Genomic DNA, 55,536 nt, shown 5'->3' with positions numbered 1-55,536 from the left:
GCTGCCGACGGGCGTTAGCACAGATGGTGCAGATCTCCTGTTCGGTGAAGGTGCGGCAATCGGCACAGTGGCCGATTTCCGACATCGCGCGCGTCAGCGCCTGAGCCAGACGCATGCCACCGCTGCGATCGCGTTGCAACAGGTGAAACGCCATGCGCTGCGCTGACTTCGGGCCTACACCCGGCAGACAGCGCAGTGACTCCATTAAGGTTTCAAGCAGTGGACTGGTCTGCATCAGAACGGCATCTTGAAGCCAGGCGGCAGCTGCATACCGGAAGAGACAGAAGCCATCTTCTCTTTCTGCGTCTCATCGATGCGACGCGCCGCATCGTTAAAGGCTGCAGCAATCAAATCTTCCAGCATATCTTTGTCATCTTCCAGCAGGCTGGGATCGACTTCCACGCGACGGCAGTTGTGCGCGCCGTTGATGGTTACTTTAACCAGACCCGCACCCGATTCGCCCGTAACTTCCAGCGCGGCGATCTCTTCCTGAACCTTGGCCATTTTATCCTGCATCTGCTGGGCCTGTTTCATCAGGTTGCCCAATCCGCCTTTACCAAACATAGTTTTCTCTCTCTGCTGGGGCTGCGCGCAACCTCTGCGCGACAGCGTGATCATACGGGTCGGATACTCTCTTCATCCAGATCGGCATCAAAGAACTGCTGCAGCATCTGAATGTGGGTATCACTTGCGAGCGACTGGCGCGCCTGCGCCAGCTTCTCTTCATAGATGGCCTGTCGCCACTCCAGCGGCGTCAGCACCGCCGGATTATCATCTTCCACGATGGTCAGTTCAACTTCCTGACCCGCCGCCTGGCTTAGCGCAGCCTGAATGGCCTGCCGGGCTGCCGCAGAATTGAGGTGTCGCTGGCTGCTGCGCAGATGCAGCGTCACGCTCTGTTCATGCTGCTCTTTCCACGCGTTGAGCGCCACCTGCTGCACCAGCTTTGGCAGCGTCAGCCGGGCAATTTCAGCGGTCCAGGCATCACGCAGCTGTGCTTCCTCGGCCAGCCGCGCAGCCAGCTCCGGCGTTTTCTCATGCTCCAGCGCTGAACGCAAGGCTTTTGGCGTTGCGACCGGCTCCGCTTTCTCCTCACTCTGCTGCTGTGCTTTCCAGCGGTACGCCTCCGGTTTTACCGGCGCGCTTGCGGTTTCGGGTGCACGCTGCTGAACGCGCTCCGTCACCGTAGCCAGACGCTCCAGCGCCTGATTTGCCGGCCGCGCGGGACGCGCTGCCGGCTCACTCTTTTTTACTTTACCTGCCCCCTGACGCAGCAGTTGCGTACGCGCCTGCAGCAGCTGACTGGTGGTGTCCGGCAGATTGCCGGCAGGCGGAGCCTGCGGTTCTGCCGGAGCCGGCGCAGCGGGCGGCGCCATCTGCGGTTGCGTAGCCGGCGCCATCTGCGGTTGTGTAGCCGCAGCAGGCTGCTCAGCCGGGGCGGCGGCAGGTACCTGCGGTGCCGCCTGCGGTGCCAGCGACGGACGCGCCACCGGTTCAGCAAGTGTAGCCTGTGGATGGAAAGCCAGCGCGCGCAGCAGCGTCATTTCCACACCCAGGCGCCGATCGGGTGCCAGCGGCAGATCTTTGCGTCCCATCAGCAGCGTCTGATAGTAGAGCTGCACGTCAGCGGGTGGCAGGGTACGCGCCAGCTCACGCAGGCGCTGCGCTTCACTGAACTCTTCATCATTGAGAGAGCCAGGCAGCAGCTGCACCATTGCGATGCGATGCAGCAGCCGCAGCATCTCAACCAGCAGCGCTTCCCACTCTACTCCGCGCGAAGCGGCCTGATTCAGGCGCGCCATTACCCGTTCGCCGCTGCCCTCCACCAGCGCTTCAATCAGCGCCAGCGGCTGTTCATCATCCAGCGTGCCGAGCATCTGCGCGACGGTATCGCGCGTGACGCTGCCCTGCCCGCTGGCGATCGCCTGATCGGTCAGGCTCAGCGCATCACGCATACTGCCATCGGCAGCGCGCGCCAGCAGATGCAGCGCACGTGGCTCCGCGGCAATCTGCTCCTGCTCCAGCACATAGCTCAGCTGCTGCTGAATCTGTTCAACGTCCAGCGCTTTCAGATGGAACTGCAGGCAGCGCGACAGGATAGTGATCGGCAGCTTCTGCGGATCGGTGGTGGCCAGCAAAAACTTAACGTGGGACGGCGGCTCTTCCAGCGTTTTCAGCAGGGCATTAAAGCTGTGGCGCGACAGCATATGTACTTCATCAATCAGATAGACCTTGAAGCGACCGCGCGCTGGCGCGTACTGCACGTTATCCAGCAGATCGCGCGTATCTTCCACTTTGGTACGGGAAGCCGCATCGATCTCGATTAAGTCAACAAAGCGGCCCTGCTCAATTTCCCGGCAGTTGTCGCACTTGCCACAGGGCGTAGCGGTAATACCGGTTTCGCAGTTCAACCCTTTCGCCAGCAGGCGGGCAATAGAAGTTTTCCCTACGCCGCGGGTGCCGGAGAAAAGATAGGCATGATGAATACGTCCCAGTGATAACCCGTTGGCGAGCGCAGTCAGCACATGTTCCTGACCCACTACGTCTGCGAAGGCCTGGGGACGCCATTTTCGCGCAAGTACCTGATAGCTCATGTGGATGTGGTCACTGGATTGTATTGAGTTGGCACAGCAGCGCGGCAATCAGCCGGCAGCCACCGTCAGAAAAAGGGAAAAAATGCAGCTTCGCAAACCCTGTGTATTTGGGCAGTAGTTTACCAGCCACAGCGAAATATGCCTATACCCGTCTCGGGCAGGCGCAGGCAGAGTAACCTATGGGATAAGCACTGCGCTCTGCAAAACGGCAGAGCGCAGCAGGCCTTAGTGGCCGGGGAAGCTGACGAGGCTGTAGCAGTTAACGCCCAGCGCGGTCAGGCGCGCTTCGCCGCTGAGATCGAACAGATTAATGACAAAAGCGGCATCGTTGACTTCGCCACCCGCGCGGCGGATCAGTTTTACCGTCGCCTCAATGGTGCCGCCGGTTGCCAGCAGATCGTCGATGACCAGCACGATATCGCCGGGTTTAATCGCGTCTTTGTGCAGCTCCAGCGCATCCGTACCGTACTCCAGCTCATAGCGCTCCTGCCAGGTTTCACGCGGCAGCTTGCCCGGTTTACGCACCGGTATAAAGCCTACGCCCAGCCCCAGCGCTACGGGTGCACCAAACAGGAAGCCGCGCGCTTCTGTACCCACCACTTTGGTGATGCCTTTGTCACGATAACGCTCAACCAGAATGGAAATCGCCGCCGCATAGGCCTGCGGATCTTCCATAAGGCTGGTCACGTCGCGGAACAGAATGCCCGGCTTCGGATAGTCGTGAATACTTTTGATGCTGTTTTTGATCAGTTCAAGCTGCTGCGCAGTTGCGGTCATAAAGGTTACGCCTGGAAAAATATCTAAAACGCGCAGCTTCAACAGCGCCAATACCCGGAGACCGGGTTAAGCGAAGTCGTTTCACAGAGGGAAGCCACGCACGAAGATGCCCAAATCTAAGCAAACAGCGGCCTAAATGCAACCCTGACGCGGTTAATGTTGCGTTGTCTCTTCTGCTACTACCGGGATACGCCACATAAAGAGCAGCAGTATCGCTAATAACACCAGCAGCAGCAGACGCAGCCAGAACAGCTTTACCAGCCAGAGCGAGAACGCAAAGGTGATGATAATCAGCACTATTGCCCGCCCCTTAGCGCCTGGCGGCATGGCACGATGACGCTGCCAGTGACGCAGATAGCGGCCAAAAGGCGAGCGCCACAGCAGCCAGTGGTGAAAGCGCGGCGATGAACGGGCAAAACACCAGGCGGCCAGCAACACAAATGGCGTTGTCGGGAGTAAAGGTAATACAATGCCCAGCGTGCCCAGCACTATCGCCAGCCAGCCAAGGCTCAACAGTAGAAAACGCTGCATGCCAGATGCCTGAATACTGAATATGCTCTTACGTTAACATGGAACCGAAGTGATGCCTCTCCTTTCCGCGCCTGAGCGGCTGCAAAAAATCGTTGAAACGCTGCGCCAGCGCATAGCACAGCAGCCGGACGGCGTCTGCAGAGTGCCGCGCTTTGATGCCGCACTGTTTCATACTAAAGGCACCCGCCTGAGCGACTATCTGCAGGAGCTGGAGCGAAATCTGCACCATCTGCAGCAAAAACAGCACAGCGCCGTGCAGCAGCAGTGGCTGGCGCAGCGGGTGCTGGATCAGCTGGCGGCACTTCAGCGCGAATGCGAAAGCCAGCAGCTGCGGCCGTGGCGGGAGCAGCCGCGGCGGGATACCCGCCAGCAGAAGCGTGTTGAGTATCAGGGGTATGAGACGCGGCTACTCGCCATGCTGCGCCAGCGCGAGGCGCATCTTGCCCGGGCAGAAACGCTGAGCGTGCAGCAGCAGCTGATGCGGGAAGTGGAGCAGCTGCAGGCGCGATTAAGCCGCTGTCGCGCTGCGCTTTATCAGCTCGATCTGCCCGCCGCGCAGCCGTAGCGCTGCACTTCTATACTCAACGCATAAGGCAGAAGGAGGAACCGGTGACGCTGATTATCTGGATAGTAACGGGCCTGGCCGCTGGCTGGCTCAGGCGCCTGCTGCTGCCCGGCAGGCCCGGCGGGATGATCCCCGGGCTGGTACTGGCCGCAATTGGCGCGCTGATTGGCGGCTATATTGCCACCTACTTTATGAATGGCGAAATCGGCACGCTGCATATCGCCGGCGTAGCTGCCGCTTTGGCGGGCGCAGTGCTGATGCTGCTGGTTGCAATAAAACTACGAATTTAGGAGAGAGTATGTCGCTTGAGAGCGCACCGGATGAGATTAAGCTGGCGGTCGATTTGATTCAGCTGCTGGAGGAGAACCAGGTGCCGCCCGCGACGGTGCTGGCCGCGCTGGCGATCGTCCGGCGCGACTATGAACAGAAGCTGGCCGCCGCGCATGCAGATTAACGCCCGCTCAGGGTCGGGCTCAGCCGCAGCATATCGAGAAACGCATCAACGATCTGCGGCGCTTCCGCGGCCAGGTCAAAACTGTGCGGATTAAACAGCCAGCTCTCCATCATGCCATTGATATAGCCGCGCATCAGCAGTGCCGCCTGACGGGTATTCAGCGCACCGGGCAGCTGTCCCGCTTCAATGCAGCTGCGCAGCACGGTTTCAATGCGGTCATAACACGCCTGCAGTAAGCCCTGCTGCATCGCAACCAGCGTTGACATTTCGCCCACAAACTCACATTTATGGAAGATAATCTCCATAAGTGCGCGTCTTTGCGCATCCTTTGCCGTGGCGTCAAGGATATAGATCAGCATCGAACGCATTACAGAAAGTGGATCGTCCGGATATTTTGTCTGATACTCAAGTTCCACATCGTCCAGCCCGGCGTCGCAGCGCAGCCAGATTTCCTGTAACAGATCGGCTTTATTTTTAAAGTGCCAGTAAATGGCACCGCGCGTGACGCCAGCCGCTGCGGCGATATCAGCCAGCGACGTGGCGGCCACACCCTGTTCAGAAAAGTGTGCTAATGCGGCATCAAGAATTTGATTACGCGTTTCAAGTGCTTGCGCTTTGGTTTTTCGTGCCATAGGGAGCTGTTTTTACAAACTGGCAAGTTTACATACATTTGTGAATGTATGTACCATAGCATGACCCGTGTTTTAACGCAGCAATGGGTTTATCGGTTTGTGATCCATTGATCATTTGATATCGGACACTAGAGGTTTTATTTATGAATAAAAACAGAGGGTTAGTGCCTCTGGCGGCCGCCGTGATGCTTTCAGGCAGCTTTTTGTTAACAGGATGTGATGATGATAAATCTCAGCAAGCCGGCCAGCAGCAGCAACAGCCGCCGGAAGTCGGGGTGGTCACATTAAAAGCTGAACCCCTGAAGGTCACGACTGAACTGCCTGGTCGCACTTCCGCGTTTCGCGTAGCAGAAGTCCGCCCTCAGGTGTCGGGTATCATTCTGAAGCGTAATTTTGTTGAAGGCAGTGATATTAAAGCGGGCCAGTCGCTTTATCAGATCGATCCTGCCACCTATCAGGCAGCTTACGACAGTGCTAAAGGGGATTTAGCGCAGGCGCAGGCTAATGCCCGCGTAGCGCAGCTCACCATCAAACGTTATAAGCCACTGCTCGGCACCAAATATATCAGTCAGCAGGATTACGACAACGCAGCGGCCACTGCGGCTCAGACTGCGGCTGCCGTACAGGCTGCCCAGGCTAACGTTGAAACTGCCCGTATCAACCTCGCCTACACCAAAGTCACGTCGCCTATCAGCGGCCGTATCGGCAAATCCTCTGTGACGGAAGGTGCCCTGGTCTCCAATGGTCAGACTAACGCGCTCGCGACCGTGCAGCAGCTGGATCCTATGTATGTCGATGTAACGCAGTCCAGTGACGATTTTCTGCGCCTGCGCGCCGAGCTCGAAGCGGGCCAGCTGAAACAGACCGATGGTAAAGCTAACGTCACGCTGCTGATGCAGGATGGTAGCCCTTACAAGCAGTCGGGAACACTGGAATTTTCCGATGTCACCGTCGATGAAACCACCGGTTCGATTACGCTGCGCGCTATCTTCCCGAACCCGGATAACCGTCTGCTGCCGGGTATGTTTGTGCGCGCGCGTCTGGATGAAGGCGTGAACCCAACCGCGCTGCTGGTGCCGCAAACCGGCGTGACCCGTACGCCAACCGGTGATGCCAGCGCGATGGTTGTTGGCGCAGATAACAAAGTAGAAGTACGTAAGATCACTGCAAATCAGGCGTTTGGTGACAAATGGCTGGTTACCGATGGTCTGAAAGAGGGCGACCGCGTGATTACCGTCGGTATTCAGCGCGCGAAAGCGGGTGCGCAGGTTACGCCAAAAGAGGTCTCAGATGATGCTAAAGCAGCCCAGGAATCTCAGTCTGCTAAATCATCGTCATAACAGGAGCCGTTGATACATGGCTAAGTTCTTTATCGATCGCCCCATTTTTGCATGGGTGCTTGCCATCATCATTATGATGGCGGGTGCGCTGTCGATCATCAGCCTGCCGATTGAGCAATATCCCAATGTTGCGCCACCGGCGGTTGAGATCCAGGCATCTTATCCGGGTGCGGATGCAAAAACGCTGCAGGATTCTGTTACGCAGGTTATTGAACAGAATATGAACGGCATCGACGGGCTGATGTATATGTCCTCGAGCAGTGACTCATCCGGTACGCTGACGCTGACGCTGACCTTCCAGTCCGGTACCGACGCGGATATCGCGCAGGTACAGGTGCAGAACAAGCTGCAGCTGGCGATGCCGCTGCTGCCGCAGGAAGTACAGCAACAGGGGATTCAGGTTAAAAAATCCTCCAGCAGCTTCCTGATGGTAGCCGGTTTTGTCAGTGACGATGGCAGCATGACGCAGAACGACATTGCGGACTATGTCGCCTCTAATATCAAAGATCCTATCAGCCGTACCACAGGCGTAGGTGATACCCAGGTGTTTGGTGCACAGTATGCGATGCGTATCTGGCTCGATCCGCACAAGCTGAACAACTATCAGCTGACGCCGGTTGATGTCATCAGCGCGCTGCAGACGCAGAATACCCAGGTCGCTGCCGGTCAGCTGGGCGGTACACCGCCGGTGCCGGGCCAGCAGCTTAACGCCTCGATTATTGCTCAGACCCGCCTGACCTCAACCGATGAGTTTGGCAACATCATGCTCAAGGTGAACCAGGATGGTTCGCAGGTGCGTCTGCGCGACGTGGCAAAAATTGAACTGGGTGGTGAAAACTACGAAGTTATTGCCCGTTACAACGGCAAGCCCGCATCCGGTATCGGTATCAAGCTGGCAACCGGGGCTAATGCACTGGATACCGCAGAAGCGGTTAAAGCAGAGCTGGGTAAACTGGAGCCGTTCTTCCCGTCAGGCATGAAGACCGTCTACCCGTATGACACGACCCCGTTTGTAAAAATCTCCATTTTCGAAGTGGTTAAAACCCTGTTTGAAGCGATTGTGCTGGTGTTCCTGGTTATGTATCTGTTCCTGCAGAACTTCCGCGCCACGCTGATCCCCACCATCGCCGTACCGGTGGTGCTGCTGGGTACCTTCGCTATCATCAATGGTTTTGGCTACTCCATTAACACGCTTACGATGTTTGGTATGGTGCTCGCCATCGGCCTGCTGGTTGATGACGCCATCGTGGTCGTCGAGAACGTTGAGCGCGTTATGGCAGAAGAGGGACTGCCGCCGAAAGAGGCGACCAAACGCTCCATGGAGCAGATTCAGGGCGCGCTGGTCGGTATTGCGCTGGTGCTCTCTGCGGTATTTATTCCCATGGCGTTCTTTGGCGGTTCGACCGGGGTTATCTACCGTCAGTTCTCGATCACCATCGTTTCAGCGATGGCGCTGTCGGTGCTGGTCGCGCTGATCCTCACCCCTGCCCTCTGTGCCACCATGCTCAAACCGATTAAAAAAGGTGAGCATGGTAAAACCACCGGCTTCTTTGGCTGGTTCAACCGCATGTTCGACAAAAGCACCAATCACTATGTCGACAGCGTCAGCCATATTATCCGCAGTACCGGCCGCTATCTGGTGATCTATCTGGTCATTGTTCTTGGCATGGCGTGGCTGTTCCTGAAGCTGCCGACCTCCTTCCTGCCGGAAGAAGATCAGGGGCTGTTACTGGCGCAGGCGCAGCTGCCAGCCGGTGCAACCCAGGAGCGTACTCAGAAAGTGCTGGATCAGGTAACGGACTACTTCCTGACCAAAGAGAAAGATAGCGTCAATTCCGTGTTCACCGTTAACGGCTTTGGCTTTGCCGGCCGTGGTCAGAACACCGGTATCGCGTTTGTCAGCCTGAAGCCGTGGGATGAGCGTGGCAGCGCCGATCTGAAAGTACCGGCTATCGCCGGACGCGCCATGGGCGCACTGGGTCAGATTAAAGATGCCATGGTCTTCCCGTTCAACCTGCCGGCCATTATCGAACTGGGGAACGCCACCGGTTTTGACTTCCAGCTGATTGATCAGGGCAACCTGGGCCATGAAAAGCTGACCGAAGCGCGAAATCAGCTGTTTGGCATGATCGCCCAGCATTCAGATACGCTGGTTGGCGTACGTCCGAACGGCCTGGAAGATACGCCGCAGTACAAACTGATTATCGATCAGGAAAAAGCGCAGGCGCTGGGGGTATCGCTCTCTGATATCAACACTACGCTGGGCGCCGCCTGGGGTGGATCCTACGTCAACGACTTTATCGATCGCGGTCGCGTGAAGAAAGTGTACGTTATGGGTAAAGCGGATGCGCGCATGCTGCCGGATGACATTGGCAAATGGTATGTGCGTAACAGCGCCGGCAATATGGTGCCTTTCTCCGCCTTCTCCTCGGCGAAATGGCAGTATGGCTCACCACGACTGGAGCGTTACAACGGTCTGCCTTCCATGGAGATCCTCGGTCAGGCTGCCCCGGGCAAAAGCTCGGGTGACGCGATGGATATGATGGAGGAGCTGGCGTCGAAACTGCCAACCGGTATCGGCTACGACTGGACCGGCATGTCCTATCAGGAACGTCTGTCAGGTAACCAGGCCCCGGCGCTCTATGCGATCTCGCTGATTGTCGTCTTCCTCTGCCTGGCGGCACTCTATGAGAGCTGGTCTATTCCGTTCTCGGTGATGCTGGTCGTGCCGCTCGGCGTGATTGGCGCGCTGATCTTCACTACCCTGCGCGGGCTCAGTAACGACGTCTACTTTGTAGTCGGACTGCTGACCACGATTGGTCTTTCCGCTAAGAACGCCATTCTGATCGTCGAATTTGCGAAAGATTTGATGGATAAAGAGGGCAAAGGCCTGGTGGAAGCGACGCTGGAAGCGGTACGTATGCGTCTGCGCCCGATTCTGATGACCTCACTGGCGTTTATCCTCGGTGTACTGCCGCTGGCGATCAGCAGCGGTGCCGGTTCCGGCGCTCAGAACGCAGTAGGTACCGGCGTAATGGGAGGAATGGTCACCGCTACCGCGCTGGCAATCTTCTTTGTACCGGTCTTCTTCGTCGTGGTGCGTCGCCGCTTCAGTAAGCATAAAGCGGACCTTGAAGGCAGCCATCCGGCTGAACACGCGAAACACTGATTTACTCCTTAATGAAAAAGGCCGCAGATGCGGCCTTTTTTTATGGTGCCTGATGACGGTTGCAATCGCGCCATAACGGGCGCATAATATTGTTATAGTATAACATTACATAGGAATCGTCATATGAAGCCTGATATCCATCCGCACTATCGCCCGGTTCTGTTCCATGACACTACCGCTGATGAGTATTTTAAAGTGGGATCAACGATTAAGACTGAACGCACCATCGAGTTTGAAGGCGAAGTTCTGCCTTACGTAACGCTGGATGTCTCCTCAAAATCGCACGTTTATTATACCGGCAAACAAAAAGAGTTCGCCAAAGAGGGCAGCGCGGCGCGCTTCAACAAGCGCTTTGGCAGCTTCCTGACGCGCACCAAATAAAGGAGCAGTACGATGCAGGTCGTGAGTTCACTTCGGTCGGCTAAAACCCGCCACCGGGATTGCAAAGTGGTACGACGTAAAGGCCGTATTTATGTGATTTGCAAATCCAATCCACGTTTCAAAGCGGTTCAGGGAAGAAAGAAAAAGCGTTAATGCGTTGTGAGAGTTTGGCCGGGATGCTCCCCGGCCTTTTTTATTGCATGCTTTTCAGCATCGCTTCCGCGTTATGCCGAAATGCTGCCGTATAGGTCGCAGCCGGACCGCCAGCAGCGGAGAGCGCCTCCGGATAGAGTTCGCCGCCGGGCTGCGCCCCCGATTCACTGGCTATCTGTTTAACCAGGCGCGGGTCGGTCTGATTTTCAATAAAGTAGCGGTGAATATGCTCACGCCTGAGCTGTTTAATAATCTGCGCAACGTCGCTGGCGCTGGCTTCTGCTTCCGTGGAAAAGCCGACCGGTGCCAGGAAGGTAACGCCATAACGCTGTCCGAAGTAGCCAAAGGCGTCGTGGCTGGTCAGCACTTTGCGCGCGCTGCGCGGCACGGCGTCAAATGCAGATTTAGCCCAGCTGTCGAGCTGCTGCAGCTGCTGAATGTAGCGCTCGCCGCTGCGCCGGATGTCGGCGGCGTCCTGCGGATCGGCTTTTATCAACGCCTGCATTACGTTACGCGCATAAATTTCACCGTTCTGCAGATTGTTCCAGGCGTGCGGATCGGTAACGGTACTGCCCTCCTCTTCCATGGTACGCGTGCTGATGCCGCTCGATGCCACCACCACATCGCCGCGATAGCCTGAAGCCGTTATCAGCCGATCCATCCACCCTTCCAGACCGAGACCGCTGACAAACACCACGCTGGCCTGCGCCAGCGCCTGGCTATCCTGTGGCGAAGGCTCAAAGGTATGCGGATCGCCATCCGGCCCGACCAGCGAGGTGACACGCACATGATCGCCGCCAACCTGTTTTACGATATCGGCCAGCACGGTAAAACTGGCTACCGTGTTGATAGTACCGGCCTGCGTAAACGGGCTGACCAGCATCGCGCTGGTTATCAGGCTCAGTGCAATAAACTTCATTTGTATCCCCTTATCAGTATATTAACGACGACGCAGCACGCCGCCGCATGGCCCTGTCAGAACAGAGAGCAGAAACAGCCCGGCGGCACTCAGCACCACGGCTGGTCCGGCAGGCAGTGAGTAGTACCAGGAGAGCATCAGCCCGCTTAGCGCAGCAGCGATTGCCAGCAGCATAGCGATAAACAGCAATGGGGTGAGCCGACGGCTCCAGAAGCGGGCGCTGGTAGCGGGCAGCATCATCAGCCCGACGGACATCAGCGTTCCCAGAATCTGAAAGCCAGCAACCAGGTTCAGTACGACCAGCAGCAGAAAAAGCCCCTGTACCAGCGGTGCGCTCCAGCGGTTCTGCACCCGCAAAAAGTCGGGATCGAAGGCGTCAATGACCAGCGGGCGGAAAATCAGCGCCAGCGTCAGCAGCGTGAACGTGGCGATAGCGGCAACCAGAACCAGCGCACGAGTGTCGACTGCCAGCAGTGAACCAAACAGCACGTGCAGCAGATCCACACTGGAGCCGCGCAGCGAAACCAGCGTGACCCCCAGCGCCAGCGAGCCAAGATAAAATCCGGAAAAGCTGGCATCCTCTTTTAACGGGGTGTAACGACTGACGGCACCGGAGAGCAGCGCCACCACCAGCCCCGCCAGCAGTCCGCCTGCGCCCATTGCCACCAGCGACAGACCTGAGAGCAGGTAGCCAACCGCTGCACCCGGCAAGATCGCATGCGATAGCGCATCGCCTATCAGGCTCATCCGGCGCAGTGACAGAAATACGCCCAGCGGAGTGGCGCTCAGCGCCAGCGCAACACAGGCCACCAGCGCGCGACGCATAAAGCCAAATTCGATAAAAGGCTGCAGCAGCGTCATGACGTCACCTGCACTCTCTCTGGCGAGTGGTCCAGCGACAATTCTGCGCTGAAGTAGCGGCTGACCAGCGGCCTGTCGTGCAGGACCACCAGCAGCGTCGTGCCCTGCTGCTGCTGCTGCCGGAGCAGCGCCATCAGCAGAGTAGTGGTGGATGCATCGATAGCGCTGAAAGGTTCATCCAGCAGCCATACCCGGCTCTGCTGCATCAGAAGCCGGGCAAAAAGGACCCGCTGCAGCTGGCCGCCAGAGAGCGTGGCAGGCTGCGCATCAGCAAACGCCCGCATCTGTACGGCGTCCAGCGCGGCGTCGATCTCTCTGCGCAGCGCCCGGTTAATGCCGCCAAACCAGCCGCAGCGCGGCCAGCAGCCGGTGGCAACCAGTTCATACACCGTAAGCGGAAAACGCGTCTCCAGTTCGCTACGCTGTGGCAGCCAGCCAATAGCGCTGGCGGGCACGCCGATCGGGCAGGAGCCGGAGACCGGTGCAATTACGCCAGCCAGCGTTTTCAGCAGGGTTGACTTGCCGCTGCCGTTTGCGCCGGTCAGCGCGGTCATACTGCCGGCAGCCAGTTTTCCGTCGGGGATCGCGGTTATCGCCTGCCCGCGATAGCCAACCTGGAGCTGATTAAAGTGGATCATGCCGTGGTGCCCCAGAAGACGCAGAGCATTAGCAGAGTAATAAGTATCATGACAACCATCAGACGACTGCCGACGGAAAGTAACAGACCGCTGTTGCGCATCGCGTCCACCATTATGTTATAACATAACAATATGCTACTGGATTTAGCGGTGACGCGCGTGCAGAGAAGTGTTTCAAAAATTGATCGTCCGTGCACCGGGCAGATCGCCAGTGGCATCACCCATCGCAATAATCGCTGGTAGCGTTAATCGCCTGCTTGCATTACAACCAGCAAGACTCAATGATAGCGGTACGATCTTTTTTTACGGAATACGCTATGCAGGCTATTATTAATGTGGACGTTGCGGCAGATGAACATGACTGTGACAAACTTCGCAGCGTCATCCAGGGGAATATTCTTAAAATAGCTGAAGCGCTGGCCGGAGAGTTAGACTGGTATTCGCAAAGTGCTCAATTAGTTCCTGAAAGTTTTCAGGTGCTATCTATTAAAACCATTAATCCAGATAGTTTTAAAATGCTTTATGAATTTTCCTGGGATTTATTTAATCCCTGCCTCGATTTGAACGAAACCTTTACCCGACATGAAGAAGTTATGTTCCACATAAAGCCCGGTGCGCTGGTGTTTGATGTGATTGACAATACGCGCCTCTCCCCTGCTGATGAATTGTAATATTTGGTAATTGAGGTGAGCAAAACTAATGATTGTGGATTACATTTAACAGGTCGCTGAATTATTTTTATTCGTGATCGCTCCCTGGTAGCTCTTTTAAATCTCGCCGCGTTGCGGCTCCTGTGCTCGCTATGGAGGGAAAAAGATGGACGAATACTCACCGAAACGGCATGATATTGCCCAGCTTAAATTCTTATGTGAAAACCTGTATGACGAGAGTATGGCTACCCTGAGTGAAAATCATCGCGACTGGGTTAACGACCCTGCCTCCTCTGCTAATTTACAGCTCAACGATTTTATTGAGCATATCGCCTCTTTCACAATGAATTACAAAATTAAGCATACCGAAGACGAGTCGCTGATTTCTCAAATCGATGAATATCTTGATGATACCTTTATGCTTTTTAGCAGTTACAGTATCAATGCAAAGGATCTTCAGCGCTGGCAGCGATCCGCTAAACGCTTATTTAATATTTTCGCCGAAGAGTGTGCTTATCTTCAGCAACCGAGCCATTCCTTTTAGCATCAGAGTGAGAAGATTTTTTTCATGAGCAATCAAACCCTGACCAAGACCGACTATTTGATGCGTCTGCGTCGTTGTCGTTCAATTGATACCCTTGAACGGGTCATCGAAAAAAATAAGTATGAATTACCGGATAGCGAACTGGCAGTATTCTATTCAGCAGCAGATCATCGCCTTGCTGAACTGACCATGAACAAGCTTTACGATAAAGTGCCAGGCTCTGTGTGGAAATATGTTCGCTGATAAAGCGTGCAGTGCTGTTGAGTGACTGAAGCGGAATAAGGCAAGGGAGTGCCGTAAAATCCTGGAGAGGCGCGGCTATTTGCTGGCCCGAAATGGGTGGAGGCCCTGCCAGCTACATCCCGGCACACGCGTCGCCTGCTGCGGCTGCTTCCTTCCGGACCTGACCGAGTTCACAAGTTAGCGTTGCGGGAGAACCAACAGGGCCTCCATTGAGTGCTCTCTTTTCGGAGAGCGGGGGCATTATCAGCGAACGCCTGTGCAATTGCAAGGGTGAGCCAGACAACCGTTGTTTTCTTGAACAGGCGTACTCTGTCAGCTACCCTGCTTCTGGTTTCCCTCTGTTTCTTACTCCCGATAATGAATGATTCTCTGAATTTTGCCGCACGCGTGTGGCACATTGTGGCCGCAATACCGCGCGGTCAGGTAACCACCTACGGTGATATCGCCTTACTCGCCGGTTCACCGCGCGCTGCGCGTCAGGTCGGCGGTGTACTGCGTCGCCTGCCGCCGGAAAGCACGCTGCCCTGGCATCGCGTTGTTAACCGTTACGGACAGATTTCCCTGCAGGGTGACGATCTGCTACGTCAGCGCGATGCGCTGGAGGCTGAAGGCGTCGTTGTCAGTGAGGAAGGCGGGATTGATATGGCACGCTATCGCTGGGAAATTTAATCAGCAGGCCCGCAACGGGCCTGCTGATGCTGCAGATTACAGGCTGGTCGGCGCCGGTACTGAAGCCGATGGCGTTACCTGAGTAGGCGACGTCGACGGAACCGTGGTAGCGGCACCCGGCTGCGTCGGCATTGCGCGATTGGCAACCGGCACCAGCAGCAGTTCAGCTTTGGTGCCGCCCTGATTGATCACTGGCTTTACCGTGTCCGTAACAAACGCCAGTTTGCCATCCATAGTGATGGCTGCGCTCAGCAGAATGCGCGCGTCTGGCTTAATGTCTGCCGGATTAAAGGGCAGAATAAACTGGAACGGTGACTGTTTGCCTTCGGTACGCACGGCACGCTGTGCCAGCACTTTAGAAGGCGCGTCCGCCAGCGACGCATCTGCCAGCGTAACGGTCAGTACTGCATCCGGCGGCAGCGCGATGCGCTGACGGATATAAACAGAACCGCTTACGTTAGGCTGCTTGATGGCCGACTGCTGGCTGGCAACCGCCGAGCCAAGCGTAGGCGTCGGAACCGGTTTGCTGTGGTCAGCACACCCTGTAATCGCCGCCGCCAGTGTCATACCGCTAATAACCTGCCAAAGTTTCATCGATGTCGTCTCCTTATGAACACTATGATTGTCGGCGGTTAATTTTTTAGCTGGCATTTCAACCGCCGATTGCTCTTAATTCTGGCACAGAAATCCGCATTGCGCCTGGCGCGTCGCCCGTCATCAGAAATCAGCGCAAATCCGTTGCGCAAACTGGTCGGATCTTTCACACTTGCGCCATATCTGCTGATGAGGACATGATTATGAGCCAGGCGCTGACTAACCTGCTTACGCTATTAAATCTGGAAAAACTGGAAGAAGGCCTGTTCCGCGGGCAGAGTGAAGATCTCGGTCTGCGTCAGGTGTTTGGCGGTCAGGTGGTGGGCCAGGCGCTCTATGCTGCTAAACAGACGGTGCCGGAAGATCGCATTATTCATTCATTTCATAGCTATTTTCTGCGTCCCGGCGACAGCCATAAAGCGATTATTTACGATGTTGAAACGCTGCGCGACGGTAAAAGCTTCAGCGCGCGCCGCGTCAGCGCAGTCCAGAATGGTCAGCCTATTTTCTATATGACCGCCTCATTTCAGGCGCCTGAAACCGGGTTTGAGCATCAGAACAGCATGCCCCCGGTACCGGGTCCGGATGAACTGCCCTCTGAACGCGATCTGGCGCAAAAACTCGCCGCGCATCTGCCGCTGAAGCTCAAAGAGAAGTTTCTCGCTGAGCGACCGCTGGATATCCGCCCGGTTCAGATCCACAACCCGCTTAAGGGCCACGTGGCTGAGCCGGTGCGCCAGGTCTGGGTGCGCGCCAATGGCCAGATGCCTGCCGATCGTCGCATCCATCAATATGTGCTGGGCTACGCCTCCGACCTTAACTTTTTGCCGGTGGCGCTGCAGCCGCACGGCAAAGGGTTCCTGGAAGCGGATATGCAGGTGGCCACGATCGATCACTCGATGTGGTTTCACCGCCCGTTCGATCTCTCAGAATGGCTGCTTTACAGCGTGGTGAGCACGTCTGCCTCTGGCGCGCGCGGCTTTGTACGCGGCGAGTTCTATACGCAGGAGGGTACGCTGGTGGCGACCACGGTACAGGAAGGTGTTATGCGTCAGCGCGACGCATAAAAAAAGGGGCGACCTGGTCGCCCCTTTTCTTCATTTTTAGCTTACTGGTTATATGCGTTTTCGCCGTGGCTGTTTACATCCAGACCTTCACGCTCCTGCTCTTCCGGTACGCGCAGGCCGACAATCACATCCGCCAGCTTGAAGCCGATAAAGGCCACCACGCCGGACCAGACTACGGTAACGATACAGCTGAATATCTGGACCCAGACCTGATGCCCCATAGTGACGCCTTCCGCATAGCCAACGCCACCCAGTGAGCTGGAGGCGAAGACGCCGGTCAGGATGCAGCCGAGGATGCCGCACACGCCGTGCACGCCAAACACATCGCAGGGATCATCGACGCGCAGCCATCTTTTCAGCGTCGTAACGCCCCAGATGCCCGCGAGTCCGCCCGCCAGACCGATGATCAGTGCGCCGCCAACGCCCACGTAGCCACAGGCTGGCGTAATGGCGACCAGGCCGGCGATAAAGCCGGAGCAGGCACCCAGCAGCGAAGGCTTACCGCGCAGCGCCCACTCACCAAAGACCCAGGAGAGCACCGCACCGGCGGTAGCGACAACGGTGTTCACAAACGCCAGCGCAGCAATTTCGTTCGCCGATGACGCTGAACCGGCGTTAAAGCCAAACCAGCCGACGTAGAGAATGGCCGTACCGAGAAACACCATCGGCAGGTTATGCGGTTTAAACGCCTCTTTACCAAAACCGGCACGCTTTCCGACCAGATACGCGCCCACCAGCCCCGCGACAGCGGCGTTGATATGCACCACGGTACCGCCGGCAAAGTCCAGCGCGCCATCCTGTGCCAGATAACCGCCGCCCCACACCATATGCGCAATCGGCAGATAGGAGAGCGTCAGCCAGACGCCGACGAAAATCAGCACCGCTGAGAAGCGAATACGCTCAGCCAGCGCGCCCACGATCAATCCGACGGTAATACAGGCAAACGACGCCTGGAACGCGACGTGAATATATTGATAAAAGCTGCCCATGACGGCTTTCAGCTCGATGTTTTTCAGCATCACCCACTGGAAGTTGCCGAAAAAGGCGTTGCCTTCGCTAAAGGCTAACGAGTAGCCATACACAACCCACAATACGCAGACCAGGGCAAAGGTTACGGCAACCTGTGTGAGCATGGACAAGACATTTTTACCGCGGATCAGGCCGCCATAAAACAGCGCGATGCCGGGAATTGTCATAAAAAGTACCAGCGCGGTACAAATCATCATAAAGGCGTTGTCCGCTTTATCTGCGACCGCAGGGGCAGCAGCCAGCGTCAGAGTGGGTAACAGCGCCAGGCTGGCAAGGCCCAGTTTCATCATCATTTTTTTCATTTTTTTCATCCCATCTCAAGTCAGAACCCGGATCAGAGCGCCGCTTCGTCAGTTTCACCGGTACGGATACGGATCACCCGCTGCAGCTCAGCAACGAAGATTTTGCCGTCGCCAATTTTGCCGGTGTAGGCCGCTTTACTGATGACATCAACCACTTCATCCAGCTGGTCATCTGCAATCGCGATATCGATTTTTACTTTTGGCAGGAAGTTAACGCTGTACTCGGCCCCGCGATAGAGTTCGGCATGTCCTTTCTGACGGCCGAACCCTTTAACTTCAGATACCGTCAGCCCCTGAATGCCAATGGAGGATAGTGCCTCACGGACATCCTCCAGCTTGAATGGTTTGATTACCACGGTAACCAGCTTCATACGTCCCCTCCGGATTAAACACAACTGCGCGATGTATACGCAGTGGTTAAAGCAAAGGGTGTGCCAGAAGTGCAAAACGCGGTTAAACGCGGCGGCGGTACAGGCTCAGCGCGGGGCGGCATTGCCGGAGAGAAAGAACGGTACGGGGGTCTGCACCTCTTTGGTGCTCAGGGCGTCAAAGAGGTGCAGAAGCGAGAAAAGAACGGGTCAGGATGAACAAAAAAGGTGCAACTCAGGCGGATGCGCCGGCCGCCAGCTGCTCGCCAGCCTGCTGCAGCTGATACATCTGCCAGTAGCGCCCCTGCTGCGCCAGTAGCTCTGTATGCGTACCGCGCTCGGCAATATGGCCGCGATGTAACACCAGGATTTGTTCCGCCTCCATAATTGTCGAGAGCCGGTGCGCAATGACCACCAGCGTGCTGTGCTGGCGCAAAGTGCGCAGCGCCTGCTGAATCGCCTGCTCGGTGCCGGAATCGATGTTCGCGGTAGCTTCATCGAGGATCAGGATCTGCGGCGGCGCGACCAGCACGCGAGCCAGCGCCAGCAGCTGTTTCTGCCCGACCGAAAGCGTATTGCCCTGCTCTCCCAGTCGCGTATGGATACCGTCCGGTAGCGCGCGGGCCAGCGTAGCGAGCTGCACGCTCTCCAGCGCCTGCCACACCCGCTCTTCAGGGATCGCCCGCCCCAGCTGTACGTTAGCCAGCAGCGTATCGGCCAGCACCACCGGATCCTGCTGCACCATGGCAATGCCGGTGCGCAGCGCATCGTGCGAGAGCGAAGAGACCGGACGCCCGTCCAGCACAATCGATCCGTGCTTTACCGGATAGTAACCCATCAGCAGGTTTGCCAGCGTGCTCTTGCCGCTGCCGGTATGCCCGACCAGCGCAACGAAGCCCCGTGACGGCACGGTAAAGGAGATATTGCTCAGCACGTCGCGATCGTCGCGATAGGCGAAACTGACGTCGTGCAGCGCAATTTCTCCGGAACGCAGCGGAGCACTTTCGCTGCCATACCCCTGCTGATGCGCATCAACCAGTTCAAAGATGCGCTCACCCGATACCACCGCCTGCTGCAGCATCGACTGCTGCGTCGTCAGTTCGATCAGCGGCTCATTCAGCCGGCCCAGGTAGGTGATAAAGGCATAAAGCACGCCGACTTCAAATGCGCCGGGTGAAGCAAAACTGAATAGCAGTAACAGGCCGCACAAAATCAGTGCAGAAAAGAGGCTAAGCAGCGGACGCAGCAGAAATCCGTCCAGCCGCAGCGTCTGCATGCGCGCCATATAATGGGCGCGACTCGCTTCGCTCATGCGTGCCCCAAAACGCGCCTGCTGCCGGAACTGCTGGATCACGCTCATGCCGTTGATCACTTCGTTAAAGCCGTTGTTGATATCCGCCAGATAACTGCGAACCCGGCGGGCAATCGGGGTACTGTAACGCTGATAAATCAGCATCACGGTCAGCACCAGCGGGAAAATAACCAGCGCCACCAGCGCCATACGCCAGTCGAGCGAAAACATGGCGACCAGCATCGCGCCAATCAGCGCGGCGCTGCGCAGCACGGTGGCGACTACGGTGACATAGAGATCTTTAATAACCTCGGTGTCATTGGTGACGCGCGAAATAATCTGCCCCACCGGCTGGGTGTCGAACGCGCTCAGCGGCTGGCGCAGCGCCGCGTTCATGACATCAACGCGCAGCTGCTGCACCACTCCGATTGCCGCACGGTTAAACAGCAGCGCCTGAAAATAGTGCAGCGCCGCCGCCATAAGCTGCAGCAGAATAAAACTCACCAGTAATCCCGCCACGATGCCCCACGGCATCTGATGTCTGGCGATCAGGCGATCGATAAAATAGCTGACCAGCACCGGGCCGGTCACCTCGGCCGCCGCCGCCAGCCAGAGCATACCGGTTGCCAGCCACAGCGAGCGGCGCCAGGGTTTTCCGTATGCCAGCAGCCGTTTCAGCGTCGGCCACAGCCGCTGCGACTTAGCCATGCTGCGCTCCTGTTGCGGTTTCATCTTTGTTTTCACTCTCATCATCCAGCGCCGCTTCCAGCTGCTGATAGCGGTACATATCGCGGTACCAGCCCGGCTGCGCCGCCAGCTGGTCATGATCGCCTCGCTGCGCAACGCGCCCCTGCTGCAGCACCAGAATTTCACTCGCTTCCGTTAATGCCGAGAGACGGTGCGCGCTGATAATCAGCGTACGGTTCTCTCCCCAGATGCGCAGGTTATGCAGGATGTCATGTTCAGTACGTCCATCTACCGCAGAGAGCGCATCATCCAGAATCAGGATCTCCGCCTCCAGCAGCAGCGCACGGGCAATCGCGATACGCTGCTTCTGTCCGCCCGAAAGCATGACCCCACGCTCTCCGACCTCTGTCTCATAGCCCTGCGGCAGGCGCAGAATATCCTCATGCACGCAGGCCATTCTTGCCGCCTGCTCAATCTGCTGCTGCGTGGCGTCGGGACGACCCAGCGCCAGATTGTTTGCCACGCTGTCAGAAAACAGAAACGGCGTCTGGCTCACTATCGCCAGGCGGCTGCGCCAGCTGTCCAGCTGCAGCTGCGCCAGCGGCAGCTCGCCGTAGCGGATCTCTCCCCGATCGATATCGAAGTGGCGCTGGATGAGGCTGAGCAGCGTGCTTTTACCGCAGCCGGTCGGGCCACATAATCCCAGCATCTGCCCTGGCTGCAGCTTCGCATGGATATCCTGCAGTACGGCATTTTCTGTCCCCGGGTAGTGAAAGGCGTCAATGGCGAGCTGCAGCACAGCCGGCTCAGGCGGTAACGTCAGGGTGCCGTCAGCCACTGCCGGCGCTTCAGCCAGCAGCGCGCGAATACGGCTCCAGGCCGCACTGCCGCGCTCCACGATGTTGATCATCCACGCCAGCGCCAGCATCGGCCAGATCATCAGCCCCAGATACATCACAAAGCTGGTGAGCTGACCCAGCGTCAGGATACCGTGCCATACCATCCAGCCGCCGCCTGCGATCGCCAGCAGGTTGGAGAAGCCAACGGCGACGTAAATAATGGGATCAAATCGCGCATCCACCCGCGCAACATGCAGATTTTTACGTCCGGTATCGCTGGCGATGTCAGCAAACTGCTGCGACTGGTGATCTTCCAGTCCAAATGCTTTGATCATACGGATGCTGGTCAGGCTCTCCTGCGTCTGATCGTTAAGGCTGGAGAACGCCGCCTGCGCAACTTTAAAACGCTGATGCAGCCGGGAACCATCCCGCTGGATCGCCAGCGCCATAAAGGGCATCGGGATCAGCGCCAGCAGCGTCAGCTGCCAGCTTATCTGCGTACTCATGACCGCCAGCACTACCAGCCCCATGACCAGGGAGTCCACCAGCGTCAGCACTCCCTCTCCCGCTGCAAACACAACGCGGTCGACATCATTCGTTGCGCGCGCGATGAGATCGCCGGTGCGATGGCGCAGATAGAACGCAGGATGCTGCCGGCTTAGCTGACGATAAAAGTCCTCGCGCAGCTCTACCGCCAGCTGATACGAGGCGCCAAACAGCAGCACGCGCCAGACATAGCGCAGCAGATAAACGATAACGGCGGTCAGCAACATGACGCCGATCCACATCATAATCTGCCCGGCAGAGAGCCGCTGCTGCGTGACGCCATCGACAATTACGCCGACCAGATGCGGCGGGATCAGCTGCAGTAAAGCGATGATAATAAGCAGGCAGACAGCACCGGCATAGCGGCGCCACTCACGCAGGAAATACCAACTAAGCTGGCTGAATAATCGCACAATCTCTCTCTTTATTTACGCTTCAGGGCACAACGGGCAGCGCGGTTGAGTATTTAATCTCTTCCATCGCAAAGCTGGAGGTGACATCTATCAGGCCCGGCACGCCATTCACCAGCCGCTTATAAAACGCGTCGTAGCTCTTCATATCCGCAACCTGTATTCGCAGCAGATAGTCATACTCACCGGCCATACGGTAGAACGCCATGACTTCCGGCATTGGCTCAACCACGGCGACAAACTGCCTGAACCATTCGCTGCTGTGCTGCTGCGTTTTGATCAGCATAAACGCGGTCAGTGACAGACCGAGTTTTTCACCATCCAGCAGCGCTACGCGCGCCCGGATGATACCGTCATCTTCAAGTTTTTTCAGGCGCTTCCAGCAGGGCGTGGTGGTCAGATTGACCGCCTCTGCCAGCGCCTGCAGCGATAGCGTGCAATCCTTCTGCAAAAGGGCGAGCAGCTTACGGTCAACTTTATCTATCATCACGCCTCACCGGAGAATATTTTTCTCTGAAAAGCCGATTATACCCTGGTTTTAGCAACCTCTTTTTCCTGCCCGTGCCGTACACTGGCGGCAATGAAAACCGGAGAGAATCGCCATGCAAACCCCCTGGATCCGCCACGCCATTAATGAGATCAACGCTGATATCCAGCGCTCGGCTGACACACACCTGATCCGCTTTACGCTGGACGATTTCCCGGGCATCTTTTTCTATCTCAAAGATGAGAGCACGCACCCCAGCGGCAGCCTGAAACATCGCCTTGCGCGTTCGCTGTTTCTGTATGGACTGGCTAATGGCTGGATCGGTGAAAAAACCCCGATTATTGAAGCGTCATCCGGCAGTACTGCCGTATCGGAAGCCTACTTTGCCCGGCTGCTCGGCCTGCCGTTTATCGCGGTTATGCCGGTCAGTACCGCAAAGCGCAAAATTGAGATGATCCGTTTTTATGGCGGAGAGTGCCATTTTGTGGCTGATCCGTGCCAGCTCTACGCGGAGTCTGAGCGGCTGGCGCGTGAACTCAACGGCCACTTTATGGATCAGTTTACCTATGCCGAGCGCGCGACGGACTGGCGCGGCAATAATAATATTGCTGAAAGTATTTTCCGGCAGATGGCGCATGAGCCGTTTCCGGTGCCGCATACGCTGATCATGAGCGCCGGCACCGGCGGCACTTCCGCCACGCTGGGCCGCTATATTCGCTATCAGGGCTACTCCACCCGCCTGCTGGTTACTGACCCGCAGCATTCGGTATTTTTTGACTACTGGCACAGCCGGGACAGCAGTTTGCGCAATGCACGCGGCAGCCTGATTGAAGGAATCGGCCGCCCGCGCGTCGAACCCTCTTTTCTGCCCGACGTGATTGATGAGATGATCAAAGTCCCCGATGGCGCCACGCTGGCGGCTATGCTGCGGCTGGAACAGATCCTCGGGCGGCGCCCCGGCGCTTCAACCGGCACCAACTTCTGGGGCATGATGCAGGTGGCGAAACGCATGCGCGCCAGCGGTGAACGGGGCGCGCTGGTTACGCTGCTCTGCGACAGCGGCGAACGCTATCCTGACACCTATTACAACCCGGCGTGGGTTGCGGCGCAGATTGGCGATATTCAGCCCTGGCTGCAGGCGCTGCAATAAAAAAACCGGACATCCGGTCCGGCTCACGGCAAGACTCAGCCCCTGGGGGAGTAATCAAGGTGGGGCGTGGTCAGCCAGTGATTTAAATAGTGAGACACCGCCTGTGTCTCGCAATGGCCGATAACCGGCAAATGCGGCAGCGCGGCTTTAAGCTGATGCATCGCGTTGCCCATAACAAAGCCTTTACCTACCTGCTCCAGCATCTCGCGATCGTTCATCGCATCGCCAAAGGCCATACACTCCGCCAGCGGCAGATCGAGATGTTCGCACAGTCGCGCCAGCGCCGCGCCTTTATGGCAACCTGTCGGCAGAACCTCAAGACAGTCCCAGGCGGAAAAACAGATAGTGGCACGCGCGCCCAGCGCCTGCTGCAGCTCTTCCTGCAGCGCCAGCAGCATCTCGTGGGGTGCGATAAAACAGATTTTGGTGATGTTATTTCCTGACATCTGCTGCAGATCGCACAGCTGATAGCTAAATCCGCTCAGCGAGTGCGCCTCCAGCGCGCCAGGCAGTGGCTTATCAGTAAACCAGCCCTCGTCGGTAAACAGGTGAATGGAGGCTGGCGTTTCCCAGCGGGTTCGCATGACCTGCTCTGCGACGTCCGCCGGCAGATCGCAGCCATACAGCTGGTTGCCCTGCGGGTCGTGAATACGCGTGCCGTTACCGGTTATCAGCCAGGCAGGCAGCGTGATCTGTGTACGGATCACCTGCATATCCAGCAGATGGCGGCCGGTGGCAAAAGCCAGAATCACATTGCGCTGCTGCAGCGCATGCAGGGTTTCCAGCGTCTCTTTACCTAACTGATGCGTGGGCAGCAGCAGCGTGCCGTCCATATCAAATGCTGCAAGACGAGCCATGCCTGTTCTCCTGTCGAGGGATGCTTTTACTATCGCCTGGTAATTACGGAACGAATAGTGAATACTTTTTGAAAACTGTTCCGGGTTTAACTATGCGTGAACTTCATCGTGTCAGCCAGTTTCAGCGGCTGTGGCACGCCAACCAGGGAGAGACGCAGCGACTAAGCGTTGCCATGCTGGCTCAGCGCTGTTTCTGCAGCGAACGTCATGCGCGTACTCTGCTGAAAAAATGGCAGCAGGCGGGCTGGATCCGCTGGAGCAGCCAGCCGGGGCGCGGTAAGCAGGGTGAACTGCAGTTTCTGATCGCACCGGAGACGCTGCGCCAGCAGCTGCTTAACCGCCAGCTGCTGGCGGGCGAACCGATCCAGATGCTGCAGACGCTTGATCTGCCGCCGGAACGCCTGCTGCAGCTGCTGCAGCCACTGATGGGCGGGCACTGGCAGGATCGTATGCCGGTGCTGCGCATTCCTTATTATCGTACCCTGGCGTTCCCGGCCCCCCTGCAGCCTCTCGGCCGCGCTGAGCAGCATCTGGCCCGGCAGATTTTCTCTGGCCTGACGCGCGTAGAAAACAACCGCGTCAGCGGCGATCTGGCGCACCACTGGCAGCATGACAGCAGCGGACTGAACTGGAGCTTCTGGCTGCGTCCGCAGCTCAGCTGGCATAACGGCGAGCCGCTGTATGCCGCGCAGCTGGCAGCGGTCCTGCAGCAGATTATCCGCAGCCCCGACGGCCGCGCGCTGCTTGCCAGCGTGGCGCAGATTGACGCGCCACATCCGCTCACGCTGCGTATCCGGCTGCATCGGCCCGACTACTGGCTGCCGCAGCGGCTGGCCCATCAATTCTGTTTGCTGCCGCACCCCGACAGCCCGCAAACCGGCAGCGGCCCCTGGCAGCTGGTGCAGTTTACCCCGACCCTGCTGCGGCTGGAGAGCTATGCGCGCTGGCATCTGCAGCGCGCGCTGATCCAGCGTATTGAATACTGGATCACGCCTGCCCTGTTTATGCCGGAACAGGGCAACAGCTGCCGGCATCCGGTCCAGATTGCGATTGGCAATGCTGACGAACTGCAGCAGCTGCGGCCGGTAGACCGCAGTATCAGCCGCGGCTTCTGCTATCTGGCGACCCGCCCCTCGCTGCGTTTCAGTACGGCTCAGGCCCGGACGCTGATTACGCTGATCCAGCGCAGCGATGTGATCCGCCAGCTGCCGCTGGCAGAAGGATTGATTACGCCGAGTCACTCGCTGCTGCCCGGCTGGCCGGTTCCGCAGACCGGGGCGGACCCCGTTGCCCTGCCCGCCCGACTGACCCTGCATTACCATCTGCCGGTTGAACTGCACGTGATGGCGGAGGCGCTGGTCACGCTGCTGGCTTCACACGGCTGTGAGCTGAGCTGCGTCTTTCATGAGGTAAAAAGCTGGGGCCACGCGCAGGATCTCACCGCAGCGGATATTATTATGGGCGACCGGCTGATCGGTGACGCGCCGCAGTTTACCCTGCTGAACTGGCTGGAGCAGGACAGATTGTGGCAGCCGCTGCGCGACAGCTTTCGTCAGTCGCTTCAGCAGATCGCCCGTGAGCCAGACGACAGCGTACGCTCGTCCGCCGTTCAGCAACTTTTCCATACGCTGATGAGCGAAGGTTATCTGCTGCCGCTGTTCAACTACCGTTATCAGGTACTGGCGCCAGCGGGCGTTGAAGGTGTGCGGCTGACTTCACTGGGCTGGTTTGACTTTACCCGGGCGTGGATCCCGCCGCCAGCCGTCAGCCCTGTTCACTCCGGCGCTGACGCAGTACCATAAGAGACCACACCAGGAGAGATAAGTTAATGAAACGCGCCGTTGTCGTTTTTAGTGGTGGACAAGACTCCACCACCTGCCTGATTCAGGCTCTGCAGCACTATGATGAAGTTCACTGCGTCACCTTCGATTATGGCCAGCGCCACCGCGAAGAGATCGAAGTGGCGGCGGAGCTGGCACATAAACTGGGCGCGCGCGCGCATAAAGTACTGGATGTCACCCTGCTTAACGAACTGGCGATAAGCAGCCTGACGCGCGATAACATTCCGGTACCGGCCTATGAGGCTGATGCCAGCGGATTACCCAGCACCTTTGTCCCGGGCCGTAATATTCTGTTTCTGACGCTCGCTTCTGTCTACGCGTATCAGGTAGAAGCTGAAGCTGTTATTACCGGCGTCTGCGAGACCGACTTCTCCGGCTATCCCGACTGCCGCGATGAGTTTGTTAAAGCGTTAAATCACGCGGTCAGCCTTGGCATGGCTCGCGAGATACGTTTTGAGACGCCGCTGATGTGGCTGAATAAAGCAGAGACCTGGGCGCTTGCTGATTACTGGCAGCAGCTGCCGCTGGTGCGGACAGAGACGCTGACCTGCTATAACGGCATTAAAGGAGATGGCTGCGGAACCTGCGCCGCCTGTCATTTACGTGCCCGCGGGCTGGCGGAGTATCAGGACAATGCCGCCGCGATAATGACGGCAATGAAGCAAAAAAGCGGCCTGCGCTGAGTCAGCATGTCGCTGGCGTGGCGTCAGCAGTGACGCCACGGTTTAACGTCCGGCCATGAGAGTGGCCAGGCGTTCGCGCAGTTCTCCCTCCAGCGGCACCGCTTTTTGCGTCCGTAAATCGATACAGACAAACGTCAGCAGAGCGTCAGCCACCAGAGTGCGATCTTCTGCAAGCAGCACACGCTGTGCGATGATCCCGCTGCGACCGCTGAGCTGTGACACGTCACTTTCAATGACCAGACGGTCGCCCAGAACCGCAGGCCGGCGATAGTTGATGTTGATGTTTACCACCACGAACGCCAGTTTTTGCGCCATCAGCCAGTTAAAGGCGTCCGCTTCTTCCAGCCACTGCCAGCGCGCCTCCTCCAGAAATTCGAGATAGCGCGCGTTATTAACGTGCTGATAGACATCCAGATGATAGCCGCGCACTTTGATTGTGGTTTGCATCAACGCTCCTGAACAGGCTGAAATTACTAACTGGTTGGACCTGTTGAGCATAGCACAGCCTGTTGCCGGTCTTCACAGATTCTTCAGCGTCGCGAAGTGCTTCACAGTTTGAGCCGATCGCTGTTGCGTTCGACCAGCGCGCTGCCGATACCCGGCACCTCTTTGAGCTGATCCAGCGCGGTGAAGCGCCCATACTCTTCGCGATAGCTGACGATCGCCTGCGCTTTTTTCAATCCGATGCCATTCATGGCGCTCGCCAGCTGCTCCGCGGTAGCGTCGTTGATGCTGACCGCTCCGGCCGTCAGCGATGCGGGCGGCTTCGCCTGTGCTTCCGCGGGCTCTCCCGCCGCATGCGCAAGAGTGCTGCTGCAGAGTGCGCCGCCCAGCGCCAGTGTCAGACAAAATGCGTGAAAAGTAGATTTGTTCATGCTGTTTTTCTCCTTGTGTTTGACAGCATCAGCAGCGTGTCACAGCAGAGGATGTCCGGCAAAAGGCGAAGCGCAGAGATGGAAAAGGCCGCAGAAGCGGCCTTTGATTGTTGCAGAAAATTACCTTTATTTGTGAGGCTTACTGGGCTTGTGCCGCTGCCCCATATTTGATCTTCGCCTCTTTGCGCAGGTTTTCAAGCAGCGCTTCAAATGCGATCTGCGCATTGTTCTGCGTCACGCCTTTGATCATCTCATCGACCTGGTTCTGCGGCAGGCTGCCGGCAGAGACTTTATCCAGCGCGACCAGCACGACGTTGCCCTGCATATCTTCGCTTACGCCCCAGGACGGTTTATTCTCTGCTGGCTGCGGCAGTGAAAATGCGGTCTGGGCGACCGGATCCTGTGCGTTACGATCAACCACTTTGCTGCTGCTCAGCGTCAGTTCTGCCGCGCTCAGCGCCTCACTCTTGCCCGCTTTCAGCCCGGCCAGCAGTTTATCTGCCTGCGCTTTAGCCTGCTGCGTCGCCTTATCGTGTTTGATGCGGTCGGTAACCTGTGCCTTCACCTGGTCAAGCGGTTTTACCGCTTCCGGTTTATGTTCGCTGATGCGCAGCACAAACGCGCGATCGCCATCCACGCTGATAATATCGGAGTTGTTGCCCGGCGCGCCGTTCTGCCCAATTAAGCCGCCGCTGAAGACCGCCTGTTTAACCGCGTCAAAGTCGAGGTCGGCAGGCATATCATCACGGGTAAACCAGCCTGTTTCGCTGACCTTAAGACCCGATACCTGGGCTGCACCCGCCAGCGATTCATTGTCATTGCTGGCGGCTTCACTGACTTTCTGCTGCAGCTTATAGAAGGCGTCAAGCGCTTTTTCCTGCTTAACTTTATCTGCAATAACGTCATGCACCTGCGCCAGCGGCTTCACCTGCTCCGGCTGGATATCATCCAGACGTACCACCAGGAAACCGACTGAGGACTTGATCACGTCTGAAAGCTGGCCTTTCTGCGTCAGGCCGGCATTTTTCAGCTCATCCGGCGTGGTTGCAGGCTCCAGCCAGCCCATATCACCACCTTTACGCGCGGAGATAGGATCGGCAGATTTGCTTTTCGCCAGGCTGGCAAAGTCCCCGCCCTGCTTCAGCGCATCCAGCACTGACCGGGCTTCCGCCTCAGTTTTGGTCTGAATGATGCTGTAACGGCTGCGCTGGGGCTGTGAATAGTCCGCTTTGTGTTGATCGTACCAGCTCTGAATGTCCGCTTCGCTGACCGGCTGCTGCATCGCTGCTGCATCCATTTTGATGTAGCTGACGCGGAACTGCTCCGGGGCCATAAAGCTGTTCTGATGCTGCTGATAATACTGCGCGATCTCATCGTCATTAACCGTCTGCTTCGCTGCCAGCGCATCCACGTTAACCACCGCCTGACGAATTTCCCGCTGCTGCGAGACTAAATCGGTCAGCTTTGTGGTTTCATCTTTCAGCATAAAATCAGTGTTAGCGATGGCGTTGATCAGCTGCTGATTAAGCAACTGCTTGCGCAGCGCTTCTGCATATTGATCGGCTGAGAAGCCCATGCTGGTGATCAGACCGTTATATTTGGCATTATCAAATTTGCCGTTGGTCTGAAACGCTTTCTGGTTAAAAATGGCCTGCTTTACCTGCTCATCACTGATGCCAAGATGCAGCTCGCTGATGTACTGATCCAGCAGCGCCTGATCCACCAGCTGTGACAGCGCCTGCTGGCGCATCTGCTGGATATACCCATCATTGCTCGCCAGCTGCGAGAACTGATCGCCCAGCATCTGCTGCTGACGATTGCGCTCGCTGTTAAACGCCTGCTCCAGCTCAGCCCGGCTGATTTCGTGGCCGTTAACTTTCGCAGCGTAATCGCCATTGCCACCTATCAGGTAGTTACCCACCCCGGTAAGCACAAAGGACAGGATAATCAATCCCAGAATAACCTTGAGCACGACATGATTCGACGCCGCGCGTAAATTGTCCATCATGGTATGACAACACTCCGCTGTAGTGTGAATGTAAAGCTCAGACACGATGCCATCATCGTGCAGCTGCAGTTCAGGCTGGCAGCTGGCAACCATGCGGAGACTGAAGCCACTGGCTTAAGCTGCGCATCAAATAAAAAAGGCACATCAGTAATGATGTGCCCGTATGTTACATGAGAACGGCTTTTTCGTCCTCAATCCAGAGAAGAAAATGCTTCACTGGTTAATCCTGACTGGCTTAATTAACGGCGTCTTTCAGCGCTTTACCGGCGCGGAATCCCGGTACTTTGCCAGCCGGGATGGTGATCTCTTTACCGGTCTGCGGATTACGGCCGGCACGCTCAGCGCGCTCGCGCACAGAGAAAGTACCGAAACCCACCAGGGCTACTTCGTCGCCCTCTTTCAGTGCGCCAGAAACAGATTCGGTAAAGGCCTCCAGTACACGTCCGGCTGCTGCTTTTGAAATGTCCGCTTCTGCAGCGATTTTGTCGATCAACTGTGACTTATTCACTCTCTTCATCCCCTCTTTTATTATTCACTTTGCCCCGTCTCTTTACGCCGGAGCAAACGCGCAGCCAGTTATAACAAGCCTGTGGTGCTGAAACAACGGTATTCATCTTAATCGCCGATCCAGCAGCCCTCTAACTTAACAGGCAAAAAAAAGCTGGCAAGCCTGATTTGGCCTGCCAGCTTCGTTTTTTAGCCGCGTTTGCTGCTCAGCGCTATTTTGCCGTCACAACCTGCATACCGGATGGCGCATTTTCCAGGGCCAGATTCAGCACCTCTTCAATGCGTTTAACCGGATGGATGCTGAGATCGGCAATCACGTTTGCCGGGATCTCTTCCAGATCGCGCTTGTTTTCATCCGGGATTAGTACAGTTTTAATCCCGCCACGGTGTGCTGCCAGCAGTTTCTCTTTCAGACCACCGATAGGCAGTACCTGACCGCGCAGCGTGATCTCACCGGTCATCGCCACATCGGAACGGACCGGGTTACCGGTCAGACAGGAGACCAGCGCCGTACACATCGCAATACCGGCACTCGGACCATCCTTCGGCGTAGCCCCTTCCGGCACGTGCACGTGGATATCGCGCTTCTCGTAGAAGTCGCCGTTAATACCCAGTTTTTCTGCCCGGGCGCGAACCACGGTTAATGCAGCCTGAATCGACTCCTGCATAACCTCGCCGAGAGAACCGGTATAGGTCAGCTTGCCTTTACCTGGCACACATGCGGTTTCGATGGTCAGCAGATCGCCGCCCACTTCTGTCCACGCCAGGCCGGTCACCTGTCCTACGCGGTTTTCGCTGTCAGCGCGACCGTAATCAAAACGCTGTACGCCAAGGAAATCTTTCAGGTTGTCGCCATTAATTGTGATGCTCTTCTGAGTTTTATCCATCAGCAGCGCTTTGACCGCTTTACGGCATAACTTAGAGAGCTCACGTTCCAGGCTACGCACGCCTGCTTCACGCGTGTAATAGCGGATGATGCCGATGATTGCGCTATCGTCAACGCTGATCTCTTTCTCTTTCAGCGCATTGCGCTCAATCTGTTTTGGCAGCAGATGCTGCTTCGCAATATTGAGTTTTTCATCTTCGGTATAGCCCGACAGGCGGATCACTTCCATACGATCCAGCAGCGGTGCCGGAATATTCATGGAGTTGGAGGTCGCGACAAACATCACGTCAGACAGATCGTAGTCGACTTCCAGGTAGTGATCGTTAAACGCGATGTTCTGTTCCGGATCCAGCACTTCCAGCAGTGCCGAAGCGGGATCGCCGCGCATATCAGACGACATTTTATCAATCTCATCCAGCAGGAACAGCGGGTTTTTCACACCTACTTTCGCCATTTTCTGGATCAGTTTGCCCGGCATTGAACCGATATAGGTGCGACGATGTCCGCGAATTTCTGCTTCATCGCGCACGCCGCCCAGCGCCATACGCACATATTTACGTCCGGTCGCTTTCGCAATCGACTGTCCCAGAGAGGTTTTACCCACACCCGGCGGGCCAACCAGACAGAGGATTGGGCCTTTGATTTTGCTGACGCGACTCTGCACCGCAAGATACTCAAGGATGCGATCTTTGACGCGCTCAAGACCAAAGTGATCGGTATCAAGCGTCTCCTGCGCTTTGCGCAGATCTTTCTTCACCTTACTGCGCGCGTTCCATGGAACCTGCACCATCCAGTCGATATAGCCGCGCACCACCGTCGCTTCTGCCGACATCGGCGACATCATCTTCAGCTTCTGCAGCTCAGCTTCCGCTTTTTCACGCGCTTCAGATGGCATTTTAGCCGCGTCGATTTTACGCTTCAGCGCTTCATACTCGTCTGGCGCATCATCCATCTCGCCCAGCTCTTTCTGAATCGCCTTCATCTGTTCATTCAGATAATATTCGCGCTGGCTTTTTTCCATCTGCTTTTTGACGCGATTGCGAATACGTTTTTCAACCTGCAGCAGGTCGATTTCCGATTCCATCATCGCCATCAGATATTCCAGACGCTCGTTAACGTCGGACATCTCCAGCACGGACTGTTTATCCGCCAGCTTAAGAGGCATATGCGCCGCCACGGTATCGGCCAGGCGCGCCGCATCATCAATGCTGTTCAGCGACGTCAGCACTTCAGGCGGGATCTTTTTGTTCAGCTTGATATAGCCTTCAAACTGATTAATCGCGGTGCGCACCAGCACTTCCTGCTCGCGCTCTTCAATTTCTGGCGAAGTCAGATATTCAGCCTGAGCAACAAAGTGATCGCCATTGTCAGATAGCGTGGTAATGCGGGCACGCTGCAGGCCCTCCACCAGCACCTTAACTGTGCCATCAGGCAGCTTCAGCATCTGCAGTACGGACGCCACTGTCCCTACGGCAAAGAGATCGTTAATTCCAGGTTCATCCGTTGAAGCCTCTTTCTGGGCAACCAGCATGATCTTCTTGTCATGATCCATTGCTGCTTCCAGGCAACGAATCGATTTTTCCCGACCAACAAACAACGGAATTACCATGTGCGGATAAACCACCACGTCGCGCAGCGGCAACACAGGGATTTCAATGCGTTCAGAACGCTCAGGATTCATAGAGCTCTCTCTTAGTTTAATGTCCGCCAGGTGATGGGTACCGCGTAATACAGGCTGTATGCAGTTAAACCCACAGGATTATGAGTATATGGGGATGCTTATCCGACATTCAATGTCACAGCGGTGAGAAAAGTAAAAGGGGAATAAAATTCCCCTTTTTTAAGATAACAACGTGATTTGGCTGCTTATTTATTCGCCAGAAGCTTGTGCTTCATGCTTACCATAAATCAGCATTGGATCGGACTCGCCATCAATCACCGAATCATCGATAACCACTTTCTCGACATCTTCCATTGAAGGCAGGTCATACATGGTTTCCAGCAGCGCCGCCTCAACGATAGAACGCAGACCGCGCGCACCGGTTTTACGCGACATCGCCTTTTTAGCGATAGCCGTCAGCGCTTCGTCGCGGAACTCCAGCTCAACGCCTTCCAGGTTAAACAGCGCCTGATACTGCTTGGTGAGCGCATTTTTCGGCTCGCGCAGGATCTGAATCAGGGCTTCTTCGCTCAGCTCGTTCAGCGTAGCAACCACTGGCAGACGACCGATAAATTCCGGAATCAGACCAAATTTGATCAAATCTTCCGGTTCTACCTGTGACAGCAGTTCGCCTTCGCTGGCTTTTTGCGATTTGCCTTTTACTGTCGCGCCAAAGCCGATACCCGATCCGGTTTCTACACGCTGCGAAATCACCTTATCAAGGCCGGCAAATGCGCCGCCGCAGATAAACAGGATTTTCGATGTATCAACCTGCAGGAACTCCTGCTGCGGATGTTTGCGGCCACCCTGAGGCGGGACAGCGGCAACGGTGCCTTCGATCAGCTTCAGCAGGGCCTGCTGTACGCCTTCGCCTGACACATCACGCGTAATAGAAGGGTTATCAGACTTACGGGAGATTTTATCGATCTCATCGATGTAGACGATACCGCGCTGCGCCTTCTGCACATCATAGTCGCACTTCTGCAGCAGCTTCTGGATGATGTTTTCTACATCTTCGCCCACGTAGCCCGCTTCGGTCAGCGTAGTGGCGTCCGCCATGGTAAAAGGCACATCCAGCAGGCGCGCCAGCGTCTCTGCCAGCAGTGTCTTACCGCTACCGGTTGGGCCGATCAGCAGGATGTTACTTTTGCCCAGCTCAATACCGTTGCTGGTATCGCCATTGCGCAGACGTTTGTAGTGGTTGTAAACGGCAACCGCCAGCACTTTTTTCGCCTTTTCCTGACCAATAACATAGTCATCGAGATGGTGACGAATTTCATGTGGCGTTGGCAGAGCGCTACGCTCGCGATGGGGCGCAACCTCTTTGATCTCTTCACGAATGATGTCATTACATAAATCGACACATTCGTCGCAAATATAGACTGACGGCCCGGCAATCAGCTTACGGACTTCATGCTGGCTTTTGCCGCAGAAAGAGCAGTACAGCAACTTACCTGAACCGTCTTTGCGCTTATCTGTCATCAGCTAACCTCTTTTCGTTCTCAGACCTACTCTGGTGTACGGCACTGGCCGTACAACAACGGCCGGTATGCATGCAACTCATCTGCCTGCCCCCCGTTAACTATAGCGTAAGGGCCAGGCAGGTGCGTCTTATTGACGGTGTGTCAGGATAGAGTCAACCAGGCCATACTCTACCGCTTCGCTGGCAGAGAGGAAACGATCGCGTTCGGTATCGCGCTCAATCTGCTCCAGCGATTTGCCGGTATGCTCAGCCATCAGCTCATTCATGCGCTGTTTTACTTTCAGAATTTCACGCGCGTGAATTTCAATATCCGTTGCCTGTCCCTGATAGCCGCCCAGCGGCTGGTGAATCATCACGCGGGAGTTAGGCAGGCAGAAACGTTTACCTTTGGTTCCTGCCGTCAGCAAAAACGCGCCCATTGAGCACGCCTGGCCCATACAGATGGTGCTGACGTCCGGCTTAATGAATTTCATGGTGTCGTAGATCGACATACCAGCCGTAATCACGCCACCCGGTGAATTGATGTAGAGATAGATATCTTTTTCCGGATTCTCTGCTTCCAGAAACAGCATCTGCGCCACAATCAGGTTCGCCATGTGATCTTCAACCTGACCGGTCAGAAAGATAACGCGCTCTTTAAGCAGGCGGGAATAGATGTCGTAAGAACGCTCGCCGCGCGAGGTTTGTTCGACCACCATTGGCACCAGCGCATTAGTTGGTGCAGTAAATTCACGATCGCCACTGTATGACATTACCGTCTCCTGATAAATTTCATTGGCAACATTCTGTACCGATTCTACGTGAGACGCGCTGCGAAAACTATGCACAGCCGCCTCGTTCCGACATTTCAGGACGGTTAATCAGCCAGCCTCACGGTTCTCTCGCATTCTTCCTCTATCTGGGGATGCTGCCCGGTTGTTTCAAGCATAACAACCTTTTCTCTATTCGCTAACCTGGAAAAAGAGCATAACGGATAATTTGCCGCTTAATTAGTCAAATAGCGGTGCAGGAAGGGGGTTTTTATCATAAAAATAAAAAAGCCCGCGACAGGAGGTCGCGGGCTGAGCACATTCCGTTAAGTGATTAATCAGGCCGCAGAGGTCTGGTTCATCAGCTCCTGGAAAGAGGTCGCTTTGTCGGCGACTTTGGCTTTCGCCAGCAGAGCCTCGACCGCCTGCTCTTCCAGCGCAACGTTGCGCATGTTGTTCATCAGCTCGCTGTTCTTGCTGTAGAACTCGATAACTTCCTGCGGATCTTCATACGCAGAAGCCATCTCTTCAATCAGCGTCTTAACGCGATCTTCATCCGCTTTCAGCTCGTTGATGCGGATCACTTCGCCCAGCAGCAGACCTACAACAACGCGACGTTTTGCCTGCTCTTCGAACAGCTCACGTGGCAGTTCCAGCGCCTGCTTCTCATTGCCACCAAAGCGCTGAGCAGCCTGACGACGCAGCACGTCGATTTCGCCATCAATCAGAGCGGCTGGCACGTCGATGTTGTTCGCTTCAACCAGACCATCCAGAACCTGAGACTTCACGCGGTTACGGATAGCGCCTTTGAGCTCGCGCTCCATGTTTTTACGCACTTCTGCACGCAGGCCATCAACTGAACCATCTTCTACGCCGAAACGTTTGATGAAATCAGCGGTCAGTTCTGGCAGTTCACGGGTTTCAACTTTCTTCAGAACGATATCAAACTTCGCATCTTTCCCTTTCAGGTTTTCTGCGTGGTAATCGTCCGGGAATTTAACGTCGATAGTAAAGGTGTCACCCGCTTTCTTACCGGTGATGCCTTCTTCAAAACCAGGGATCATACGACCCTGACCCATCGCCAGTACGAAGTCAGACGCTTTACCGCCTTCAAACTCTTCGCCATCAACAGAACCGTTGAAATCGATGGTAGCGCGATCTTCAGCGGTAGCCGCTGCGTCAGTCTCTTTCCAGGTAGCCTGCTGCTTCTGCAGGGTATCCAGCATCGCGTCAACGTCTGCATCGGTCACTTCAACAACCGGTTTTTCAACTTCGATTGCGTCCAGACCCTGTAATTCCACTTCCGGGTAGACTTCAAACTCAACCGCATAGGTAAAGTCTTCGCCTTCTTTATACTCACCCGGCACGTAGTCAGGCGCGCCTGCTGGATTGATTTTCTCTTTGATGATGGCGTCAACAAAGTTACGCGTCATCAGCTCGCCCAGCACATCCTGGCGAACAGAGGCGCCGTAGCGCTGATTGATGATATGCGATGGCACTTTACCTTTACGGAAACCATCGATACGGACTTTCTTAGCCACTTCAATCAGTTCTTTCTTAACTGCAGCGTCAATGCTGTCAGCTGGAATAGTAATCGAAATGCGGCGGCCCAGACCCTGGGTGGTTTCTACTGAAACTGTCATTTTGTTACCTCAAAAAATCACGTGCTCGGTCAACTTCAGACACCACACAATTAATGCGCCGTATCCAATAACCGGGACGGCCTCTGCGGGCAGAACCACATCCCTGTCACCAGAAGCGTCCCGAAGACATTCCGGAAAAATAGACGCCGCATTATAGCGGCATCGCCGGAATGAGTCGAGGCTGCAAACTCACCACTTTTTAACGACTTTGCTGCTTTTTTGCGCCGCAGATCGCGTTTAGCGTCTGAGAAACGAAAAAACGGCCCGCAGGCCGTTTCAGGAAAGGTTGAAGATGCCAGCATCAGGCAAGCGTACCGGCACCCCGGCAGTTAGGCGAAGCCAGGACAGTATCCTGCAGCCCGTGCCACTCTTTTTGCGTGTAGGTATGCAGCGCCAGCGCGTGTACGCTGCCTGCCAGTTCCGCAGACAGTTCGCCATAGATGGCGCGATGCCGCTGTAAAAAGCGCTGGCCGGTAAAGTGATCGCTGACAATCACCACTTTAAAGTGACTTTCAGAACCGGCAGGCACGTTATGACGATAGCTTTCATCATGCACTTCGAGGTGTGCAGGTGTGAAAGCGTTGCGCAGCTTTTCTTCTATTTGTTCGCGAATCATTGTTTACACCCTCTCCGGCGAGCGCTGTGCCCCATCTGTTTAAATATTAGTAGGTTTTGCATTACTGCCCGGTAAAAATCAGAAAATATTCCCGCTCTGCAGCGCATCATAACCGGCAATCCGGGCGGGTCAACCTGCGGGTTTTCCTCCGGGCTGAAAAAAGCCTTTACAATCAATTTCCCGGTGGCTGGGGCTTTTTTCACCTCGCTGCAATGCTATGATGACGCCGGATTTATCTCCCAACCTAACGCTAATGAGAATGAGTATGTTGAAAAAACTGTTATTCCCTCTGCTGGCTGCTTTTGTTTTAGCCGGCTGTGCCAGCAACAGTACAACCCTGAACATTCAGCCAAAGATCCAGCTGCCACAACAGGATCCGAGCCTGATGGGCGTTACCGTCAGCGTAAACGGTGCCGATCAGCGCAGCGATCAGGCGCTGGCAAAGGTTAACCGCGATGGACAGCTGGTTACGCTGACGCCATCACGCGACCTGCGTTTTCTGCTGCAGGAAGTGCTGGAGAAGCAGATGACCTCCCGCGGATATATGATTGGCCCGAACGGCGCAGTGGATCTGCAGATTGTGGTGAATGGCCTCTACGCTGACGTCACGCAGGGTAACGTGCGCTACAGCATCACCACGAAAGCGGATATCTCTATTATTGCCACGGCGAAAAATGGCAACAAGCAGGTGAAAAACTACCGTCAGACCTACAGCATTGAAGGCGCTTTCAATGCCACCAACGACAAGATCACCAACGCTGTGAATGCGACGCTGAGCGATGTGATCGCCGATATGGCGCAGGACACCAGCGTAAACAACTTCATTAAACAGAACGCACGCTAACCGCTCCGCTGTCATCTGCCCGGCCGTCTGTGCCGGGCACTACCTCAGGCTGGCTATGACCTCTCACTATCTGCGAATATTTACCCAACGTAACGCGGCGGTACTGCTGCTGCTTGGTTTTGCTTCCGGCTTGCCGCTGGCGCTGACCGCAGGCACGCTGCAGGCATGGATGACCGTAGAGAATGTCGACCTCAAAACCATTGGCTTCTTTTCGCTGGTAGGACAGGCTTACGTTTTCAAGTTTCTCTGGTCGCCGGTGATGGACCGCTATACGCCGCCGTTTCTGGGACGTCGCCGGGGCTGGCTACTGCTGACTCAGCTGGCGCTGATTGCCGGCATTGTCGCGCTCGGTTTTATGCATCCGGCTCAGGATTTAACGCTGCTGGCGGCCATCGCCGTGCTGGTCGCATTCTGTTCCGCCTCTCAGGATATCGTTTTTGATGCGTGGAAAACGGATATCCTGCCGCCGGAAGAGCGCGGCAGCGGCGCAGCGATTACGGTGCTGGGCTATCGCCTGGCGATGCTTATCTCCGGCGGGCTGGCACTCTGGCTTGCCGATCGCTATCTGGGCTGGCGCGCAACCTACTGGCTGATGGCGCTGCTAATGATCCCGGGGCTGATTGCCACGCTGCTGGCTCGCGAGCCCGCTGCGGCTAAACGCGAGCCGCATACGCTGCGCCAGGCCGTTACGTTTCCTCTGGCGGATTTTTTTCAGCGTAACAATGCCTGGCTGCTTATCACCCTGATCATCCTTTATAAGCTGGGAGATGCCTTCGCGGCGTCGCTGACAACAACCTTTCTTATCCGCGGCGTCGGCTTCAGCGCGGGCGATGTTGGCCTGGTGAATAAAACGCTGGGGCTGCTGGCGACGATTATCGGCGCACTCTATGGCGGCGTGCTGATGCAGCGTCTGAGCCTGTTTCGCGCTCTGATGCTGTTTGGCATTCTGCAGGCCGTATCGAACGCCGCTTACTGGCTGCTGGCGGTTACCCCGCCCCACCTCTGGAGCATGGCCAGCGCGGTGTTTATTGAAAATCTGTGTGGTGGCATGGGAACAGCAGCCTTTGTGGCGCTGCTGATGACCATGTGTAATAAAGCGTTCTCTGCCACCCAGTTCGCTCTGCTCTCAGCGCTGGCTGCTGTTGGCCGCGTTTATGTGGGTCCGGCCGCCGGCTGGCTGGTTGAGCTATGGGGCTGGTCAGCTTTCTATGCGTTTACCGTTGTGGCTGCGCTACCGGGACTGCTGCTGCTGTGGCTTAGCCGCACCACGCTTCTTCAGATGCAGCAGAGCGGCACGTTTATTCCGCGTACCAGCTGGCCTGTGGGCTATCGCTGGATTGTCCGCCTGTTCACCGCAGGCTGCGCGTTACTGGGCTGCTGGCTGCTGACGCTGGCGCTAACAGCTGCAGGCGCAGAATCGCTGACTGCGCTGCTGACGCCACTGTTTGAGGCGGGCATCGGCATTGCCGTTCTGGCCGTTATGCTGGGCGTGGTACTCGACTGTCTGGCTCTGAGGAAAACCCACCGGCTCGCTGAGCGATAGCCAGACACTATTTGCAGGCGCTATTTATTTTGTTTAAAAATAGCACCTGCGAATTAGCGCAAATAGCATTTTTTTCATCGCGAAATAAAAACATTAATTTAACAACATTGGGCGATATTTAAATCCGGTGAGCAATCAGTTTGTGGAAAAATTATCGCTCAAATGATGCATAATTGTTAAATAAGTGAGCATTAAAAGTACGGTTTATGCTTTCCCTGTTTTTTCTGCGGTTTCTGTCATTGCTTTTTGTTATATTGCTGCCAACTGCTTGTCGCGGTTAATAATTTGTCACTCTGCGTAACATCTGTGACTCCCTTAGCAAAAGGTGTCAACACCCTTCTGACACATCCTTAAGCTGGTTTACACTGCATAAACCTTACCGTAAAATGCGCGCACACTTAAACGACAATAGAGCCCTTGTCATTGAGGTCGTTAAATGAGACTCATGAAATACAATAAATGTTTGGGGATTTTGTCATTAATCGCAGGCGCTGTATTACTCAGCGGCTGCGATAGTGCGTTGTTAAATCCCAAGGGACAGATTGCAATGGAGCAACGTTCACTGATTCTGACAGCCTTTGGCTTGATGATGATTGTCGTTATTCCGGCAGTCTTAATGGCTGTTGTGTTTGCCTGGAAATATCGGGCGACCAATACCGAAGCGAAGTACAGCCCTAACTGGTCACACTCTAACAAAGTGGAAGCCGTGGTCTGGACCATTCCGATCCTGATCATCATCTTCCTCGGCGTGCTGACCTGGAAATCAACGCATGCGCTGGAGCCGGCTAAACCGCTGGTCTCTGACGTTAAGCCTGTTGAGATCGATGTGGTTGCACTGGACTGGAAATGGCTGTTCATTTACCCGGAACAGGGTATTGCCACCGTTAACCAGATTGCCTTCCCGGCAAATACGCCAGTTAACTTCAAAATCACCTCTAACTCCGTGATGAACTCGTTCTTCATTCCTACGCTCGGCAGCCAGATCTACGCCATGGCGGGCATGCAGACCAAACTGCACCTGATCGCCAATGAGCCAGGAACGTTTGACGGTATCTCATCAAACTTCAGTGGTCGCGGTTTCTCTGGCATGAAGTTCAAGGCCATTGCAACTAAAGATGATGCGGAATTCCAGCAGTGGGTTGCCAAAGTTAAAGCGGCACCTAACACGCTGACCACCATGGATGAGTTTGAGAAACTGGCTTCGCCAAGTGAGAATCATCCGGTGGAATATTTCTCAACTGCGAATCCTGAACTCTTCAAGCAGATTATTGATAAGTTCAAGATGAGCCACGGGAAAATGGACATGTCACACGAAGGCATGGACATGAATCACGCCGCTGCTGCGGGAACCGGGGAATAATACGATGTTCGGAAAATTAACACTGGATGCAGTGCCGTACCATGAGCCTATTATCATGGTTACGGTCGCCGCTATCATCATTGGTGGTCTGGCGCTGGTTGCCGCCCTCACCTATTTTGGTAAGTGGAAGTATCTGTGGTCAGAATGGCTTACCTCCGTTGACCACAAAAAACTGGGTATCATGTATATCATCATGGCATTCGTCATGCTGCTGCGCGGCTTTGCCGATGCAGTAATGATGCGTACCCAACAGGTTATGGCTTCTGCCGGTGAGGCGGGCATTCTGCCTCCGCATCACTACGATCAGATCTTCACTGCTCACGGCGTGATTATGATCTTCTTCGTGGCAATGCCATTCGTTGTAGGTCTGATGAACATCGCGGTTCCGCTGCAAATCGGTGCCCGTGACGTTGCGTTCCCGTTCCTGAACAACCTGAGCTTCTGGTTTACCGCGGTCGGTGTGATCCTGGTGAACATCTCTCTGGGTGTGGGCGAGTTCGCACAGACTGGCTGGCTGGCTTATCCGCCGCTTTCTGGCGCGGAGTATAGTCCTGGCGTCGGGGTCGACTACTGGATCTGGAGTCTCCAGCTCTCAGGGATCGGGACCACGCTGACCGGTATCAACTTCTTCGTGACCATTCTGAAGATGCGTGCGCCGGGCATGGACCTGTTCAAAATGCCGGTCTTTACCTGGGCATCACTCTGCACCAACGTCCTGATCATCGCTGCGTTCCCGGTTCTGACCGTGACGCTGGCACTGTTGACGCTTGATCGTTACCTCGGCTTCCATTTCTTTACTAATGATATGGGCGGTAACATGATGATGTACGTCAACCTGATCTGGGTCTGGGGTCACCCGGAAGTGTACATCCTCGTTCTGCCGGTCTTTGGTGTCTTCTCTGAAGTTACCGCGACGTTCTCGAAAAAGCGTCTGTTTGGTTACACCTCACTGGTGTGGGCAACCATCGCCATTACCGTACTGTCGTTCATCGTCTGGCTGCACCACTTCTTCACCATGGGTGCGGGCGCTAACGTTAACGCCTTCTTCGGTATCATGACGATGATCATCGCGATTCCGACCGGGGTGAAAATCTTTAACTGGCTGTTCACCATGTATCAGGGTCGTATTGAGTTTAACTCAGCGATGCTGTGGACCATCGGCTTCCTGGTGACCTTCTCAGTCGGTGGTATGACCGGCGTACTGCTGGCCGTACCGGGCGCAGACTTTGTCCTGCACAACAGCCTGTTCCTGATTGCACACTTCCATAACGTTATCATCGGTGGTGTTGTCTTCGGTTGCATGGCCGGTGTGACTTACTGGTTCCCGAAAGCATTTGGCTTCACGCTGAACGAAACCTGGGGTAAACGCGCCTTCTGGTTCTGGATCATCGGCTTCTTTGTTGCCTTTATGCCGCTGTACGCACTGGGCTTCATGGGTATGACCCGTCGTCTGAGCCAGGATATCGATCCACAGTTCCACTCGCTGCTGGTTGTTGCAGCTGGCGGTGCGGCGCTGATTGCCTGCGGTATTCTGTGCCAGCTGGTTCAGTTCTGGGTATCGGTACGTGACCGCGATCAGAACCGCGATCTGACTGGTGACCCGTGGGGCGGTCGTACGCTGGAGTGGGCAACCTCTTCACCACCACCGTTCTACAACTTTGCTGTTATCCCTCATATCCACGAGCGTGATGCGTTCTGGGAAATGAAAGAGAAAGGCGAAGCGTACAAGCAGCCAGAAAAATATGAAGAAATTCATATGCCGAAAAACAGCGGCGCGGCCATTGTTATCGCTGCATTCGTAACAGTCTTCGGTTTCGCCATGATCTGGCATATCTGGTGGCTGGCGGGTCTCACTTTCCTGGGCACTATCGTGACCTGGATTGTGAAGAGCTTCGATGAGGACGTGGATTACTACGTTCCGGTTGCTGAAATCGAGCAGATCGAGAAGAAGCACTTTGATGACATCAGCAAAGCAGGTCTGAAATAATGTCGACTCAAACCGTAAAACACCACCACGACGCCCATGCGGAGCATGGGCATCACGATGCAGGAGCCAATAAAGTCTTTGGCTTCTGGATCTACCTGATGAGTGACTGCATTATCTTCGCAACGCTGTTTGCGACCTATGCAGTAATGGTCAACAACACTGCCGGTGGCCCGGCAGGTAAAGATATTTTCGAACTGCCGTTTGTGCTGGTTGAAACCGCGCTGCTGCTGCTGAGCTCCATTACTTATGGAATGGCAGTGATTGCGATGAACAACCAGAACAAAGGTTCGGTCATTGGCTGGCTGGCCCTGACCTTCCTGTTCGGTGCCGGATTTATCGGGATGGAAATCTATGAATTCCATCACCTGATTGCGGAAGGCTTCGGTCCAAACCGTAGTGGCTTCCTTTCTGGCTTCTTTACTCTGGTTGGTACGCACGGTCTGCACGTTACCTCTGGTCTGATCTGGATGGCGGTTCTGATGTTCCAGATCGCTAAACGTGGTCTGACTGAGAGCAACCGTACCCGTATCATGTGCCTGAGCCTGTTCTGGCACTTCCTGGATGTGGTGTGGATCTGCGTATTCACCGTTGTCTATCTGATGGGGGCCATGTAATGAGTCATTCTGTAAACGAACATGGTGCATCACACGGTAGCGTGAAGTCTTACATGATCGGCTTCATCCTCTCTATCATCCTGACGGCGATCCCGTTCTGGATGGTAATGGATGGCAGTGCCTCACACGGCACCATCCTGGGTGTGGTTCTGGTGTGTGCAGTGGTTCAGGTGCTGGTGCACCTGGTCTACTTCCTGCATCTGGACAGCAAATCAGAGGGTGGCTGGAACATGGTGGCCATTGTCTTCTCAGCAATCATCATTCTGATTGTTGTGATCGGTTCACTGTGGATTATGTGGAACCTCAACTACAACATGATGGCCCACTAAAGAGTCACGCGTAATGATTAAGCAATACCTGCAAGTAACAAAACCAGGAATTATTTTCGGAAATTTAATTTCTGTCATCGGTGGATTTCTGCTGGCCTCTAAAGGCAGCATCGATTATCCCCTGTTTCTCACCGCGCTGGCTGGCGTATCGCTGGTGGTCGCATCGGGTTGTGTATTCAACAATGTGATTGACCGCGATATCGACATCAAAATGGAGAGAACGCGGAACCGGGTTCTGGTCAAAGGCCTGATCTCGGCGAAAGTAAGCCTGGTTTATGCCACTGCGTTGGGTATTGCTGGCTTTGCGTTGCTGTATTTCGGCGCCAACCCGCTGGCCATGTGGCTGGCGGTCATGGGCTTCGTGGTCTATGTTGGCGTTTACAGCCTCTATATGAAGCGTCATTCGGTCTACGGAACGCTGATCGGCAGCCTCTCCGGTGCTGCGCCACCGGTAATTGGCTACTGCGCAGTCACCAATGAGTTTGATGCTGGCGCATTAATTTTACTGGCTATCTTTAGCCTGTGGCAGATGCCGCACTCCTACGCGATTGCCATCTTCCGCTTTAAAGATTACCAGGCCGCCAACATTCCGGTTCTGCCGGTGGTGAAAGGCATCTCTGTGGCGAAAAATCATATTACGCTCTACATTCTGGCGTTTATGATTGCCACGCTGATGCTCTCACTGGGTGGTTATGCGGGCTACAAATATCTGATCGTGGCTGCGGCGGTCAGCGTCTGGTGGCTGGGTATGGCACTCTCAGGTTACAAAACCTCAAACGATAAAGTCTGGGCGCGTAAACTGTTTGTGTTCTCTATCATCGCCATCACCGCGCTGAGCGTCATGATGTCAGTTGACTTCATGGCTCCCGCATCCAAAGACCTGCTCACTTACGTCTGGTAAGCGGGCACCGTCACTCTGAGAAAGGGCGCGATTTTCGCGCCCTTTCTTTTTGTTACCACTGCTTAAAAACAAATGTTTTACCCGCCCTCCCCTGCTCCCTAAAATGGGTGCTAAATGCCCGAAATAAATCGATTTGCAGCAACAGGGTGTTACTGGCTGCTGCAGCATGGTGCATGACAGGCAGACACTTACAGAGGTTGGAATGAACGACAATAAAATGACGCCGGTAGAGCTGCGCGCTACATGGGGTTTAGGTACCGTTTTTTCCCTGCGTATGCTCGGAATGTTTATGGTTCTGCCGGTACTTACTACTTACGGCATGGCGTTGCAGGGTGCCAGCGAAACCCTGATTGGTCTGGCAATTGGTATTTATGGTCTGGCACAGGCCATTTTTCAGATCCCCTTCGGGCTGCTTTCCGATCGTATCGGACGCAAGCCGCTGATTGTCGGCGGCCTGCTGCTGTTTGTCCTTGGCAGCGTGATCGCCGCCACGACAACCTCAATCTGGGGCATTATTCTTGGTCGCGCCTTACAAGGCTCCGGCGCTATTGCCGCCGCCGTAATGGCGCTGCTGTCCGATCTCACCCGTGAGCAGAACCGCACTAAAGCGATGGCGTTTATCGGTATCAGTTTTGGCGTGACCTTTGCGATTGCCATGGTGGCCGGACCCATTGTCACGCACGCGCTGGGGCTGCATGCGCTGTTCTGGATGATTGCGCTGCTGGCAACGCTGGGTATCGTTATCACGCTGCTGGTCGTGCCGAATGCGCGCGGTCACGTGCTTAACCGCGAGTCCGGGATGGTAAAAGGCAGCATTCGCGCCGTGCTGGCCAATCCCAGACTGCTGAAGCTTAATATCGGCATTCTCTGTCTGCACGTGCTGCTGATGTCGAGCTTTGTCGCCCTGCCCGGCCAGTTTGAACTGGCAGGCCTCCCGGCAGCTGAGCACTGGAAAATCTATCTGGTGACCATGCTGGTTGCCTTTGTCGCCGTAGTGCCGGTCATTATCTACGCCGAAGTAAAGCGCCGTATGAAGCGGGTTTTTGTCAGCTGCGTGGCGCTGATTATCATTGCGGAAATCGTTCTCTGGGGAGCAGAAGGCCACTTCTGGACGCTGGTGGCTGGCGTGCAGCTCTTTTTCCTCGCGTTTAACGTAATGGAGGCCATTCTGCCCTCGCTGATCAGCAAAGAGTCACCGGCTGGTTATAAGGGCACCGCCATGGGTATCTACTCCACCAGCCAGTTTCTTGGAGTGGCGATTGGCGGCAGCCTCGGCGGCTGGATTTTTGGTCATATTGATGCGCAGACGGTATTTCTCATCGGAGCGATTATCGCTGCGGCCTGGCTGTTTGTTGCGATGTCGATGCAGGAGCCGCCTTACGTCAGCAGCCTGCGGCTGGTACTGAGCGACGCCGTGCTGGCCGTGCCGAATCTGGAAAAACGTCTGAAAGCTCAGCCTGGCGTGGCATCCGTATTTATCGTGCCGGAAGAGAAAAGCGCGTATATCAAAATCGACAGCAAAGTCACGAGCCGCGTTGAGATAGAGGCGCTGCTCGCCAGCTGCTGAATCTGAAGCCCGACCACTGCGTCGGGCTTTTTTTTACAGCGATCTATCCGGCATGGTGCGCTGTCGATCTATCGCGGTACGGCGTGCGCCAGAGAGGATTAATCGCGGAAGTTTTTGAACTGGAATGGCTGGCCGAGGTTGCCACCGCGCACCAGCGCCATCGCGCCCTGCAGATCGTCGCGCGATTTGCCGGTCACGCGCAGTTCGTCGCCCTGAATCTGCGTCTGCACCTTAAGCTTGCTGTCTTTGATCAGCTTCACCAGCTTTTTGGCAACGTCGCTTTCAATGCCTTTTTTCAGTTTGGCTTCTACGCTCCAGCTTTTACCGCTGTGTTCAATCTCTTCCGGCACCTCAATCGCAGCGTTTTCAATACCGCGCTTCAGTAGCTTTTCACGCAGAATATCGACAATCTGCTTCACCTGAAAATCGGACTCGGTGGTGATTTTAATCGTCTCGTTCTTCTCATTCAGCTCAACGCTGGCGGTGACGTTACGAAAGTCGAAGCGGGTTGAGAGTTCACGGTTGGTATTTTCTACCGCGTTGCGGACTTCCTGCAGCTCGACTTCGGAAACGATATCGAAAGATGGCATCTTTTCTTCTCCTGATACTAAAGTGACATGCATAATACGCGTCTTGCTGCGCTAATAAAACACGCGGCAGCTCAAAGCTATACTGAGTATGTGATGTGAAAATACCCCGCCAGCAGGAGGCAGAATGAAAATTACCGTGCTGGGTTGCGGCGCGCTGGGGCAGGTCTGGCTGACTGCGCTGGCCCGTCAGGGTCACGACGTACAGGGCTGGCTGCGCGTGCCGCAGCCCTACTGTTCCGTTAACGTCACCGATCTGCAGGGCGAAGTGAGCAATCACACCTTTATCGCCAACGATCCGCTGTTTCTGGCGCGCAGCGACCTGTTGCTGGTTACCCTGAAAGCGCCACAGGTTTCGCCAGCAATTAAAAATCTTCAGAGCGTGCTGCGCGCGGACATGCCGGTTTTGCTGCTGCATAACGGTATGGGAACGCTGGAGGAGCTGCGCGATTTGACGCAGCCGCTGCTGCGCGGCATCACCACCCATGCGGCGATGCATGACGGGACAGTGATCCGCCACGTGGCGGCTGGCATCACGCATATCGGACCGGTCAGCCGTGACGCCGCGCCGTTGAGCCATCTCGCGGATCTGCTGCATCAGGCATTACCTGACGTTGCCTGGCATGATGATATTGCTTCCGCCTGCTGGCGCAAGCTGGCGGTGAACTGCGTTATCAATCCGCTAACGGTAGAGCATGAGTGCCTGAACGGCGCGCTGCGCGCCTGGCCGGAGCAGATCGATACGCTGTGCGACGAGCTGGCGCTGCTGCTGACGCGTGAAGGACAGCATATGGATGCAGAGACGCTACGCGCCATTATTTATGACGTTATCGACACGACTGCCGCCAATGTCTCTTCTATGCTGCAGGATATCCGTACGCAGCGACAAACTGAAATTGATTATATTACCGGCTATCTGCTGCGCCGCGCGCGCAGTCAGGGCATTACGCTGCCGGAGAATAGCCGCCTTTATGATCTGGTAAAACGTAAGGAGTCACAATATGAACGCCAGCCCATCCGTACTGGTATGCCTCGCTCATGGCAGTGAAGAGACCGAAGCGGTCACCACCATCGACGTGCTGGTGCGCGGCGGCATCACTGTCACTACCGCCAGCGCAGAGAGTGACGGCACACGGGAAATTATATGCTCGCGCGGCGTGCGCCTGCTGGCTGATGCCCCTCTGGCAGAAGTGGCAGATAACGATTTTGACGCCGTTGTTCTGCCCGGTGGTCTGAAAGGTGCGGAGACGTTCCGCGACAGCCCGCTGCTGGTGGAAACGGTGCGCCAGTTTCATCTGACAGGCAAAATTGTGGCGGCTATTTGCGCAGCGCCAGGCACGGTACTGGTGCCGCACGATCTTTTTCCGGTCGGGAATATGACCGGCTTTCCGGGCCTGAAAGAGACAATTCCGGATGCGAAATGGATGGAGCGCCGCGTGGTATGGGATCCGCGCGTCAATCTGCTCACCAGCCAGGGACCGGGTACAGCGTTTGATTTTGCATTAAAGTTGGTGGATCTGCTGCAGGATAAAGAGACCGCACGCGAAGTCGCCTCACAGCTGGTGCTGGCGGCAGGCATTTATAATTATCAGGAGTTCGACGAGCGCGAATAAAGTGCGCCTCTGCGAATTCCGTTGCGCGAAATTAATTCCGGTATCACCGTAGGGGGTGCATTAATGCGCCCCTGGGCCGAATCGGATGCCGCACATAAACCAGGGCGCCATTAATGGCGCCCCTACGAAGCCAGACGTAGGGGGCGCATTAATGCGCCCCAACAAATTCCGGTGATATCCCGGCGGATAATCCCGGTGGCGCCCCTGACGTGCTAAGGGCGATAAACTTTCACGTTTGTAAAACCCTGCTCGTGCAGATAAAGCGCCTGCAGTTTGCTCATCACGCCACGATCGCAATAGAGCAGCCAGGTCCGGTTCTGATCCAAATCGCCAAACTGCGTGCTGAGCTTATAGAACGGCAGCGACTTCACTTCCACGCCGCTGAGATCCAGCGGGGAAGCGTCCTGCTCGTCAGCGGCACGGATATCGAGCACCACATCGTTAGTGCCAAAAGAGTCCACGGTCTCTACTTCCACCACTTCTTCTTCGGTCTGTTCAGCAATCTCGCGGATATCGAGATTAGTCGCTTCCTGCACCACGCGCTGAAGAATATCGAAGTTGAAATTCTGCTCTTCCGCTTCAATTTTGCCTTTCACCGCTTTAACCGTCGGGCTCTTTGAGATCACGCCGCAGTATTCCGGCATGGTGCGGGCGAAATCTTCCGTACCGATCTGCCGCGCCACGTTAATAATATGCTCTTTATCGTGTGAAATCAGCGGACGCAGGATCAGCGTATCGGATGCGTTATCGATCAGGCGCAGGTTGGTCAGCGTCTGGCTCGATACCTGACCCAGCGCTTCGCCGGTCACCAGCGCCTGTACACCGTAGCGCTCGGCAATCATTGACGCAGCGCGAACCATCATGCGCTTCAGCACCACGCCCATCTGCCCGTCATCAATGTTTTCCAGAATCTCGCCGACGACCGGCTCAAAATTGATGGCGACAAAGCGCACGCGGTGTGAGCGGCCAAAACGATTCCACAGATAGTGTGCTACCTGACGCACGCCAATCTCATGTGCCGCGCCGCCAAGGTTAAAGAAGCAGTAGTGCACGCGGCAGCCGCGTCGCATCAGCATGTAACTGGAGACACCGGAATCAAAGCCACCGGAGATCAGCGACATCACATCTTCCTGCGTGCCGATTGGAAAGCCGCCCAGCCCTTCAAAGCGACCGGTGATCAGCAGCAGACGATCGTCTTCAATCTCCAGATTAACCGTCTCATCCGGCTGCTTCAGCTGCACGCGCGCGCTGGCGATATGCTGATTCAGCCCGCCGCCTACATAGCGTTCCACATCCTGTGAACTGAAGCTGTGGGTGCCGCGACGTTTTACGCGCACGCTGAAGCTTTTATTTTCCAGGCGCTCACGGTTCAGCGCCAGCGTCTGCTCAAAGATATCGTGCATATCGGTGTAAGCACGATCTTCAACGGCGAGCACGTGGTGGATACCAGGAATACGCGTCAGCTCATCCACAATGGTTTCACGCAGCGCTTCGTTTTTGGCGCGTACTTCAATGTGATCCCAGTGGCGCACCACCTTGATATCCTCATTCAGAGAACGCAGGGTATTGCGGATATTGCCGGTAAGAATTTTGATAAAGCGCAGCCGCACCGACTGACTTTTGATGGTGATTTCAGGGAAGAGCTTGATGATAAACTTCATGGCGACACAGCTTCGTTGGGCAAATAAGTGCTAAAATCATCAGCACTTAGCTGGTAAGATCATAATATTGCGGGGATCGCGAGAGCGTCCGCATCCGAGGCGCAAAAGTATACCACCTTTACTGCGTGACTGCTTCTGCTACCGCAATCACATTCAACATTTTGCTTATTATTCCCCGTCGGCTACCATGACCGATTGCACGAAGATGTCCCAAACTGTGAGTCGACACTGATTATGCCGAAAAAAGCCGAAGCGCCCGTGAGTTTTGAAACCGCCCTGCAGCAGCTGGAGCAGATTGTGAGCCGGCTGGAAAGCGGCGAGCTGCCGCTGGAAGAGGCGCTGAATGAGTTTGAGCGCGGTGTGCAGCTGGCGCGCAGCGGTCAGCAGACGCTGCAGCAGGCTGAACAGCGCGTACAGATCCTGCTGAGCGATGATAAAACGGCCGACCTTACCCCTTTTACGCCGGATAACGACTAATGGATTTTGTCCAGCTACAGCAAACCTATCATGAGCGCGTAAATCAGGCGCTGACACGTTTAATAGATCCACTGCCTTTTCAGAGTTCCCCGCTGGTGAATGCCATGCATTATGGGGCACTATTAGGAGGTAAGCGTCTGCGTCCTTTTCTGGTCTATGCCACCGGTGAAATGCTTAACGCCGACGCAGCCAGCCTTGATGCGCCTGCCGCCGCCACAGAGTGTATCCACGCCTATTCGCTGATCCATGACGATCTGCCGGCGATGGATGATGACGCGCTGCGCCGCGGACAGCCTACCTGTCATATTCGTTATGGTGAAGATACGGCCATTCTGGCGGGCGATGCGCTGCAAACGCTGGCCTTCTCTATTCTGGCTGATGAACCGATGCCGGGCGTCAGCGCGGCAACGCGCGTGAGAATGATCTCTGAACTGGCGCAGGCCAGCGGCGTTGCCGGTATGTGCGGCGGCCAGGCGCTGGATTTAGCGGCCGAAGGCAGACAGATCGATCTGGCGCAGCTTGAGCAGATCCATCGCCATAAAACCGGCGCACTGATCCGTCTTGCCGTGCGTCTGGGTGCGCTGGCTGCAGGCGAGCCGGCTCGCCTGGCGCTGCCGCTGCTGGACACCTATGCTGATGCTATCGGCCTAGCGTTTCAGGTGCAGGATGACATTCTGGATGTCACCGGCGATACCGCCGTGCTGGGCAAAACCCAGGGCGCCGATCAGGCGCTGGGCAAAAGTACCTACCCTGCCCTGTTAGGGCTTGAGGGCGCGCGTACAAAAGCGCAGGCGCTCTATCAGGAAGCTTTGGGGGCGCTGGAGATCCTCGCCGGCCAGGGCTATGACACAAGCGTATTACAAGCGCTGGCAAGCTTCATAATTGAACGCGATAAATAACTTTCATAATGAGTCTCTGATGAGTTTTGATATTGCAAAATACCCGACACTGGCGTTAGCAGGCACGGTGCAGGAATTACGTTTACTGCCGAAAGAGAAACTTCCGGCCCTGTGCGATGAGCTGCGTCAGTATCTGCTGGATAGCGTCAGCCGCTCATCCGGCCACTTTGCGTCGGGTCTGGGCGTTGTCGAGCTGACCGTCGCATTGCATTACGTCTACAATACCCCATTTGACCATCTGGTCTGGGACGTAGGCCATCAGGCTTATCCGCATAAAATTCTGACCGGACGCCGCGATCGCATCGGCACCATCCGGCAGAAAAACGGCCTGCACCCGTTTCCGTGGCGCGGTGAGAGCGAATATGACGTCCTGAGCGTCGGACACTCTTCTACCTCCATCAGCGCCGGTCTCGGCATGGCGGTCGCCGCCGAGCGGGAAGGTAAAGGTCGCCGCACCGCCTGTATCATTGGCGACGGCGCAATTACCGCCGGAATGGCGTTTGAGGCGATGAACCATGCCGGCGATATCAAGCCCGATATGCTGGTGATCCTCAACGACAATGAGATGTCGATCTCGGAGAACGTTGGCGCGCTGAATAACCGCCTGGCGCAGATCCTCTCCGGTAAAACCTATTCGCGCCTGCGCGAAGGCAGCAAGCGCGTGCTGGACGGTCTGCCGCCGATTAAAGAGCTGGTGAAGCGCACCGAAGAGCATCTGAAAGGCATGGTGGTGCCCGGCACGCTGTTCGAGGAGCTGGGCTTTAACTACATCGGTCCGGTTGACGGCCATGATGTACTGACGCTGGTCAGCACGCTGAAGAATATGCGCGATCTTAAAGGTCCGCAGTTCCTGCATATCATGACCAAAAAAGGCAAAGGCTATGCCCCTGCCGAGCAGGATCCTATCGCCTGGCATGCCGTGCCGAAGTTTGACCCGGCCAGCGGTGCGCTGCCAAAAAGCGTGCCTGGTCTGCCGAGCTACTCGAAGATTTTTGGCGACTGGCTGAGCGAGATCGCCGCTGACGATCCGCGCATGATGGCGGTCACGCCGGCAATGCGTGAAGGGTCCGGCATGGTGAGTTATTCGCGCGCCTATCCGCAGCAATATTTTGACGTGGCGATTGCTGAACAGCACGCCGTGACCTTTGCTGCCGGCATGGCGATTGGCGGTTACAAGCCGGTCGTGGCGATTTACTCCACCTTCCTGCAGCGCGCTTACGATCAGGTGATCCACGATGTGGCGATTCAGCAGCTGCCGGTGCTGTTTGCTATCGACCGCGGCGGTATTGTCGGCGCGGATGGTCAGACGCATCAGGGCGCATTTGATATCGCCTATCTGCGCTGCGTGCCCGGCATGGTGATTATGACGCCAAGCGACGAGAATGAGTGTCGCCTGATGCTCTACACCGGCTATCACTATCAGGCGGGTCCGAGCGCGGTGCGCTATCCGCGCGGTACCGGTACCGGTGCCACGCTTGAGCCGCTTACCAGTCTGCCGCTGGGCAAAGGGGTGGTGAAGCGTCAGGGTGAAAAGCTGGCGATCCTCAATTTCGGCACGCTGCTGCCGGATGCGCAGGCCGCGGCTGAAGCACTGAACGCCACGCTGGTAGATATGCGCTTTGTGAAACCGCTGGATGAAACCCTGATTCGCGAGCTGGCGCAGAGCCATGATGCGCTGGTGACGCTGGAAGAAGGTGCCATCATGGGTGGCGCCGGCAGCGGCGTAAATGAGTTTGTGATGGCGAAACGCCTGGCCGTGCCGGTGCTCAACCTTGGCCTGCCAGATGAGTTTATTCCACAGGGTACTCAGGAAGAGGTGCGTCACGACTATCAACTGGATGCCGCCGGCATTCAGCAGCAGATCGCTGCCTGGCTCGCGCAATAACTCCCCTCTTCGCTCCTGCTGCTATGCTTACGGAATCCTTTTCCCACGCATAAGAGCAGGAGCTCTCAATGAAAACCGTTCGTTTAGGCCAGACCGATCTCCAGGTATCCCGACTCTGCTTAGGCTGCATGACCTATGGCGATCCGATGCGCGGCAACCACGCCTGGACGCTGCCGGAAGAGAGCAGCCGGCCGCTGATCAAACAGGCGCTGGACGCGGGGATCAACTTTTTTGATACCGCCAACAGCTATTCTGACGGCAGCAGCGAAGAGATCCTCGGACGCGCGCTGAAAGATTTCGCGCGGCGCGATGACGTGGTGGTCGCGACCAAAGTTTACTTCCCGCTCAGCAACCTGTCGCAGGGCCTGTCGCGGCAGAATATTCTGCAGTCGATCGATGACAGCCTGATGCGACTCGGCATGGATCATGTGGATCTGCTGCAGATCCACCGCTGGGACTATGCAACGCCCGTTGAAGAGACGCTGCAGGCGCTGGATGAGGTGGTGAAAGCGGGTAAGGCGCGTTATATCGGCGCCTCTTCCATGCACGCCTCTCAGTTTGCTCAGGCACTGCAGCTGCAGCAAGATCATGGCTGGGCGCGCTTTGTCAGCATGCAGGATCAATACAATCTGATCCAGCGCGAAGAGGAAAAGGAGATGCACCCGCTCTGTCAGCGTGAGGGCATCGCCGTGCTGCCGTGGAGCCCGCTGGCGCGCGGCAAACTGACGCGCCCCTGGGGGGAAACTACCGCACGCTCGGTCTCTGATAATGTGATGGAGAAGTTGTATACCGGTACAGAAGAGAACGACGCCGCGATTGCGGAGCGACTGGCCACCATTGCCGCGGAGAAAAAGGTGACGCGCGCGCAGGTCGCACTGGCATGGCTGCTGCATAAACCCGCCGTGACCGCCCCTATTATCGGCGCTTCACGTGAGCAGCAGTTTGCCGAATTGGTTAAAGCGGTTGACGTTGAATTGAGTGCGGAAGATATCGCCGAGCTGGAGATGGTCTATCAGCCGCATCCGGCTGTAGGGTATGAGTAAGCAATTGATATCCGCATAAACCAGGGCGGCATAAATGCCGCCCCTACAAAACATGACGTAGGGGGCGCATTCATGCGCCCCTGGCCGAGCCATGTACCGCGGTTATACGTATCGATGCGCCTGAAACCAGGGCGGCATAAATACCGCCCCTACAAAATATACGTAGGGGGCGCATTCATGCGCCCCTGGCCGAATCATATACCGCGGGTTATACGCATTAATGCGTCCCTGGCCGCCCTTACAGCAGCAGGCCGGCGCCGTATAATACGGCTGCGGAGACTACGCCGGCGATGATATCGTCGACCATAATGCCCATTCCGCCATGAACGTTCTTATCGAACCAGCGAATAGGCCACGGTTTCCAGATATCAAAAATCCGGAAGATGACAAAACCAGCCAGTACCCACCAGCCGTTAAGCACCGGGATCGCCATTAGCGTGATCCACATGCCGACAAACTCATCCCAGACGATGCTGCCGTGATCGTGTACGCCCATGTCACGCGCGGTGCGATGACAGAGATAGACGC

General features: G+C 55.8%; 57 protein-coding genes, 1 other RNA gene and 1 other annotated feature (2 of these 59 cut by a window edge). Of the genes, 29 read left to right on the top strand and 29 right to left on the bottom strand.

Features of this window, described 5'->3' with window-relative positions:
* From recR to C1Y41_RS00850, 5 genes are all read right to left on the bottom strand, one after another.
* On the bottom strand, positions 1–235 hold the 5' end (the start) of the coding sequence (gene recR / locus C1Y41_RS00870; protein WP_039383019.1) for a recombination mediator RecR. Its footprint begins 371 nt before the window's first position; 235 of the gene's 606 nt are visible here — the first part of the coding sequence; the start codon lies at positions 233–235; the stop codon falls past the left edge of the window.
* Positions 235–564, bottom strand: a complete 330-nt coding sequence (locus C1Y41_RS00865) for a YbaB/EbfC family nucleoid-associated protein (protein ID WP_031377860.1) — start codon at positions 562–564, stop codon at positions 235–237. Before C1Y41_RS00865 ends, recR begins: the two co-directional genes overlap by 1 nt.
* Positions 565–614: 50 nt before the next feature.
* Positions 615–2,594 carry a DNA polymerase III subunit gamma/tau gene (gene dnaX, locus C1Y41_RS00860; RefSeq protein ID WP_104084633.1) on the bottom strand — a complete coding sequence of 660 codons (1,980 nt, stop codon included), beginning with the start codon at positions 2,592–2,594 and terminating at the stop codon, positions 615–617.
* Positions 1,209–1,270: a sequence feature (DnaX frameshifting element), on the bottom strand. It overlaps the preceding gene by 62 nt.
* Before the next feature lie 225 nt (positions 2,595–2,819).
* Entirely contained in the window at positions 2,820–3,371 is a 552-nt protein-coding gene (gene apt, locus C1Y41_RS00855; RefSeq protein WP_039383017.1) for an adenine phosphoribosyltransferase, read from the bottom strand.
* Positions 3,372–3,524: 153 nt separating this feature from the next.
* Positions 3,525–3,902: a DUF454 family protein gene (locus tag C1Y41_RS00850; protein ID WP_039383014.1), complete on the bottom strand. Its 378-nt coding sequence runs from the start codon at positions 3,900–3,902 to the stop codon at positions 3,525–3,527.
* Positions 3,903–3,954: 52 nt separating this feature from the next.
* Here C1Y41_RS00850 and priC point away from each other — a divergent pair, with 52 nt between their 5' ends.
* The 3 genes from priC to rsmS are packed head-to-tail and all read left to right on the top strand — an operon-like array spanning position 3,955 to position 4,921.
* Complete coding sequence (gene priC / locus C1Y41_RS00845; RefSeq protein WP_104084632.1) at positions 3,955–4,467, top strand: primosomal replication protein PriC; 513 nt, start codon at positions 3,955–3,957, stop codon at positions 4,465–4,467.
* Between the two features lie 44 nt (positions 4,468–4,511).
* Complete coding sequence (locus tag C1Y41_RS00840; RefSeq protein WP_039383012.1) at positions 4,512–4,757, top strand: GlsB/YeaQ/YmgE family stress response membrane protein; 246 nt, start codon at positions 4,512–4,514, stop codon at positions 4,755–4,757.
* A gap of 8 nt (positions 4,758–4,765) precedes the next feature.
* Positions 4,766–4,921 (top strand): pleiotropic regulatory protein RsmS, encoded by a 156-nt coding sequence (gene rsmS, locus C1Y41_RS00835; protein ID WP_071668940.1) that lies wholly within the window; start codon positions 4,766–4,768, stop codon positions 4,919–4,921.
* On the opposite strand, the gene acrR is transcribed toward rsmS, so the two are convergent.
* The gene (gene acrR / locus C1Y41_RS00830; protein WP_039383011.1) at positions 4,918–5,553 is read right to left on the bottom strand and encodes a multidrug efflux transporter transcriptional repressor AcrR; all 636 of its coding nucleotides are present in this window, start codon (positions 5,551–5,553) and stop codon (positions 4,918–4,920) included. The genes rsmS and acrR overlap by 4 nt on opposite strands.
* Positions 5,554–5,696: 143 nt before the next feature.
* On the opposite strand from acrR, the gene C1Y41_RS00825 reads away from it, so the two are divergent.
* The 4 genes from C1Y41_RS00825 (at position 5,697) to ykgO (ending at position 10,596) form a co-directional block, all read left to right on the top strand.
* Positions 5,697–6,893, top strand: coding sequence for an efflux RND transporter periplasmic adaptor subunit (locus tag C1Y41_RS00825; protein WP_039383010.1), 1,197 nt, complete (start codon positions 5,697–5,699; stop codon positions 6,891–6,893).
* 16 nt (positions 6,894–6,909) lie between these two features.
* The gene (locus C1Y41_RS00820; protein ID WP_039383009.1) at positions 6,910–10,062 is read left to right on the top strand and encodes a multidrug efflux RND transporter permease subunit AcrB; all 3,153 of its coding nucleotides are present in this window, start codon (positions 6,910–6,912) and stop codon (positions 10,060–10,062) included.
* A 123-nt stretch (positions 10,063–10,185) separates the two neighbouring features.
* Positions 10,186–10,443, top strand: coding sequence for a type B 50S ribosomal protein L31 (locus tag C1Y41_RS00815; RefSeq protein ID WP_039383008.1), 258 nt, complete (start codon positions 10,186–10,188; stop codon positions 10,441–10,443).
* A gap of 12 nt (positions 10,444–10,455) precedes the next feature.
* Positions 10,456–10,596, top strand: coding sequence for a type B 50S ribosomal protein L36 (ykgO, locus tag C1Y41_RS00810; RefSeq protein WP_071668939.1), 141 nt, complete (start codon positions 10,456–10,458; stop codon positions 10,594–10,596).
* 40 nt (positions 10,597–10,636) lie between these two features.
* Here the strand turns inward: ykgO and C1Y41_RS00805 are convergent, their stop codons facing one another.
* Genes C1Y41_RS00805 through C1Y41_RS00795 form a run of 3 tightly spaced genes read right to left on the bottom strand, consistent with a single transcriptional unit; the run spans position 10,637 to position 13,014 of the window.
* Positions 10,637–11,515, bottom strand: coding sequence for a metal ABC transporter substrate-binding protein (locus C1Y41_RS00805; RefSeq protein WP_094111508.1), 879 nt, complete (start codon positions 11,513–11,515; stop codon positions 10,637–10,639).
* A 21-nt stretch (positions 11,516–11,536) separates the two neighbouring features.
* Positions 11,537–12,376, bottom strand: a complete 840-nt coding sequence (locus C1Y41_RS00800; protein WP_094111507.1) for a metal ABC transporter permease — start codon at positions 12,374–12,376, stop codon at positions 11,537–11,539.
* Positions 12,373–13,014 (bottom strand): metal ABC transporter ATP-binding protein, encoded by a 642-nt coding sequence (locus tag C1Y41_RS00795; RefSeq protein WP_039383005.1) that lies wholly within the window; start codon positions 13,012–13,014, stop codon positions 12,373–12,375. Before C1Y41_RS00795 ends, C1Y41_RS00800 begins: the two co-directional genes overlap by 4 nt.
* Positions 13,015–13,331: 317 nt before the next feature.
* Between C1Y41_RS00795 and C1Y41_RS00785 the strand changes: the two genes are divergently transcribed.
* The 3 genes from C1Y41_RS00785 (at position 13,332) to C1Y41_RS00775 (ending at position 14,451) form a co-directional block, all read left to right on the top strand.
* Complete coding sequence (locus tag C1Y41_RS00785) at positions 13,332–13,685, top strand: hypothetical protein (RefSeq protein WP_039385744.1); 354 nt, start codon at positions 13,332–13,334, stop codon at positions 13,683–13,685.
* A 145-nt stretch (positions 13,686–13,830) separates the two neighbouring features.
* Positions 13,831–14,208, top strand: coding sequence for an Hha toxicity modulator TomB (gene tomB / locus C1Y41_RS00780; protein WP_039383003.1), 378 nt, complete (start codon positions 13,831–13,833; stop codon positions 14,206–14,208).
* Positions 14,209–14,232: 24 nt separating this feature from the next.
* The gene (locus tag C1Y41_RS00775) at positions 14,233–14,451 is read left to right on the top strand and encodes an HHA domain-containing protein (RefSeq protein WP_039383002.1); all 219 of its coding nucleotides are present in this window, start codon (positions 14,233–14,235) and stop codon (positions 14,449–14,451) included.
* Between the two features lie 103 nt (positions 14,452–14,554).
* On the opposite strand, the gene ffs is transcribed toward C1Y41_RS00775, so the two are convergent.
* An RNA gene (ffs, locus tag C1Y41_RS00770) (signal recognition particle sRNA small type) lies at positions 14,555–14,651 on the bottom strand.
* Between the two features lie 157 nt (positions 14,652–14,808).
* Here ffs and C1Y41_RS00765 point away from each other — a divergent pair.
* On the top strand, positions 14,809–15,120 hold the full coding sequence (locus tag C1Y41_RS00765; protein ID WP_039383001.1) for an MGMT family protein: 312 nt from the start codon (positions 14,809–14,811) through the stop codon (positions 15,118–15,120).
* Between the two features lie 36 nt (positions 15,121–15,156).
* On the opposite strand, the gene C1Y41_RS00760 is transcribed toward C1Y41_RS00765, so the two are convergent.
* Complete coding sequence (locus C1Y41_RS00760) at positions 15,157–15,714, bottom strand: YbaY family lipoprotein (protein WP_039383000.1); 558 nt, start codon at positions 15,712–15,714, stop codon at positions 15,157–15,159.
* A gap of 203 nt (positions 15,715–15,917) precedes the next feature.
* On the opposite strand from C1Y41_RS00760, the gene tesB reads away from it, so the two are divergent.
* Positions 15,918–16,781 (top strand): acyl-CoA thioesterase II, encoded by an 864-nt coding sequence (gene tesB / locus C1Y41_RS00755; RefSeq protein ID WP_039382999.1) that lies wholly within the window; start codon positions 15,918–15,920, stop codon positions 16,779–16,781.
* Between the two features lie 41 nt (positions 16,782–16,822).
* Here the strand turns inward: tesB and amtB are convergent, their stop codons facing one another.
* The 5 genes from amtB to C1Y41_RS00730 form a co-directional block, all read right to left on the bottom strand.
* Complete coding sequence (amtB, locus tag C1Y41_RS00750; RefSeq protein ID WP_071669033.1) at positions 16,823–18,112, bottom strand: ammonium transporter AmtB; 1,290 nt, start codon at positions 18,110–18,112, stop codon at positions 16,823–16,825.
* Positions 18,113–18,144: 32 nt separating this feature from the next.
* A complete protein-coding gene (glnK, locus tag C1Y41_RS00745; protein WP_003850469.1) occupies positions 18,145–18,483 on the bottom strand; it encodes a P-II family nitrogen regulator in 339 nt (112 codons plus the stop codon).
* A gap of 232 nt (positions 18,484–18,715) precedes the next feature.
* The gene (locus C1Y41_RS00740; protein ID WP_039382998.1) at positions 18,716–20,479 is read right to left on the bottom strand and encodes a SmdB family multidrug efflux ABC transporter permease/ATP-binding protein; all 1,764 of its coding nucleotides are present in this window, start codon (positions 20,477–20,479) and stop codon (positions 18,716–18,718) included.
* Positions 20,472–22,256: a SmdA family multidrug ABC transporter permease/ATP-binding protein gene (locus C1Y41_RS00735; protein WP_104084630.1), complete on the bottom strand. Its 1,785-nt coding sequence runs from the start codon at positions 22,254–22,256 to the stop codon at positions 20,472–20,474. The genes C1Y41_RS00740 and C1Y41_RS00735 overlap by 8 nt, the downstream gene beginning before the upstream one ends.
* Before the next feature lie 22 nt (positions 22,257–22,278).
* On the bottom strand, positions 22,279–22,740 hold the full coding sequence (locus C1Y41_RS00730) for an Lrp/AsnC family transcriptional regulator (RefSeq protein ID WP_039382996.1): 462 nt from the start codon (positions 22,738–22,740) through the stop codon (positions 22,279–22,281).
* A 115-nt stretch (positions 22,741–22,855) separates the two neighbouring features.
* Between C1Y41_RS00730 and C1Y41_RS00725 the strand changes: the two genes are divergently transcribed.
* The gene (locus C1Y41_RS00725; RefSeq protein WP_039382995.1) at positions 22,856–23,890 is read left to right on the top strand and encodes a PLP-dependent cysteine synthase family protein; all 1,035 of its coding nucleotides are present in this window, start codon (positions 22,856–22,858) and stop codon (positions 23,888–23,890) included.
* 35 nt (positions 23,891–23,925) lie between these two features.
* Here C1Y41_RS00725 and cof read toward each other — a convergent pair whose 3' ends face one another.
* The gene (gene cof / locus C1Y41_RS00720) at positions 23,926–24,747 is read right to left on the bottom strand and encodes an HMP-PP phosphatase (protein ID WP_094111504.1); all 822 of its coding nucleotides are present in this window, start codon (positions 24,745–24,747) and stop codon (positions 23,926–23,928) included.
* 92 nt (positions 24,748–24,839) lie between these two features.
* Between cof and C1Y41_RS00715 the strand changes: the two genes are divergently transcribed.
* Positions 24,840–26,549, top strand: a complete 1,710-nt coding sequence (locus tag C1Y41_RS00715) for an SgrR family transcriptional regulator (protein WP_104084629.1) — start codon at positions 24,840–24,842, stop codon at positions 26,547–26,549.
* 26 nt (positions 26,550–26,575) lie between these two features.
* Complete coding sequence (queC, locus tag C1Y41_RS00710) at positions 26,576–27,271, top strand: 7-cyano-7-deazaguanine synthase QueC (protein WP_039382992.1); 696 nt, start codon at positions 26,576–26,578, stop codon at positions 27,269–27,271.
* Between the two features lie 42 nt (positions 27,272–27,313).
* On the opposite strand, the gene C1Y41_RS00705 is transcribed toward queC, so the two are convergent.
* From C1Y41_RS00705 to bolA, 9 genes are all read right to left on the bottom strand, one after another.
* On the bottom strand, positions 27,314–27,718 hold the full coding sequence (locus C1Y41_RS00705; protein WP_039382991.1) for a thioesterase family protein: 405 nt from the start codon (positions 27,716–27,718) through the stop codon (positions 27,314–27,316).
* Positions 27,719–27,819: 101 nt separating this feature from the next.
* Positions 27,820–28,146 (bottom strand): helix-hairpin-helix domain-containing protein, encoded by a 327-nt coding sequence (locus tag C1Y41_RS00700; RefSeq protein ID WP_071668933.1) that lies wholly within the window; start codon positions 28,144–28,146, stop codon positions 27,820–27,822.
* Positions 28,147–28,285: 139 nt separating this feature from the next.
* Positions 28,286–30,154, bottom strand: coding sequence for a peptidylprolyl isomerase (gene ppiD, locus C1Y41_RS00695; protein ID WP_104085326.1), 1,869 nt, complete (start codon positions 30,152–30,154; stop codon positions 28,286–28,288).
* Between the two features lie 235 nt (positions 30,155–30,389).
* Positions 30,390–30,662, bottom strand: coding sequence for a nucleoid-associated protein HU-beta (gene hupB / locus C1Y41_RS00690; protein ID WP_039382989.1), 273 nt, complete (start codon positions 30,660–30,662; stop codon positions 30,390–30,392).
* 211 nt (positions 30,663–30,873) lie between these two features.
* A complete protein-coding gene (gene lon / locus C1Y41_RS00685) occupies positions 30,874–33,228 on the bottom strand; it encodes an endopeptidase La (RefSeq protein ID WP_104084628.1) in 2,355 nt (784 codons plus the stop codon).
* Between the two features lie 189 nt (positions 33,229–33,417).
* Positions 33,418–34,689, bottom strand: a complete 1,272-nt coding sequence (gene clpX / locus C1Y41_RS00680; RefSeq protein ID WP_039382987.1) for an ATP-dependent protease ATP-binding subunit ClpX — start codon at positions 34,687–34,689, stop codon at positions 33,418–33,420.
* A 129-nt stretch (positions 34,690–34,818) separates the two neighbouring features.
* Positions 34,819–35,442 carry an ATP-dependent Clp endopeptidase proteolytic subunit ClpP gene (clpP, locus tag C1Y41_RS00675; RefSeq protein ID WP_010616837.1) on the bottom strand — a complete coding sequence of 208 codons (624 nt, stop codon included), beginning with the start codon at positions 35,440–35,442 and terminating at the stop codon, positions 34,819–34,821.
* Positions 35,443–35,777: 335 nt separating this feature from the next.
* Positions 35,778–37,082, bottom strand: a complete 1,305-nt coding sequence (gene tig, locus C1Y41_RS00670; protein ID WP_094111500.1) for a trigger factor — start codon at positions 37,080–37,082, stop codon at positions 35,778–35,780.
* 301 nt (positions 37,083–37,383) lie between these two features.
* On the bottom strand, positions 37,384–37,698 hold the full coding sequence (gene bolA, locus C1Y41_RS00665) for a transcriptional regulator BolA (protein WP_039382985.1): 315 nt from the start codon (positions 37,696–37,698) through the stop codon (positions 37,384–37,386).
* A 265-nt stretch (positions 37,699–37,963) separates the two neighbouring features.
* On the opposite strand from bolA, the gene C1Y41_RS00660 reads away from it, so the two are divergent.
* From C1Y41_RS00660 to C1Y41_RS00625, 8 genes are all read left to right on the top strand, one after another.
* Entirely contained in the window at positions 37,964–38,542 is a 579-nt protein-coding gene (locus C1Y41_RS00660) for a lipoprotein (protein ID WP_039382984.1), read from the top strand.
* Positions 38,543–38,597: 55 nt separating this feature from the next.
* The gene (gene ampG, locus C1Y41_RS00655) at positions 38,598–40,085 is read left to right on the top strand and encodes a muropeptide MFS transporter AmpG (RefSeq protein WP_071668931.1); all 1,488 of its coding nucleotides are present in this window, start codon (positions 38,598–38,600) and stop codon (positions 40,083–40,085) included.
* Between the two features lie 436 nt (positions 40,086–40,521).
* Positions 40,522–41,445 (top strand): cytochrome o ubiquinol oxidase subunit II, encoded by a 924-nt coding sequence (gene cyoA, locus C1Y41_RS00650; protein WP_039382982.1) that lies wholly within the window; start codon positions 40,522–40,524, stop codon positions 41,443–41,445.
* A 4-nt stretch (positions 41,446–41,449) separates the two neighbouring features.
* Positions 41,450–43,432 (top strand): cytochrome o ubiquinol oxidase subunit I, encoded by a 1,983-nt coding sequence (gene cyoB, locus C1Y41_RS00645; RefSeq protein WP_039382981.1) that lies wholly within the window; start codon positions 41,450–41,452, stop codon positions 43,430–43,432.
* Positions 43,432–44,046 carry a cytochrome o ubiquinol oxidase subunit III gene (locus C1Y41_RS00640; protein WP_039382980.1) on the top strand — a complete coding sequence of 205 codons (615 nt, stop codon included), beginning with the start codon at positions 43,432–43,434 and terminating at the stop codon, positions 44,044–44,046. The genes cyoB and C1Y41_RS00640 overlap by 1 nt, the downstream gene beginning before the upstream one ends.
* Positions 44,046–44,375, top strand: coding sequence for a cytochrome o ubiquinol oxidase subunit IV (locus C1Y41_RS00635; RefSeq protein ID WP_039382979.1), 330 nt, complete (start codon positions 44,046–44,048; stop codon positions 44,373–44,375). The genes C1Y41_RS00640 and C1Y41_RS00635 overlap by 1 nt, the downstream gene beginning before the upstream one ends.
* A 13-nt stretch (positions 44,376–44,388) precedes the next feature.
* Complete coding sequence (gene cyoE, locus C1Y41_RS00630; protein ID WP_039382978.1) at positions 44,389–45,276, top strand: heme o synthase; 888 nt, start codon at positions 44,389–44,391, stop codon at positions 45,274–45,276.
* A gap of 202 nt (positions 45,277–45,478) precedes the next feature.
* Positions 45,479–46,843, top strand: coding sequence for an MFS transporter (locus C1Y41_RS00625; RefSeq protein ID WP_094111498.1), 1,365 nt, complete (start codon positions 45,479–45,481; stop codon positions 46,841–46,843).
* A gap of 98 nt (positions 46,844–46,941) precedes the next feature.
* On the opposite strand, the gene C1Y41_RS00620 is transcribed toward C1Y41_RS00625, so the two are convergent.
* Positions 46,942–47,433, bottom strand: a complete 492-nt coding sequence (locus C1Y41_RS00620) for a YajQ family cyclic di-GMP-binding protein (RefSeq protein WP_039382976.1) — start codon at positions 47,431–47,433, stop codon at positions 46,942–46,944.
* 124 nt (positions 47,434–47,557) lie between these two features.
* Between C1Y41_RS00620 and panE the strand changes: the two genes are divergently transcribed.
* Together panE and yajL are read left to right on the top strand one after the other, a co-directional pair.
* Positions 47,558–48,478 carry a 2-dehydropantoate 2-reductase gene (gene panE, locus C1Y41_RS00615; protein WP_039382975.1) on the top strand — a complete coding sequence of 307 codons (921 nt, stop codon included), beginning with the start codon at positions 47,558–47,560 and terminating at the stop codon, positions 48,476–48,478.
* Positions 48,432–49,043, top strand: coding sequence for a protein deglycase YajL (yajL, locus tag C1Y41_RS00610; protein WP_039382974.1), 612 nt, complete (start codon positions 48,432–48,434; stop codon positions 49,041–49,043). The genes panE and yajL overlap by 47 nt, the downstream gene beginning before the upstream one ends.
* 212 nt (positions 49,044–49,255) lie before the next feature.
* Here yajL and thiI read toward each other — a convergent pair whose 3' ends face one another.
* Positions 49,256–50,704 carry a tRNA uracil 4-sulfurtransferase ThiI gene (gene thiI, locus C1Y41_RS00605; RefSeq protein WP_104084627.1) on the bottom strand — a complete coding sequence of 483 codons (1,449 nt, stop codon included), beginning with the start codon at positions 50,702–50,704 and terminating at the stop codon, positions 49,256–49,258.
* 234 nt (positions 50,705–50,938) lie between these two features.
* Here thiI and xseB point away from each other — a divergent pair, with 234 nt between their 5' ends.
* From xseB to C1Y41_RS00585, 4 genes are all read left to right on the top strand, one after another.
* Complete coding sequence (xseB, locus tag C1Y41_RS00600) at positions 50,939–51,181, top strand: exodeoxyribonuclease VII small subunit (protein WP_039382972.1); 243 nt, start codon at positions 50,939–50,941, stop codon at positions 51,179–51,181.
* A complete protein-coding gene (gene ispA, locus C1Y41_RS00595; RefSeq protein ID WP_039382971.1) occupies positions 51,181–52,080 on the top strand; it encodes a (2E,6E)-farnesyl diphosphate synthase in 900 nt (299 codons plus the stop codon). Before xseB ends, ispA begins: the two co-directional genes overlap by 1 nt.
* A 19-nt stretch (positions 52,081–52,099) precedes the next feature.
* Positions 52,100–53,965: a 1-deoxy-D-xylulose-5-phosphate synthase gene (gene dxs, locus C1Y41_RS00590; protein ID WP_071668929.1), complete on the top strand. Its 1,866-nt coding sequence runs from the start codon at positions 52,100–52,102 to the stop codon at positions 53,963–53,965.
* Positions 53,966–54,033: 68 nt separating this feature from the next.
* Positions 54,034–55,008, top strand: a complete 975-nt coding sequence (locus C1Y41_RS00585) for an aldo/keto reductase (RefSeq protein ID WP_039382969.1) — start codon at positions 54,034–54,036, stop codon at positions 55,006–55,008.
* Between the two features lie 238 nt (positions 55,009–55,246).
* Here the strand turns inward: C1Y41_RS00585 and pgpA are convergent, their stop codons facing one another.
* Positions 55,247–55,536, bottom strand: partial view of a phosphatidylglycerophosphatase A gene (gene pgpA / locus C1Y41_RS00580; RefSeq protein WP_039382968.1) — the 3' portion only. Its footprint extends 202 nt past the window's final position; only the last 290 of its 492 coding nucleotides appear in the window; its start codon lies beyond the right edge, outside the window — the gene reads right to left on this strand; the stop codon is at positions 55,247–55,249.

The sequence above is a fragment of the Pantoea sp. ICBG 1758 genome, from assembly GCF_002928325.1.
Taxonomy (GTDB): Bacteria; Pseudomonadota; Gammaproteobacteria; order Enterobacterales; family Enterobacteriaceae; genus Pantoea; species Pantoea eucrina.
This window is presented reverse-complemented; position numbering and strand designations above follow the sequence as displayed.

What these genes read in the sequence shown, in the direction of transcription:
- C1Y41_RS00725 (WP_039382995.1), top strand. Translation starts at nt 22,856, where the DNA reads ATGCAAACCCCCTGGATCCGCCACGCCATTAATGAGATCAACGCTGAT.
- cyoE (WP_039382978.1), top strand. Translation starts at nt 44,389, where the DNA reads ATGATTAAGCAATACCTGCAAGTAACAAAACCAGGAATTATTTTCGGA.
- C1Y41_RS00765 (WP_039383001.1), top strand. Translation starts at nt 14,809, where the DNA reads ATGAATGATTCTCTGAATTTTGCCGCACGCGTGTGGCACATTGTGGCC.
- C1Y41_RS00865 (WP_031377860.1), bottom strand. Translation starts at nt 564, where the DNA reads ATGTTTGGTAAAGGCGGATTGGGCAACCTGATGAAACAGGCCCAGCAG.
- xseB (WP_039382972.1), top strand. Translation starts at nt 50,939, where the DNA reads ATGCCGAAAAAAGCCGAAGCGCCCGTGAGTTTTGAAACCGCCCTGCAG.
- apt (WP_039383017.1), bottom strand. Translation starts at nt 3,371, where the DNA reads ATGACCGCAACTGCGCAGCAGCTTGAACTGATCAAAAACAGCATCAAA.
- clpX (WP_039382987.1), bottom strand. Translation starts at nt 34,689, where the DNA reads ATGACAGATAAGCGCAAAGACGGTTCAGGTAAGTTGCTGTACTGCTCT.
- C1Y41_RS00805 (WP_094111508.1), bottom strand. Translation starts at nt 11,515, where the DNA reads ATGAAGTTTATTGCACTGAGCCTGATAACCAGCGCGATGCTGGTCAGC.
- amtB (WP_071669033.1), bottom strand. Translation starts at nt 18,112, where the DNA reads ATGAAAAAAATGATGATGAAACTGGGCCTTGCCAGCCTGGCGCTGTTA.
- C1Y41_RS00635 (WP_039382979.1), top strand. Translation starts at nt 44,046, where the DNA reads ATGAGTCATTCTGTAAACGAACATGGTGCATCACACGGTAGCGTGAAG.
- C1Y41_RS00715 (WP_104084629.1), top strand. Translation starts at nt 24,840, where the DNA reads ATGCGTGAACTTCATCGTGTCAGCCAGTTTCAGCGGCTGTGGCACGCC.
- clpP (WP_010616837.1), bottom strand. Translation starts at nt 35,442, where the DNA reads ATGTCATACAGTGGCGATCGTGAATTTACTGCACCAACTAATGCGCTG.
- dxs (WP_071668929.1), top strand. Translation starts at nt 52,100, where the DNA reads ATGAGTTTTGATATTGCAAAATACCCGACACTGGCGTTAGCAGGCACG.
- C1Y41_RS00640 (WP_039382980.1), top strand. Translation starts at nt 43,432, where the DNA reads ATGTCGACTCAAACCGTAAAACACCACCACGACGCCCATGCGGAGCAT.
- panE (WP_039382975.1), top strand. Translation starts at nt 47,558, where the DNA reads ATGAAAATTACCGTGCTGGGTTGCGGCGCGCTGGGGCAGGTCTGGCTG.
- priC (WP_104084632.1), top strand. Translation starts at nt 3,955, where the DNA reads ATGCCTCTCCTTTCCGCGCCTGAGCGGCTGCAAAAAATCGTTGAAACG.
- ppiD (WP_104085326.1), bottom strand. Translation starts at nt 30,154, where the DNA reads ATGATGGACAATTTACGCGCGGCGTCGAATCATGTCGTGCTCAAGGTT.
- tig (WP_094111500.1), bottom strand. Translation starts at nt 37,082, where the DNA reads ATGACAGTTTCAGTAGAAACCACCCAGGGTCTGGGCCGCCGCATTTCG.
- C1Y41_RS00825 (WP_039383010.1), top strand. Translation starts at nt 5,697, where the DNA reads ATGAATAAAAACAGAGGGTTAGTGCCTCTGGCGGCCGCCGTGATGCTT.
- C1Y41_RS00660 (WP_039382984.1), top strand. Translation starts at nt 37,964, where the DNA reads ATGTTGAAAAAACTGTTATTCCCTCTGCTGGCTGCTTTTGTTTTAGCC.
- cyoB (WP_039382981.1), top strand. Translation starts at nt 41,450, where the DNA reads ATGTTCGGAAAATTAACACTGGATGCAGTGCCGTACCATGAGCCTATT.
- queC (WP_039382992.1), top strand. Translation starts at nt 26,576, where the DNA reads ATGAAACGCGCCGTTGTCGTTTTTAGTGGTGGACAAGACTCCACCACC.
- C1Y41_RS00705 (WP_039382991.1), bottom strand. Translation starts at nt 27,718, where the DNA reads ATGCAAACCACAATCAAAGTGCGCGGCTATCATCTGGATGTCTATCAG.
- C1Y41_RS00800 (WP_094111507.1), bottom strand. Translation starts at nt 12,376, where the DNA reads ATGACGCTGCTGCAGCCTTTTATCGAATTTGGCTTTATGCGTCGCGCG.
- tomB (WP_039383003.1), top strand. Translation starts at nt 13,831, where the DNA reads ATGGACGAATACTCACCGAAACGGCATGATATTGCCCAGCTTAAATTC.
- glnK (WP_003850469.1), bottom strand. Translation starts at nt 18,483, where the DNA reads ATGAAGCTGGTTACCGTGGTAATCAAACCATTCAAGCTGGAGGATGTC.
- rsmS (WP_071668940.1), top strand. Translation starts at nt 4,766, where the DNA reads ATGTCGCTTGAGAGCGCACCGGATGAGATTAAGCTGGCGGTCGATTTG.
- tesB (WP_039382999.1), top strand. Translation starts at nt 15,918, where the DNA reads ATGAGCCAGGCGCTGACTAACCTGCTTACGCTATTAAATCTGGAAAAA.
- C1Y41_RS00585 (WP_039382969.1), top strand. Translation starts at nt 54,034, where the DNA reads ATGAAAACCGTTCGTTTAGGCCAGACCGATCTCCAGGTATCCCGACTC.
- C1Y41_RS00760 (WP_039383000.1), bottom strand. Translation starts at nt 15,714, where the DNA reads ATGAAACTTTGGCAGGTTATTAGCGGTATGACACTGGCGGCGGCGATT.
- C1Y41_RS00700 (WP_071668933.1), bottom strand. Translation starts at nt 28,146, where the DNA reads ATGAACAAATCTACTTTTCACGCATTTTGTCTGACACTGGCGCTGGGC.
- dnaX (WP_104084633.1), bottom strand. Translation starts at nt 2,594, where the DNA reads ATGAGCTATCAGGTACTTGCGCGAAAATGGCGTCCCCAGGCCTTCGCA.
- C1Y41_RS00620 (WP_039382976.1), bottom strand. Translation starts at nt 47,433, where the DNA reads ATGCCATCTTTCGATATCGTTTCCGAAGTCGAGCTGCAGGAAGTCCGC.
- C1Y41_RS00775 (WP_039383002.1), top strand. Translation starts at nt 14,233, where the DNA reads ATGAGCAATCAAACCCTGACCAAGACCGACTATTTGATGCGTCTGCGT.
- C1Y41_RS00625 (WP_094111498.1), top strand. Translation starts at nt 45,479, where the DNA reads ATGAACGACAATAAAATGACGCCGGTAGAGCTGCGCGCTACATGGGGT.
- cof (WP_094111504.1), bottom strand. Translation starts at nt 24,747, where the DNA reads ATGGCTCGTCTTGCAGCATTTGATATGGACGGCACGCTGCTGCTGCCC.
- C1Y41_RS00785 (WP_039385744.1), top strand. Translation starts at nt 13,332, where the DNA reads ATGCAGGCTATTATTAATGTGGACGTTGCGGCAGATGAACATGACTGT.
- ykgO (WP_071668939.1), top strand. Translation starts at nt 10,456, where the DNA reads ATGCAGGTCGTGAGTTCACTTCGGTCGGCTAAAACCCGCCACCGGGAT.
- C1Y41_RS00815 (WP_039383008.1), top strand. Translation starts at nt 10,186, where the DNA reads ATGAAGCCTGATATCCATCCGCACTATCGCCCGGTTCTGTTCCATGAC.
- C1Y41_RS00740 (WP_039382998.1), bottom strand. Translation starts at nt 20,479, where the DNA reads ATGGCTAAGTCGCAGCGGCTGTGGCCGACGCTGAAACGGCTGCTGGCA.
- lon (WP_104084628.1), bottom strand. Translation starts at nt 33,228, where the DNA reads ATGAATCCTGAGCGTTCTGAACGCATTGAAATCCCTGTGTTGCCGCTG.
- cyoA (WP_039382982.1), top strand. Translation starts at nt 40,522, where the DNA reads ATGAGACTCATGAAATACAATAAATGTTTGGGGATTTTGTCATTAATC.
- C1Y41_RS00730 (WP_039382996.1), bottom strand. Translation starts at nt 22,740, where the DNA reads ATGATAGATAAAGTTGACCGTAAGCTGCTCGCCCTTTTGCAGAAGGAT.
- bolA (WP_039382985.1), bottom strand. Translation starts at nt 37,698, where the DNA reads ATGATTCGCGAACAAATAGAAGAAAAGCTGCGCAACGCTTTCACACCT.
- thiI (WP_104084627.1), bottom strand. Translation starts at nt 50,704, where the DNA reads ATGAAGTTTATCATCAAGCTCTTCCCTGAAATCACCATCAAAAGTCAG.
- C1Y41_RS00850 (WP_039383014.1), bottom strand. Translation starts at nt 3,902, where the DNA reads ATGCAGCGTTTTCTACTGTTGAGCCTTGGCTGGCTGGCGATAGTGCTG.
- acrR (WP_039383011.1), bottom strand. Translation starts at nt 5,553, where the DNA reads ATGGCACGAAAAACCAAAGCGCAAGCACTTGAAACGCGTAATCAAATT.
- C1Y41_RS00795 (WP_039383005.1), bottom strand. Translation starts at nt 13,014, where the DNA reads ATGATCCACTTTAATCAGCTCCAGGTTGGCTATCGCGGGCAGGCGATA.
- ispA (WP_039382971.1), top strand. Translation starts at nt 51,181, where the DNA reads ATGGATTTTGTCCAGCTACAGCAAACCTATCATGAGCGCGTAAATCAG.
- yajL (WP_039382974.1), top strand. Translation starts at nt 48,432, where the DNA reads ATGAACGCCAGCCCATCCGTACTGGTATGCCTCGCTCATGGCAGTGAA.
- C1Y41_RS00820 (WP_039383009.1), top strand. Translation starts at nt 6,910, where the DNA reads ATGGCTAAGTTCTTTATCGATCGCCCCATTTTTGCATGGGTGCTTGCC.
- ampG (WP_071668931.1), top strand. Translation starts at nt 38,598, where the DNA reads ATGACCTCTCACTATCTGCGAATATTTACCCAACGTAACGCGGCGGTA.